The sequence below is a fragment of the Klenkia sp. AC732 genome, from assembly GCF_979256525.1.
Window position 1 is genome coordinate 1 of the sequence record NZ_CEEDOS010000038.1, and the last position, 46,221, is coordinate 46,221.

Here is a 46,221-nt window from a genome sequence, read left to right on the forward strand (position 1 = left end):
ACGGACTCTGATCAGGGACCCTGATCAACGCTCCTCGGGCGGGGGCTGGCGGGCGGGCGGGGGCGGGGGCGGGCGGGCGTGGGGCGACGGGCTGCGGGCGGCGGGCGACGGGGTCAGTCGGTGAAGACGGCGGTCAACGCGCGGGCGACGTCGGTGTGGTGGCGGACCAGCCGGATCCGGCCGCGGCCCCTCCTGGCGAGGTCGCGGCCCAGGTCGACGTCGTCCTCGCCGGAGGTGTCCAGCAGGACGTCCAGGCGGGGCAGCCGGGCGGCGGCGGTCCGCGGGTCCGGGCCGGCGTTGTGCACGCAGTCGCTGAGCAGCAGCACCCGGGCGTCGCGCTGGGGCACCCCGGCGAGCAGCCGGCCCGCCGTCTCCAGCGCGAAGGACACGTTGGTCAGGCCCTGGGTGGGCACCCGGAGGAGCAGGTCCAGCACGCCCAGCGGCTCGACCGGGGCGCCGAGGGGCACCAGCACCGCCGCGTCGGACCAGAAGGCGACGACGGCCAGCCGGTCCCGGCCCAGCTCACCGGCCAGCGCGCCGACGGTGGCCGCCGCGGTGCGCAGCCGCTCCCCCTTCATCGACCCGGAGACGTCGACGACGAGCACCACCGAGCGGGTCCGGCGGAGCCGCTCGCGGACGACCACGTCGTCGTCCTCGGGCAGCGGGGTGCCGGCGATCGCGTCCAGCGTGCGTTCCAGGTCCAGCTCGTCGGAGCCGCCGGTCCAGCGCTGGGAGGTGAGCTCTCCGACGCCCCGGCGGGAGCGCCGGTCCCGCGGCGGGCGGGGCACGGCGAGCCGGCGGGCGATCTGCCGGGCCCGCTGCCGGGTGCGCGCGTCGGCCTCGGACTCCACCGACAGGTCGGCCAGCGCGATCAGCTCGGCCGGCTCGTCCGTCGTCCCGGGGCCGGAACCGCCGCGCTGGGCGGCGGTCTGCCGTTGCCGGCGCCGGTCCCCCGAGGACAGCGCCAGCCCCGAGCCGCCCTTGGACGGCTCGTACGTCGAGGGCTGTTCGGTCAGCTGCTTGGGCCGGCGGCGCAGCGGCGTGGTCCCGCGGTGCTGTCGAGCGCTCCCCGGCCGGTCGCGGCGGGTGACCGGGGAGTCGGCCTCGACGGTCCTTCAACCCGGCTCGGCCGCCGCGGGCTGCAGCAGGAAGTGGTCCTCCCAGATCTCCCGGAGCACGCCCTCGGGGGTCTGCTCGGCGATCTCGTCCAGGTGCACCCGGCCGCTGAGCGCGACCAGCACCGCGTCCCAGACGACGCCGGTGTAGTCCGCCGGCAGGTCCCGCGGCGGGGCGACGTCGGGGGCCGGGGGCAGCACGACCCCGCGCATCGCGGCCAGCTGGGCGGCCACCAGCGCGACGTCGATGGCGCCGCGCACCGAGCTGCCCTGCCGGACGTCGTCCCGCTCCCGGGTGGCCCGGGTGAGCGCCACCGCGTCGGCGACGAGCCGGGCCGAGCCGACGCCGGTGCGGCGGGCGACGATGCCGCGCTCGGCGTCGGCGTCCTGGTAGTCGACCGCCAGCCGGCACATCCGGTCGGACACCGAGGTGGGCATCCGCGTCGTCCCGACGGCGTCGTAGGGGTTCATCGAGGCGACCACCCGGAAGGTGGGCAGCGCCTGCACGGTGCCGACCGTGGGCACGGTGATGGTGCGCTCGGCCATGGCGGTGAGCAGGGTGTTCAGGGTGTCCTCGGGGGCCCGGTTGAACTCCTCGACGTAGAGGAACCCGCCCTGCCGCATCGCCTCCACCAACGGCCCGGGCACGAAGTTGTCCGCGGTGTAGTCCTCGCGGAGCACCCGGGCCGGGTTGTGGTGCCCGACCAGCCGGGTGGGCGTGAGGTCGGCGTTGCCCTCGACGAGCAGCAGCGGGATCCCCCACTCGCCGGTGATGGCGCGCAGCAGCGTCGACTTGGAGGTGCCGGGCGGGCCCTCGATGAGGACGTCGCGGCCGGCGGCGACGGCGGCCAGCAGCAGGTCGGTCTCGCGTTCGCGGCCCACCAGGTGGGTGGCGACGCGGTCGCGGACGGCGCGGACGTCGGCGGTCGCCGACGTCGTCGTCCGGTGGTCCAGGTCCATGTCGTCCCGTCGTGAGGGGGGCGGCCGGGGGTGTCCCCGGCCGCCCCGGTGGTCACTTGACCGTGTAGCCGGCGTCGACCGGGAGGGTCACGCCGGTGATGTAGCGCGCCTCGTCGGAGACCAGGAACAGGACCGCGTTGGAGATGTCGACCGCCTCCACCCACGGGACCGGCAGCGCGTTGGTGGACTCGAAGACCGGCGCGGCCTTCTCCCGGGTCGGCGACGGGTCGTCGGGCGCGAAGAGCCCCCAGGTCTTCTCGTTCTGGATCATCACCGTGTCGACCCCGGTGGGGTGCACGCTGTTGACCCGGATCGAGTGCTGGGCGAACTCGTTGGCCAGCGTCCGCATCACCCCGACGACGCCGTGCTTGGCCGCCGTGTAGTGGATCGTGTTCGGGGTGCCCTTGAGGCCCGCCGTCGAGCTGGTCAGCACGATCGACCCGCCCCGGCCGCCCTCGATCAGGTGCGGCAGGGCCACCTTGCAGGTGTTCCAGACGCCGGTCAGGTTGATGTCGATCATCTCCCGCCAGGCCTCGTCGGTGAGCTCCAGCGCGGGCTGGATCTCGAACACCCCGGCGTTGCCGAGCACGATGTCCAGCCGGCCCAGCTGGGCGACGCCGTCGTCGACCGCGGCCTTCATCGCCGCGGAGTCCCGGACGTCGGCCTTGGTGGCCACGATCCGCCGGTCCAGCGCCTCGACCTGGCGGACGGTCTCCGCCAGGTCCTCCTCGGTGGCCGGCGGGTACATGCCGATGCTCTCGATCGGCCCGCAGACGTCGACGGCGATGATGTCGGCGCCCTCCTGGGCCAGCCGCAGCGCGTGGCTGCGGCCCTGGGACCGGGCCGCACCGGTGATGAACGCGACCTTGCCCTCGACCCTCCCCGTCACTTCTGCACCGCGCCGGCGTCGACGGGCAGCTGGACGCCGGTGACGTACCGGGCGTCGTCGCTGACCAGGAAGAGGATCGCGTTGGAGATGTCGACCGGCTCGACCCACTCGATCGGCAGCGCGTTCATCGTCTTGAACGACTCGGCCGCCTCGTCCCGGGTGACCTCGGACTTGGGCTTGTCGGGCCGGAAGAGCCCGTAGGTCTCCTCGTTGTGGATCATGTCGGTGTTCACCGACGTCGGGTGCACCGAGTTGACCCGGATCATGTCCGGGGCGAACTCGTTGGCCATCGTCTTCACCAGCCCGACGACGCCGTGCTTGGCGGCCACGTAGTGCGACAGGTTGGCCAGGCCCTTGATGCCGGCCGTGGACGAGGTCAGCACGATCGCGCCGCCCCGCCCGCCGGCCCTGATGTGCGGCACCGCCGCCCGGACGGCCTTGAAGACGCCGGTCAGGTTGACCGCGATCATCTCGTCCCACATGTCGTCGGTCAGCTCCTCGACCGGCGCGAACGTGGCGATGCCGGCGTTGGCCAGCACGATGTCCAGCCGGCCGAGCTGCGCCACGCCGTCGTCGACCGCGGCTTTGAGTGCCGCGGAGTCCCGGACGTCGGCGACGCTGGCCACGATCCGTCGGTCCAGCGCCTCGACCTGCCGGACGGTCTCCGCCAGGTCCTCCTCGGTGGCCATCGGGTAGCCGACCGACCCCATCTGCGTGCACAGGTCGACCGCGATGACGTCGGCCCCCTCCTGCGCCAACCGGATGGCGTGGCTGCGGCCCTGACCGCGTGCCGCACCGGTGATGAAGGCGACCTTGCCCTCGAGCTTGCCCATCGGTTCGTTCCTCTCGTCGGGTCCCCCGCTGCGTGACTGAGCGCGGTCCGACCCAGCGGAGGTCGGACCGTCAGGGCCCCTGCGGGGCCGCGGCCACCGGCCGCCCGGTTCGCGGCTTCCACGCCGCGGGGCCGCGGAGGTACCAGGGCTTGCTGACCGGGAGCGACTCCAGCGCCGGGGTGGGGCTCACGCGTCCACCGCCTCCCGGTCGGAGACGGCGAGCGCGGCCCGCCGTCCCTCGAGCACGGCGTCGAGCACGGTGCGGGGCGCGACGACGTCCCCGGCGAAGTGTTCGCGTCCCTCGTCGGGCAGCACCCGACCGGGCAGCCGGTGCCCGGCGTCGACGACGGCCGCGCACGGCACCTCGACGACCGCGCCGCTCCACCGGTGCTCCAGCACGGCGACCCCGGCCACCCAGGACCTCAGCAGCACCGCGGTCTCCCGGCGGACCCCGGCCCGGGCCAGCCGGCCGTTGGCGTCGGCCAGGTCGCCGGTGGCCCCCAGCCCCGAGCCGACCAGGTCGTCGGGTGTGGCCAGGGTGACGGCGCGTCCGGTGCCGGCCAGCAGCTCGGCGACCCCGACGCCGACCGGGCCCCCGACCGGGTCGTGCACCAGCACCGGGCCGTCGGGGAGCTGCCCGCCGGCGAGCACGTCGGCCGCCGGGACCGCGCCGGGGACCACGGGGACCCCGGCCTGCCCGCCGGTGGCGACGACGTCGGCGTCGTCGGTGCGGCCCTCGGTGACCGTGACCCCGAGCCGGGCGCACTCGCCGACCAGCCAGTCCGCGAAGTCCTGGAATCGTTCCCGCCCCGGGGCTGCGGCGACCACGGGGAGCAGCCCGCCGACCGCGGGGGCCACCACCTCGACGTCGTGCCCGCGTAGAGCGAGCACCCGGGCGGCCTCCAGACCGGCCGGACCGGCCCCCGCGATGACCACCCGGGGACGCGTCCCGGGGTCGGCCACGTCGACGTCGGGCTCGGTGGTCTCGTGGCCGCTGCGCGGGTCGACCACGCAGCTGACCGGCGGGTTGCGGGTGTCCAGCACCTGACAGGCCTGGTTGCACAGCAGGCACGGCCGGGGACGCCGGCCGGCGCGGACGGTGGCCACGAGGGTCGCGTCAGCGATCTGCGCGCGGGTCATCTCCACCGCGGCGTACCCGTCGGCCAGCAGCTCCTCGGCCCGGTCGACGTCCACGACCGAGCCCTGCGCCACGACCGGGGTCGGCCCGGCGGCCGAGACGAGTCCCACGTGGAACGCCGGGACCCGGTGCGCGGTGGGCCGGTACGCGGCCAGGTCCAGCGCACTGCCGCGGACCAGGGTGAGCAGGTCGACCAGCGGGGCCAGCTCGGCGACCAGCGCCAGGCACGAGGACGGCGTCAGCCCGGCCCAGGGCGCGGACTCGTCCACCGAGAGCCGCAGCGCCAGCACCCGGTCCGGGCCCTGCGCGGCGCGGACCGCGGCCAGCACCTCGCGCAGCAGCAGCGACCGGTCGGCGCCGTGGGCGTCGGTGCGCCGGTTGGTCAGCCCGGAGAGAAACTGGCGCAGCAGGGAGCGCGGCCCGGCGTCGACCTCGACGCCGTCCAGCCCGGCGGCCACGGCGGTGGCCGCCGCCCCGGCGAACCCGGCGACCAACGCACCGAGCGCCTCGTCGTCCAGGGGCTGCGGGACCTCGCGGGTGACCACGTCGGGCACCCGGGACGGGCCCCACAGGGCCGCCCGGGTCCAGGCCGAGGAGCCCTGGCCGCCGGTGTGGGTCAGCCCGGCCAGCACCACGGTGCCGTGCCGGCGGCAGGCGTCACCGACCGCGGCCCACCCCGGCGCACAGGCGGCGGCGAGCGGGGCGCGCTCGGAGGGCTGGTCGGAGGGGTGCACCGACGCCGCCTCCACGACGACGACCCCCGCGCCGCCCACGGCCCGTCGCGCGTAGTACGCGACGTGCCGCGGCGAGAGAGCCCGGCCGGAGCCGAGGTTCGTCTCGTGCGGGCCGAACAGCACCCGGGAGGGCGCCGTCCGACCCGCGAGCGGGAGGGGGTCGGTCAGGCGCACGCGCTACCGGACGTCCAGGCCGGCCAGCGGCGACTCGTCGCAGATCTTCGCGGGCGGGATGGAGGGCATCCCCAGCAGCGTGGGCTGGCCGCGGACGGGACCCTTGTGCGAGTGGTCGATGTGCGACTTGGGCGTGACCAGCTCCAGGTCCCGGGCGGCGAGGGCGTTCTCGCCGTAGCCCTGCACGCACTCGGGGTCGGGCCCGTCCAGCGGCAGGCCGGTGAAGAACTTGGCGGCCATGCAACCGCCCCGGCAGGAGTCGAAGTGCTGGCACTTGGTGCAGGCGCCACCGGTCTGCGGGTTGCGCAGGTCGGCGAAGAGCTCGCTCTGCTGCCACACGGTCTGGAAGCCACCGGGGCTGCGCACGTTGCCGGCCAGGAAGTTCTCGTGGATGGCGAACGGGCAGGCGTAGACGTCCCCGACCGGGTCGATGAGACAGACCACGCGACCGGCGCCGCACAGGTTCAGCCCGGGCAGGGCCTCCCCGAACGCGGACAGGTGGAAGAAGGAGTCCCCGGTCAGCACGTTGTCGCCGTTGGCCAGCAGCCAGTGGTACAGGTCCTTCTGCTGGGCCATCGTGGGGTGCAGCTCGTCCCAGACGTCGGCCCCGCGGCCGGAGGGCCGCAGCCGGGTCAGTCGCAGCTGGGCGCCGTAGGAGTCGGTGAGGGCCCGGAACTCGTCGAGCTGCCCGGCGTTCTCCCGGGTCACCACGACCGAGACCTTGAAGTCCTTCATCCCGGCCTCGGCCAGGTTCTCCAGGGCCTTGATCGCGGTGTCGAAGGAGCCGGTGCCGCGGACCCGGTCGTTGACCGCGGCGGTCGCGCCGTCCAGGGAGATCTGCACGTCGACGTAGTCGGTGCGGGCCAGCTGGGCGGCCCGCTCCTTGTTCAGCTTCACGCCGTTGGTGGAGAACTTGACCCCGACGTCGTGGCCGATGGCGTAGTCGAGCAGGTGCCAGAAGTCCGGGCGGACGGTGGGCTCGCCGCCGCCGACGTTGACGTAGAAGACCTGCATGCGCTGCAGCTCGTCGATCACGCCCTCGGCCTCGGCCGTGGACAGCTCGCGCGGGTCGCGGCGGCCCGAGGAGGACAGGCAGTGCGCGCACGCCAGGTTGCAGGCGTAGGTGAGCTCCCAGGTCAGGCAGATGGGGGCGTCCAGGCCGTACTCGAACTGGTCGATCAGCTTGCCGCCGGTGGGCCGTTGGACCGGGGCGCGCGTGGGGAGGACGGCAGTCACAGCGAGCGACCTTCTTCCGGTTGCTGGTCGGCCTCGGTGCAGGGGCCCACCACGAGCTCGCTCGTGGTGGGGGGCACCGAGGTCCTGATCTCGATCATCTGGGAGCGCGAGAGCGTCGCGAGTGCGGTCACGTAGGCCGGGTGCTGGGCCTCCGGGACGTCGCAGGCGCGCAGCGTGCTGGGGACGTCGGGGTGCTCCTCGAGGGCCTTCACGACCGCGACCAGGGGCACCGACTTCAGGAACGACAGCTTGCGGTTGCCGAAGTGGTAGACCAGCGCGCCGAAGGGCTCGGGGCGCAGCGCCACCGACCGGGACTTCCGCCAGGGCAGCGCGGGGTCGAAGGGGCGTTCGTCAGCGGGGACCGTGACCTCGCCCGCGGCCGGCGTGGCGCCGGCCGCGGGGTCGGTGACGAGTGCGGTGTCTGCCAACGGCTCAGTACACGCCGCACATGCCGTCGATGGAGACCTCCTCCACCAGGGAGTCCTCGACGAGGACCTCCTCGGTGGCTGCAGCCTCTGCGGCGGTGGTCTCGGCGGCCTGCGTCTGCTCCGGCACGGGTGCCTCCTGGTGAGCTGGGTCACTGACTCCCCGGACGCTATGGCACCGAGTGTCACCGGGCAAGAGGGGGCGGCACGGTCGGCGGGTGTCGGCGGCACCGGTGCCCGGGAGCATGATCTGCGCGTGACCGAAGCAGCCGGGGACGCACGCGAGGCCACCCGGGCCCGCATCGAGGCCGCCGCCCTGGAGCTCTTCACCGGCCGCGACTTCGAGACGGTGACCGCCGACGAGGTCGCCGACGCCGCCGGGATCAGCCGCCGGACGTTCTTCCGGCACTTCGCCACCAAGGCCGACGCGGTGTGGGGCGACTTCCACGCCCACGTCGTCCGGCTGGAGGAGCTGCTGGCCGGCACCGACGACGCGCAGCCGGTGCTCGCCTCGATCTGCGCGGCCTACGTCGAGGTCAACGACTACGCCGCCGAGGACCTGCCGCTGCTGCGCCAGCGGATGCGGCTGATCCTCACCGAGCCCGCCCTGCAGGCGCACTCGCAGGTCCGGTACGCCGACGTCGACCGGGTGGTCGCCGAGCACGTGGCCCGGCGGACCGGGGACGACCCGCACTCGCTGGTCCCGCGCCTGGTCGCCACGGCCACCCGGGCCGCGGCGACGACGGCGTTCGAGACGTGGCTCATCGGCGAGGGGTCCCTGGCCGAGGACCTGCACGCCGCCTTCGACCAGCTGGCCGGGGGCTTCCCGGGACTGCGCCGACCGGACTGACCGGACGGGTCAGGCGGGGACGGGCGAGGTCATCGACAGGACCCGGCCCAGGTAGCCGGGCAGCATCCGGCCGACCTGCTCCAGGGACTCCGCCAGCGGGGTGCCGGCGATGACGCGCTGCCGGTGCTCGTGGGCGTGCACCCGGGTGGTGGCCAGCAGCAGGGCCGCGGTCAGCCGGGGGTGCGAGCTGACCCCGGCGGTGGCCAGGTGCCCGGCCAGGGACTCCTCGGCGCGGGTGTGCACGGCCCGCTCGTAGCGGTTGAGCGCCGGCACCGACTCCACCTGCGCGGCCATGTCCAGGTAGGCGGGGTCGGCCAGGCCGCCCAGGTAGCCCACGGAGGCCTCGGTCAGCTGGCGGACCAGCGCCTCGGCCCAGTCCTCACCGGGCGCGGGGCAGGGCGCGGAACCGATCATCACCGCCCACGGCACGCGGTCGGCGAAGAAGAGCTCCTCCTTGCTGGACACGTGGTTGAACACGGTCTGCACGGCGACGTCGGCGGCGCGGGCGACGTCCTCGATCGTGGTGTGCTCGAAGCCGCGGTCCCGGAAGAGCTCCTGGGCCACGGTCACCACGGTGGAACGGGTGCGGGCGCGTTTGCGCTCGCGCCGACCCGGCTCGTCCGTCACACCAGGCTCCCCCCGCGGAGAGTCCGCCCCGGACCACTCGCCGGGACCTGCCCGCACGACTTTAGACCCTTCAGTGCCGCTCCACACCGGTGAAGTCCCGCAGCCCCGCCAGCAGGCGGTCCACGTCGTCGGCGTCGGTGTAGGGCGCCAGGCCGACCCGCAGGCCGCCCGCATCACCCAGCCCCAGCCAGCGGGAGGCCTCCAGGGCGTAGAACGACCCGGCCGGGACGTTGACCCCCCGCTCGGCCAGCGCCCGGTACGCGTCGCCGGCGTCCCGGTCGGCGAAGGTCAGCAGCAGGGTCGGCGTCCGGTGCGCGGCCCGGGACCACACCGTCACGCCGGGCAGCTCGGCCAGGCCCTCCTCCAGCCGCACCCGCAGGGCGTCCTCGTGCTCCTCGAGGGCGGCCATGGCGGCCAGCAGCCGGGTCCGGCGGGGCCCCTCCGGACCGGCGATGCCGGCCAGGAAGTCCACGGCCGCCGTGGTGCCGGCCAGCAGCTCGTAGGGCAGGGTGCCCACCTCGAACCGCTCGGGGACGGCGTCGGTGGAGGGCAGCAGCTTGTCCGGGTGCAGCGTGCCCAGGAACGCGGGGTCGGCGACCAGCACCCCGCAGTGCGGGCCGAGGAACTTGTACGGCGAGCAGACGAAGGTGTCGCAGCCCAGCTCGGTCAGGTCGACCGGCGCGTGCGCGGTCAGGTGCACCCCGTCGACGTGCAGCAGCGCACCGGCGGCGTGCACGACCTCGGCGATCGCGGCCAGCGGCGGGCGGGTGCCGATCAGGTTGGACGCACCGGTGACGGCGACCAGCCGGGTGGCCGGGCCGACCTGTGCGGCGACGTCGACGGCGGTGAGCTCACCGGTGGCCGGGTCGAAGCCGACCCAGCGCACGGTGGCGCCGGCCCGCTCGGCGGCCTGCACCCAGGGCCGGACGTTGGCGTCGTGGTCCAGCCGGGTGACCACGACCTCGTCGCCGGGACCCCAGCCCGCGGACAGGGTGCGGGCCAGGTCGTAGGTCAGCGCGGTGGCGCTGCGGCCGAACACCACCCCGCCGGGGACGCCGCCCACCAGGTCGGCGACCGCCTGCCGGGCGGCCAGCACCACGGCGTCGGCGGTGCGCTCGGCGGCCGTCACCGAACCGCGGTTGGCGATCGGGGACACCAGCGTCGCGTGCACCGCGTCGGCCACCGGCAGCGGCACCTGGGAGCCGCCCGGGCCGTCGAAGTGCGCGGTGCCCGACCGCAGCGAGGGGAACGCGGCCCGCACCGCGGCGACGTCGTAGGTCATGGGCCCAGTCTCACCGGCGGGACACCGCGGCCACCACCCGGTCCGGGCGCACCAGCACCCAGTCCCGGTGCAGACCGGGCCCCAGCGGGGGCAGCGCGGACGCGTCCAGGACCCTCGGCCGGACCCCGCGCGGCAGCCGCGGCCGGGCCCCGGACCGGGTGAGCAGCGCCCACCCCTCGCCCAGCAGGTCGTCGAGGCGGCGGCCGTCGGGCAGGGTCGGCTGGGGCAGCAGCACCCCGACCGGCCCGGCCGGCCCCAGCCGGGGACGGCGGACCAGCGGCCCGCGGCGCAACGCCGGGGTGCGGCTGGCCAGCACCTGGGAGGACAGCCCCGGCACCCGGCGGGCCACCCCCAGCAGCAGCCGGCGCAGCACCGCCGTCCGGTCCCCACCGCCGGTCATCAGCCAGCCCAGCAGCACCGCGAGCCGGACCAGCGCGCGGGCGTGCGGCTCCCGCTCGGCCCGGTGGGTGTCCAGCAACGACCCGTCGGCCCCGGCCAGCACCGCGTCGAGCTTCCAGGCCAGCTGGTGCACGTCCCGCAGGCCCAGCCCCAGGCCCTGCCCGATGAAGGGCGGGGTCAGGTGCGCGGCGTCCCCGCAGAGCAGCACGCGGCCGGCACGCCACCGGGCGGCGACCCGGGCGCCGTAGGCGTACTCGACGGCGCGCAGCACCCGGGTGTCCGCCGCCCCGAAGCGGGCCAGCAGTGCGGGCAGGTCGACGTCGCCGACCTGCTCGCCGTCCCGGAGCCGGAACTCGGCCCGGTACCGGTCGCCGGCGACCGGCATGAAGGTGGCTGCCCGGTGCGGGTCGCAGACCTGGTGCACCCCGGGCCACACGTCCAGCGGGGCGTCGGCCTGCAGGTCGGCCACCAGCCAGCGGTCCGGCCGGCCCAGCGGCACCTCGCCGGCGCCGATCAGCCGGGCGACGGTGCTGCGGGCGCCGTCGCAGCCCAGCACCGCCTCGGCCTCCAGCCGTGCACCGGACCGGTCCGTCACGGTGACGCCGTCCGGGTGGAGCACCAGCCCGGTGACCTCCACCCCGGTGCGCAGCTGCACCAGCGGCCGGCGGGCGACCTCGGCGCGCAGCAGCTCCTCCAGGTCGGGCTGGGAGAACATCGAGGCCTGCGGCCAGCCGTGCACCCCCGCCCCGGGCGCGCGGGCGAACTCGACCAGCACCCGGCCGTCCGCGTCCAGCAGCCGCAGCCCGGCCATCGGACGGCTGACCCGGGCGAAGGCCTCGGCCACCCCGGCGGCCTGCAGCACCCGCACGCACTCGTCGTCCAGGTGCACGGCGCGGGGCAGCCCGTAAGAGTGCTCGTGCTTCTCCAGGACGGTCACCTCGCGGCCCCGGCGGGCGAGCAGCAGGGCCGCGGTGAGTCCCACCGGCCCGGCCCCGACCACCACGATCAACCGGTGACCGCCTGCGGGTGCCGGTAGAGCATCAGCGCGACGTCGTCGTCCTGGTCGTCGCCCAGCAGCTGGTCGACCAGCACCGCGGCCAGCACGTCGGGGGACAGTTCCCGCCCGGCGACGACGGCGGCCACGGCGCGGGCGATGCCCTCGTCCAGCGCCTCGTCCCGGCGCTCGACCAGGCCGTCGGTGTAGGCCAGCAGGCTGTCCCCCGCGGTCAGCCCGACGACGCCCTCGGGCCGCGGCCGCCCCGGGACGACGGCCAGCGGCAGCGACGAGGCGCCCTCCAGCAGGCGGCTCGAGCCGTCGGCACCGACCAGCACGGCAGGCAGGTGCCCGGCGCTGGACCAGGTCAGCGTGCCCGCGGCCTGGTCGACGACGGCGCAGAACACGGTGCTGCAGGTGGCGCCCTCGACCAGGCCGGCGAACCGGTCCAGCGCGCCGAGCACCTGGGCCGGGCCGTTGGCCTCCAGCAGCAGGGCCCGGCCGGCGCTGCGCAGCTGGCCCATCACCGCGGCCGCGGCCAGGCCCCGGCCCACGACGTCCCCGACGACGACGCCGAAGACCCCTGCCGACAGCTCGACGACGTCGTACCAGTCGCCGCCGACCTCCAGCGCCGACGCAGCCGGCTCGTAGCGGACCGCGAAGCCCTCGGGCAGCTCGACCGGGCCCAGGATGGAGCGCTGCAAGGTCACCGACACCTCGGTGGAGAACCGGGCGGCCTCGCGCTCGGCCTCGGCCCGCTCGGCGGCCCAGCGGCGCTCGGCGGCGTGCGCCTGCGCGTCGGCGACGACGGTGGCGACCTGGCCGGCGACCAGCTCCAGGAACGCCCGGTGGTCCTCGTCCAGGCGCAGGTGCGGGTCGACCCCGGCGACCAGCACGCCCACCGGACGGGTCTGCCCGGCGACGACGAGCGGCAGCGCCACGGCCGTGTCCACCGGGACCCGGCCCACCCCCGCCGACGACGTCAGGCCGGGCACCCGGTCGATCAGCCCGGTGACGGTGGTGGCCGTGCCGCTGGTGAGGGCGTCCCACACCCAGGCCTCGTCGGGGCCGGCGGGCAGCCGGGGCACGACGCCGTCGGGGACGGTGTCGGGCAGGCCGGTGGCGGCGGCGAGGTGCGCGCCGGCGCCGTCCTCGTCGAGCAGGTAGACCACCGCGAACGGGACGTCGTCTCCGGCGCCGGCCAGGGCCTGCACGGCGGCGGTCGCGGCCCGGTCGCTGTCGCCGTGCCGGCTGGAGCCGATGGCGCCGAAGGCCTGCAGGGCGGTGAGCCGGCGGGCGGTGAGCACCCGGGCGGTGGTGTCGGTCGTCGTGTTGAGGACCCCGGCCACCCGCCGGACGCCGTCGGCCCCGAGCTCGACGATCGGGGAGTAGGCGAAGGTGAACCAGGTGGCCTCGTCGAAGCCGTGCCGGTGCATGAGCAGCGGCAGGTCGACGTCGTAGGTGGCCTTGCCCTGCAGGACGCCGTGCAGCCGGCCCTGGATCTGGGGCCACAGCTCGTCCCACACCTCGGCGCAGCTGCGGCCCATGGCGGCCGGGTGCTTGTCCCCCAGGATCGGCGCGTAGGCGCCGTTGTAGACCATGGTCAGCTCCGGGCCCCACATGACCAGCATGGGGAACGGGTTGTTCAAGCAGATGCCGACGGCGGTGCGCAGCGTGTCCGACCAGCCCCCGACCGGGCCCAGCGGGGTGGCCGACCAGTCGGTGGCCAGGACCAGCTCGTGCATCGGGTCGCCCTCGCCGACGGAGGTGAAGAGCTGGCGTGTCGCCTCCGGCACACGACCACCTCCCCCGTCAGGTCCGCAGACCGCTCCGGCCCGTTCCGATCATCGTAGGTCCGGTGCCGCGGGTCCCCGTGTGCCGCGGCACCGGCGCGGCGACCGGCCCCGCCGGCCCCGCCGTCCACGCGGGACGACGGGGCCGGGGGGTCAGCCCAGCGAGCGGGCGGTGCCGCGCGGCAGGTCCAGCTCGACCCGGGTGGGCAGCCGCTGCACCTCCAGGGCCTGCCGGGCGTGCTCGAGGACCTGGCCGCTGACGTCGCGGTGCACCTCGGCCGGGTCGACCCGGCCGTCCAGCCGCACCCGCAGGTGAAGCCGGGGCGCCGACGACGTGCCGGACAGGTGCGCGGAGGCCCGGGTGACCCCGGCCAGGCCGGACACCTCGTCCTCGATGGCGCGGGTCAGCGCGGCGCCCTCGAGCATCGTGCGACCGGTGGTGGCGTCGTCGTCCAGGCGGAGCCGGGCGAGCCGGTCGGTGCGGGCCTGGGCGACCAGCCACCAGCCGCTGAGCACGGCCACCAGCAGGGCGACCACCCCGACGACCGGCCAGAACCAGCCCATCCGGGCGACGTCGTCCACGGCCGGGTCCACGACGGTCCGGTCGGCCTGGCCGGCACCCAGCACGCCCAGCCCGAGCAGCAGGGTGGCGACGCCGGCCGCGGTGAGCAGCAGGCCCAGGACGGTGAGCACCGTCCGGTTGGTCCGCACCGCACCGGGGGTGCGGGTGACCGGTGCGAGGGCCGCGGGGCGGCTCATGCCGACACCCGCCGCAGGTCGACGTGCAGCGTGGGGCCGGCCACCAGGTCCAGGCCGGCGAGGGCCTGCGCGGCCCGGTCCCGGACCTGGGTCTCCAGGTCACCGGTCTCGCGCAGCGCGGTCCGCACGGTCAGCTCCACCCTGCGCCGGCGGACCACGGAGGAGGTGCCGTCGACGCCGGAGAGCCCGGACACCGACTGCTCCAGCGCACGGCCGACGCCGGTGCGGGACACCGCGGTGACCACGTCGTCCTCGGGTTCCCCGTCCAGGACGAGCAGGGTCTTGCGGCGGGGCTTGAGCTCGGCCAGGACGAGCAGCAGGCCGACGGCGACGAGGACGCCGCCGATGGTCAGCACGGCGCCGTCGGACCAGGCGTGCTCGCGCAGCCAGGAGGCGGTGCCGCTGTAGGGCAGGACCAGGTGGCCGGGGCGGCCCAGCAGGCCCTGCACGACCTCGGCGGCCACGACGATGCCGAGCCCGAGGCCCGCCAGCCCCAGCACCAGGGCCAGGACGCGGTCGACGGTGCGCATCAGTGCACCCTCTTCTCTTCGGGGGAGCGCTCCAGGGGGAGCGCGGCGACGTGGACATCGACCCGCGCGCTGCGCAGGCCGACCAGGGAGACCAGCCGCTCGCCCACGTGCTCGCGGACGCGGCGGGTGACCTGGCGGACCGGGGCCGGCCAGGAGACGGACATGTCGATCTCGACGGTGGCCTCGTCGCCGTGCACGCGGGCGGTGACCCGCGGCCGGTCGGCGCTGCTCACCGCGACGCCGAGCACCCGCCGGGCGGTGCCGGTGGCGGCGTCGACCTCGGCGGCGGCCGCTGCGGCGATCCGCTCGACCACCCGGTCGGCGACGGTGGTGCGGCCGCGGTCCGCACGGGGCGCCAGACCGTCGTCCAGCCGGCTGTCCCCGCCGTCGAGGGCCGGGTCGGCCGCGGTGGGGGCGGTCACCGGTCCCGGCGGGATCGGTCGCCGGAGCCCATCAGCGAGGACAGGTCGAGCTGGCCCTCGACGACCTTGCCGGCGACGAAGCCGAGCGCGGCGAGGACGGCGACGAGGACGAAGGCGCCGAAGCCGCCGAAGGCGCCGGCGAGGCCGAGCACCATCCCGACGACGAGGCCGACTGTGCTGGGACGCATGGGTGTCTCCTGGGGTGTGTCGCGGGGGGTCACTGGAGCCGGGTGGAGCGGCGGGAGCGCTGTCGCGCCCGGCGCCAGCGGTGGAACAACCGGGTCGGCGCGCTCCGCAGCCGCCGGGTGGCGACGACGGTCACCGACCCGGGCGGGGTCGGGGTCCGACCGGCCCGGAGGGCGGCGAGCCCGGCCGCGAAGGCCGCCGGGTCGCCGCCGACGTCGGGGTGGTGCGCCCGGACGAACGCCCGCTCCGCCGCGCGCCGGGAGCGCTCGTCGTCGGGGGTCTCGGGTCCGGGGGTGCTCACGGGTGGCTCAGACGCCCGGGGCCGGGGGCCCCGCGGGTGGCACCGGGTCCTCGACGGGAGGTGCCGCGTGGTCGACGTCGTCGACGTGCACGTCGACCCGGGAGCCCGGGGCCGCGGCGGTGACCGCGGTGCGGACCTGCCCGGCGACGTCGGCGACGGGCACGCCGTAGAGCGAGACGACGTGCACCGCGACGTCCGGCGGGCCGTCGGTCTCCCGCACGACGACGCCGGTCACCCGGTCACCGGGCAGGTAGGTCGCCGCGGACCCGAAGGGCCCACCGGAGAGCCGGACCACGCCCGGGCACGCGAGGACCGCCGCGGCGACGACCCGGGGGTCGACACCGCCGACGAGGGCGCGGCCCGGGACGGTCACTGGACCCGGCTGGGCGTGGGCTCGGACTCGTCGCCGTTCGAGGACTCGTCGGAGGGCAGGTGGATGTCGTCGACGGCGATGTTGACCTCGACGACCTGCAGGCCGGTCATCGACTGGATGCTCTGGATGACGTTGCGGCGGATGCCGGCGGCCAGGTCGGCGATCGCGACGCCGTACTCGACGACGACGTCGATGTCGATGGCGGCCTGGGTCTCGCCGACCTCGACGGAGACGCCCTGGCTGACGTTCGGGCCGCCGGAACCCGGGATGCGCTCGCGGATGGCGCCGAAGGCGCGGGCGGTGCCGCCGCCGAGGCGGTAGACGCCGTTGACCTCACGCGCGGCCATGCCGGCGATCTTGGACACGACGGTGTCGGCGATCGTGGTCTTGCCCTGGCTGGAGACCAGCTCGGTGCTGCTGCTGGTGCTGGCGGTCTTCGTGGACTCGGTCATCGGACGTCCTCTCGGTTGCCGGCCCGAGCTCAGGCCGTTCTGTGCTGCTCAGGGGGTTGGAGTCGGCCTGCGCCGGATCCTCACGGCCCGTCCAGGTGACCTGCGTCACTCAGCCAGGTCGGTGACGTGCACGTCGACCTCGACCACGTCCAGCGCGGTCAGCTCGCGCACCCCGGTGACCACCGCGCGCCGGACCGCCCCGGCCAGCCCGGGCAGCGGCACCCCGGGCCGGGCGGTGAGCTGCACGGTGACGACGACCTTCCGGCCGGCGACGCCGATGCCCATCGCGCCGGCCCGCTGCGCCGGGGTGGGGCCCGCGTCGGCGTACTCGGCCCGGACCGCGGCGACCGCCGCCGGGGGCGGGGTGGCCTGCCCGCGGACGTCCCCGACGCCGTCCACGGTCAGCGCGGCGCGGCGGGCGACCAGGGCGACGACCCAGGCGGCGATCCGGGTGGTGCCGTCCCGCTCGGGCACGACGGCGTGCCAGCCGTGGGTGGCCATCACCCCGACGCGCTCCATCACCCGGTCGCCCAGCCCCGTGGGGGGCGGTGCGGGCTCGGCGGCCAGCCCGCGCAGCTCGTCGTCCAGCTCGCGCAGGTCGGCCAGGGCCGCCCGGCAGTGCGGGCAGACCCGCTGGTGCGCGGGGTCCTCAGGCCGCCGCCCGTCGGCGACCTGGGCCACCAGCGCGTCGAGCTCCACGCCGCACGGCAGCACGCCCTCGGACGGGCGCGCACTGCTCCCCGGGGTCGTCACTGCCACCCCCGCATGCTCTGCAACAGGGCCCGGCGGGCCCGCGCGACCCGGCCGCGCAGCGTCGGCTCGGGCACCTCCAGGGTGCGGGCCGCCTCCTCGTAGGACAACCCCTCGAACTGGACGAGCACCAGCGCGGCCCGCTGGTCGAACGGCAGTGCCCGCACCGCGGCACGCAGCGCCTCCGTGCGCGCCGCGGCCACCACCCGCTCCTCCGGGAGATCCCGCTCGGGGACCGGCTCGTCGCCGTCCAGGGGCGCGGTGGGGCGTCGGCGGGTGAGCAGCTGGCGGGCGGCGTTGGTGGTGATCCGGTGCAGCCAGGTGCCGAACGCGGAATCGCCACGGAAGCCGGGCAGCGCCCGCCAGGCCGACACGAGCGCGTCCTGGGCGACGTCCTCGGCGGCGGCGCGCTCGCCGATCAGCCGGTGCGCGACCCGGAACACCTGCTCCTGGTGCCGGGACACCAGCACCTCGAAGGCCGCCGTGGACCCCTGCTGCGCGCGCCGCACCAGGTACTCGTCGTCCAGGTGCCGGCCGTCGGTGAAGACCGCGTCCAGGTCCGCCGGGACGGCGGGGCCGGTGTCGGGGGGCGGTGCCGTCATCAGCACGGACCGGTCCGCTCGAGCACACCCGCCCGGACGCCCGACACGCCCTGCACCTGCCCCGATGCGACCCCTGCCAACCCCCGCGGCCGGGGGCGTCGGTCAGGAGCTGGGGACGGCGACCTTCGCGCCGGACTGCAGCAGCGCGGCCGCCTGGACCAGCGGCACGGGACGGGACCACAGGTAGCCCTGCCCGAAGGTCGCACCCGCCGAGGTCAGCCAGGCCGCCTGCCCCTCGTCCTCGACGCCCTCGGCGACGGTGGTCAGCCGCAGCGAACGGCCCATCGAGATGATCGCCTCGGCGAGCGAGGCACCCTGCTCGGAGGAGACGACGTGGTCCACGAAGGACTTGTCCACCTTGAGGACGTCGACCGGCAGGTCCCGCAGGTAGGACAGCGAGCTGTAGCCGGTGCCGAAGTCGTCGATGGCGATCCGGATGCCGAGCTCGCGCAGCCGGGACAGCTGCGGGGCGACGACGTCCATCCCGGCCAGGACGGCGGTCTCGGTGATCTCCAGGACCAGCAGCCGCGGTGACAGACCGCTCTCGGCCAGGGCGGCGCGGACCAGGTCGACGAAGCCGGGCGCGGTGAGCTGCGCGACGGCGACGTTGACCGACATGGCCACGTGCGGCCGACCGGGCTGCTGGAGGGACACCGCGGCGCGGCAGGCCTCCTGCAGGACCCAGGTGCCCAGCGGGACGATCAGGCCGGACTCCTCGGCCAGCGGCACGAAGTGGTACGGGGCGAGGAGCCCGCGGACCGGGTGCTGCCAGCGGACCAGCGCCTCGAAGCCGTGCACGGTGGGCCGGCCGTGGTCGGGCACGTGCAGGTCCATGGTCGGCTGGTAGTGCAGCACCAGCTCGCCGGCCTCCAGGGCCCGCTCGAGGTCCGCGCGCAGCTGCAGCCGGTCCAGGGCGGCCGAGTGCAGGGAGGGCTCGTAGACGGCGGTGCCGTGCTTGCCGCCGTCCTTGGCCATGTACATGGCGACGTCGGCGTTGCGCAGCAGGTCCGCACCGGTGATCCCCTCGGCGGGCACCTCGGCCAGCCCGATGCTGGCGCTGACGGTGAGCGAGTGACCCTCCACCAGCACCGGCCGGGACAGCCACTCGTGCACCCGGGCCGCCACGGCGCGGGCCTCCTCGACGTCGGAGCCCTCCAGCAGCAGGGCGAACTCGTCGCCCCCCAGCCGGGCCACGGTGTCGCCCTCGCGGGCCACGGTGCGCAGCCGGGTGCCCACCTCGGTGAGCAGCTGGTCCCCGACGTCGTGGCCGAGCCGGTCGTTGACGTCCTTGAAGTCGTCCAGGTCGATGAACACCAGGGACAGCCCGGCGGCCTGCTGTCCGCGGCGGCGCAGCGCGTGCTCGAGCCGGTCGCCGAACAGCCGGCGGTTGGACAACCCGGTGAGCGGGTCGTGCAGGGCCTGGTGGGTCAGCTGGGTCTCCAGCTCGACGCGGGTGGTGACGTCACGGACGGTGAGCACCAGCCCGGCGACGGCGGGGTCGTCGAGCAGGTTGCTGAACACGCCCTCGACGTGCACGACCCGCCCGTCGGGGCGCTGCAGGCGGAAGCCCACGTCGGAGTCGCCCTCGGGGCGGGCGTCCAGCAGCGCGACGAGTGGTTCGACGTCGGCCGGGTGCACCCGGCCGTGCACGGTGGAGCCGACCAGGGACTCGACCTCGGCGTCGAAGAGCCGGGCGGCGGAGCCGCTGGCGTAGGTGACCCGCGCGTCGGTGCCGAGCACCACGATGACGTCGGAGCTGCGGCGGACCAGGCTGGCGAGCCGGCTCTCGCTGACGGCGAGGGCCTGCTGCTCGGTGACCTCGGCCTGCAGCCGGCGGTGCCGGGAGACCAGCCGGCGGAACCAGGCCATCCAGCCCACGGAGGCGACCACGAGCATGCCGGCGTAGATCAGCCCGGCCTGGACGTCGAGGACCGCGGCCCGGTCCGCCAGCTCGGTGGACAGCTCGGCGACGGCATCCCGCGCGGCGACGGGGGAGTCCACGCCGAGCGCCAGGGAGGTGGCGGCGGAGGTGAGGCTCGCCGCCTGCTCCGGGGACGCACCGAGGTCGCGCAGCTGCGCGGCGGCGTCCTGCAGCGAGCGGGACAGCGCGGCGGTGTCCGTGGGGGTGGCCATCGACAGCTCCCCGGCGACCCGGGAGACGACCTCACGCTGGTCGGCGACCGGGCTGGACCGGACGTAGACGCCGAAGAGGAGCAGGAACTCCACGCCGATCACCGTCAGGGTGCCCAGCAGGGTGAGCACGACGCGCACCCTGGAGGCGCGGGGTGCGCTCTCGTCGACCGACCTGCTCATGCTGCCCTCCGCTGGGCGCACCGGTGGCGCCGTCGCGGAGGACATCGGGCGGTCGGCCGGCGGACTGCACCCCGGCGCGGACGGGATGCCCCGGCCGGGTGAGACGGATGCGTTCCGGTGTGTTCCGGATCAGGTCCGGTGCCGGAACGCTCCCACCGGTTCCACGTGGAACGGTCTCAGCCGCGCAGGTCCGGGAAGTCGGTGTCGCTGAACTCCCGGCTCCCGCCGGCGCCGGCCTCCTCGCGTTGCCGCAGCTCGACCCGGCGGATCTTGCCCGACACGGTCTTGGGCAGCTCGGCGAACTCGATCTTGCGGACCCGGAGGTAGGGGGCCAGGTTCGCCCGGGCGTGGGCCAGGATCGACCTCGCGGTCTCCGCCGTCGGCTCGTGCCCCGCCGCCAGCGCCACGTACGCCTTGGGGACGGCGGCCCGCACCGCGTCCGGGGCCGGGACCACCGCGGCCTCGGCGACGGCCGGGTGCTCGATCAGCACGCTCTCCAGCTCGAACGGGCTGATCTTGTAGTCGCTGGCCTTGAAGACGTCGTCCGTGCGCCCGACGTAGGTGATGTAGCCGCGGGCGTCCCGGGTCGCGACGTCCCCGGTGTGGTACCAGCCGCCGGCCATCGCCTCGGCGTTGCGCACCGGGTCCCCGGCGTACCCGGTCATCAGCGGGAGCGGGTGCGCCGAGAGGTCCAGGCAGATCTCGCCGTCGTCGCCGACCTCGCCGGTGACCGGGTCGACCAGCACCACCGGGCAACCCGGCAACGGCCGGCCCATCGACCCCGGGGTGACGTCGGAGCCCGGCGTGTTGCCGACGACGGCGGTCATCTCGGTCTGCCCGAACCCGTCGCGCAGGGTCAGCCCCCACGCCTGCTGCACCTGGGAGATCACCTCGGGGTTCAGCGGCTCCCCGGCTGCGATGACCTCGCGCAGCGAGCCCGGCCCGCCGGACAGGTCGGCCTGGATGAGCATCCGCCACACCGTGGGCGGGGCGCAGAACGTGGTGATGCCGGCCGACCGGATGCGGTCCAGCAGTCCCGCCGCGTCGAAGCGGGCGTAGTTGTAGAGGAACACCGTGGACTCGGCGATCCAGGGGGCGAAGAAGCAGGACCAGGCGTGCTTGGCCCAGCCGGGCGAGGAGATGTTGAGGTGCACGTCGCCGGGCTGCAGGCCCAGCCAGTACACCGTGGACAGGTGCCCGACCGGGTAGGAGACCTGGGTGTGCTCGACCAGCTTGGGCCGCGACGTCGTCCCGGAGGTGAAGTACAGGAGCAGCGGGTCCCCCGGCGCGGTGCCCGGGTGCTCGACCGGGGCGTCGTCGGCGTCGGCCGCGTCGGCGTAGGACAGCCAGCCCGCGGCGTCCCCTCCGACCGCGATGCGGGTGTAGTCGCCGTCGACGCGCTCGAACTTCGCCACGTCGGCGGCGTTGGCCACCACGTGTGCGGCCCCGCCCCGCTCGATCCGGTCCGCCAGGTCCGCCGGGCCCAGCGCGGTGGTCGTCGGCATGATGACCGCGCCGATCTTCATCACCGCCAGCATCGACTCCCACAGCTCGACCTGGTTGCCCATCATCAGCACCACCCGGTCGCCCCGGCCGATGCCGACCGAGGAGAACCAGCGGGCCACCTGGTCCGAGCGGCGGACCACCTCGGCGAAGGAGAACCGGGCCTCGCTGCCGTCCTCCTCCACGATCCACAGTGCGACCCGCTCGTTGCCCCGGGCGTAGGTGTCGAACCAGTCGTGCGCCCAGTTGAAGCGGTCACCCAGGTCCGGCCAGGAGAACTCCGCGACCGCCCGCTCGTGCTCGCCCCGCAGGCCCAGCAGCTGGTCGCGGGCGGCGCGGTAGACGTCGGTGACGCTCATCGGCGGTGTCCTCCTGGGGGCGGTCGGGACGCGATCGTCACCCGTCGTGGGGAGCGCCACCACCCCCGGACGTGCCGGACGGTTGCCTGCGCCCCGGCCCGGGTAGAGAGGGTCCACCCGCGCGGCCGCACTCCCGGCCGCCGCCTCACGACAGGAGCACCACCCCATGGGGATCATCGGATTCCTCGTCTTCGGACTCGTCGTCGGCGCCGTGGCCCGCCTCATCAAGCCCGGCAAGCAGAACCTCTCGATCCTGGCCACCCTGGGCCTGGGCGTCGTCGGTTCGCTGATCGGCGGCGTCGTCGCCACCCTGCTGGGCACCGGCCGGTTCACCGAGCTGAACATCCTGGGCGCGATCGTCGCCATCGTGGCCGCCGTGCTGCTGATCGGCGTCGCCGAGAGCGTCACCGGCAAGCGCTCCGTGCGTCACTGACCCACCCCCAGCCCGACGGGCCCGGACACGTGCTGGTGTCCGGGCCCGTCGTCTGCCCGGGTCCGGCCGGGATGGTCTCGTTACGCCTCGGGGACGGCGGGTAGGCGGCGGTCTCACCCCGTCCGCGACACCCCCGGAGGTCCCCGTGGCCCGCAACACCCTCTCCCGCTCCCTGCACGACGTCGGCCTCGCCGCCTGGTTCGGCGGCACCCTCGCCAACGCGGTCGCCCTCAACGCCGCCGCCTCCGAGGCCGGGGGTGACCAGGCCACCGGCGACGTCGCCAACGCCGGCTGGGACCGCTGGACCCCGGTCAACGCACTCGCCATCGGTGCCCACCTGGTCGGCAGCATCGGCCAGCTGGCCGGGAACAAGGGCCGGGTGGCGAACCAGCAGGGCGTGGCCGGCATGTCCACCGCCAAGACGCTGCTCACCGCCGCCGCGCTCGGCGTCACCGGCTACAGCCGGCTGCTGGGCCAGAAGGTGTCGGCCGCCGGCGCCCCCGGCCGCGCGGGCACCAAGCCCAGCAAGAAGACCCGGTCCGACGCGGCCGCGGCCCAGCTGCAGCTGGACCGGCTGCAGTGGGTGGTGCCCGCCCTGACCGGCGCCCTGGTCGTGGTCCGCAGCTACGCCGGGGAGCAGCAGCGGCCCTCCGAGGTGTTGAGCGGCACCCGCGCCTGAGACCCGCAGCCGGCGGACGGGGCCCACCTGCCCCGTCCGCCGGGCCTGGACCCGGACCGGGCGACCACACAGTTGCGCGGTGCAACATGTGGGTCATGTCGACGACGATCCCGACCCGCCTGGCTGTGCCCCTGCTGGTGACCGGTGGTCTGCTCCTCAGCGCCTGCTCCTCCGGGGGTGACAGGACGGGACCCGCGGCGAGTCCCACCAGCTCGTCGGTGGCCACCCCTGCGGCGACGGGCACGACCGGCCCGGCCACGGCACCCGCTCCCACCGCCGCCCCCGAGCCCAGCGGCGCGGACCCGACGACCGCCGGCGGGCCGGACCGCTGCCACACCAGCGAGCTCACCGGCCGCCTGACCCCGGGCGACTCGGGCGCCGGCCACACCGGCGCGACGCTGACGCTGACCGACACCGGCGGCGAGGTCTGCACGGTCTACGGCTACGGCGGCCTGGGGCTCATCGCCCAGGACGGGGCCGCCGCCTCGACGGTGCAGGACCGGGTGGCGAGCCCCGCACCGCGGACGGTGACCCTGCAGCCCGGGGACGCGGTGTCCTCGACGCTGTACTGGAGCGACGTCGCCTCGGGCTCCGAGCCGACCACCGGCGACTGCGAGCCGCAGCCGGGCCGGCTGACCGTCATCCCGCCGGACGAGACCGACGCGCTGTCGGTGACCTGGCCCGGCGGCCCGGTGTGCGGGGGCGGGGAGATCCAGCAGACCGCCTACGTGGCCGCCTGAACGGGCGGGCGGGGTTGCACCGACGTGGCACCCGGTGCCGCCCGGCGTTGACCCGCCGGGACCACGCGTGGTCCAGTGACCGTGGTCACTGCTGGTGCCGACGACGACGTCGGCGGGCGGAGAGGGGTGCCGGTGCGGTCCAGCGCCACACACGGGACGGACGCCGGGGTGCACCCCGACAGCACGCGGCCGCACGACCGGGACGCGCTGCGCGCCGTGCTGCGCGACGTGGTGGGCAGCTCGGGGATGGCCATCGCCTTCGGCGGGCAGGTCGCGATCTCCCGCGGTCAGGTCGCGGCGTCCGGGGTGCGGGACGCGGTGGTGATCAGCGAGCTGCTGGGCACCCGGACGGCGTCGCTGCGCGGGCTGGCGGTGCACGCCGGCGCCGGGCTCGGCGGTCGGGTACTGGCCGAGGGCCGGCCCGCAGGCGTCGAGGACTACGGCGTGGCGCGCGGCATCACCCACGACTACGACGTGCCGGTGCTGGCCGAGGGGTTGTGCACCGTCGTCGCCACGCCGGTGCTGGTGCAGGGCCGGCCGCGGGCGGTGGTCTACGCGGCCAGCCGGGAGCGCGGGTCGGTCGGGGACCGGGTGCGCGACTCGCTCACCCGCGCCGCCGGCCGGATGGCCGCCGAGCTCGCGGTGCGCGACGAGGTGGACCGCCGGGTCGAGATGCTGCAGGCCGTCGCCGTGACCGCACGGTCCGACGGTGCCGACGCCGCCCGCCTGGAGGAGGTGCGCGCCGTGCACTCGGACCTGCGGCTGATCGCCCAGGACCTCACCGACGACGCCCTCCGTGATCGCGTGCACGCCGCCTGCTCCCGGCTCGCCGCCCTCGGCTCGCCCCCGCGGAGCACCGTGCAGCTCAGCGCCCGCGAGACCGACGTGCTGGCCCAGGTCGCGCTGGGCTGCTCCAACGCCGAGACCGCCCGCCGGCTGAGCATCCGGCCCGAGACCGTGAAGAGCTACCTCGGCTCGGCGATGGGGAAGCTGGACGCGCACACCCGGCACGAGGCCGTCGTCCGGGCGCGGGCGGCGGGGCTGCTGCCCTGAGGGCGGGCGGCAGGCCAGCGCAGCCGCCCCCGTTCAGGCGAGTCGACCTGGCCGGCCGCGCGATGAGCTCCCTCGTGGAGCTGGCACCGGCGTTCACCTTCTCTCGGCACCACGGGGCCAACTGGGACGCCTTCGACGACTGCACCGACGACCTCGTGGGGCCCCTGTAGGCAGCTGGGTGTCGTGTGGGACATGGTCACCGAGAACGAGCTCACCCCCGTCGCCGCGGGTGGAAACTGTCGAGCGTGACCAGGCACCCGAGCACTGCCCAGAACGTGGTCGGCATCGTGGGCCTGCTGATCATCGCCGCCCTGAGCTTCGTGTTCGACGGCCCGTGGTGGCTCCTCGGCCTCATCGTCGCCGTCCCCTACGGCCTGGCCCTGTGGCTGGCCGGCCGGCATCGCAGGAGTGCCCGTCCCACCGCTGACCTGTGAGCCTCGGTGAGGTGGTGGCACCCACCCGGACCGCCACCACCTCACCGATGCGTCCCCACCACAGGTCCGCCGCGTCTGGGTCGAGCCCGATCCCAGAGCTCGAGGCTCACCGCGCGACAGAGGGAGTGGGTCAGCCCTTCGACGAGCGCGGGTCGTTGCCCGGCTCGATGGTGTCCTGCTTGCGGATCGTGCCGTCGCGTCCGCGCACCCGGAGCTCACGCCGGCGGCGTTCTGGAGGATCTCGCGGGCGCGGGTGATCCCGTCGGCCTGGTTGTCGACGATGTCGCCTACCCGGGCCGCCCCGGACTTGCGCACCTCGGTCATCACAGGGACAGGGCCCCGACCGGGAACTGCACGTCTACTTCCCGGCCGCCCTGGCCAAGGCCGGCGACGACCGTGCCGCCGTGCTGGGCATCGCAGCACGGTCAGCCAGGCCGTCCGTGCTCACCGCCAGGTGTAAGGCGTAGTCGTTCGCCAGACCGTTGGGTGACTCGGTGAAGTAGCCCATGCGAAGGCCCCAGCTACCCCACCAAGGCCGATCTGGTGCGAGCCCTCGCCCAAGACCACTTCGACTGGATCAAGAACCGTTTTCTCCAGGCTGCGGACGAGGCCGATGCCGACGCGTACTGCGCTCTCGGCGACATGCTGGAGGCGATCATGGAGCGCCTCGTCACTGATCGACTGATGGTCGAGGTGATGAGCAGGACCAAGGGGCTCGACACAGACGCCGTGTTCGGCGCACTCGACCAGATCCTGGCCGTGGGGCGGCAACAGCGGACTCTCCGCGACGACGCCGCCGTGCAGGACATCGCCGTGCTGATCACCGGTTCCGCTCAAGCCCTCCTGAACATGGGCATAGACGACCCCACCGCCTGGCGCCGCTACGCGCGGCTGACACTGGCGGCACTGCGCCCCTGACGAGACAGGCCGTGGATCACGCTACTTCGACGTCCGTCCAGCACCACACGAGCGTTCGCCACGACACGCGTCGCACGGGCAGGGCATTGCCCGCCGGAGCACCTTCTCGCGCAGCGGGTCACCCGCCCGCCGACCGCCTCCCTCTTCTCCGACCTCGGCCGGCCAGACGCTTCCAGGGCCCGCTCTTGGCCGCTTGCCCGGCGACGCCCACGAGGAGTACAGCGCCGACGAGAACGGTGGACGTGAGGAGATCGATGAGTGATGGCAGGGCTTGCCCGAGGCTGGCGGTCATGCCGGGAGCCTCACGAGGTGACCATCCGATGAGTGCACAGGGAGTTGTTCCTCGCCTTGACCAACTGCCACACGTGGGCCGGGGGCAGGTTGGTCCACACGGTGGAGCGGCGGTGGCCGTGGCTCATCAGGTGGTGGGCCAGCACCACCTCGACCTCGCAGTGTCGTTGCCGCTGCGCCCGGCCGGCGAACAGCGATCGGGCTCGGCGGGTGCCGAGATAGCCGAACCAGGTCAGCGACCCGCCAGGGGAGAGCAGCTGCAGGTACCGGCACATGATCTCGTCGACCTGGGCGGGGTCGAAGTTGGTCAGCGGGAGGCTCGAGACGATGAGGTCGTAGTCGCCGTCGCTGTCCAGATCCTGGATCGCGACCGGGTACACCGTGACCCGACCCAGAGAGTCGAGGCGAGGATGCTCACTGAGCAACTGGCGGACCGTACCGGCAAAGCGGGGATTGACTTCCACTACGTCCAGGTCGCTGCCGGCCGGCAGGGTGTCGGCCAGAACACGCGTCACTGGCCCCGTCCCGGCCCCGACCTCCAGGACCCTCCACGGTCCACTGGGGGCAGCGTGCAGTGGCTCCAGGAGAGTCTCTGCCAGGGCTCGACTGCTGGGGACCACCGCCCCGGTGGTGTGGTGGTCACAGATGGTCTCGCGGAGGAATTGCCACGTCATGGGGCCAGCGTCTCGGCCTCAGACGCTGAGGGCATCGTCCTTCTGGGGATCCCCCACCCCCACGAAAGGAGGGGGTGAAGGAAGGCGTTCGTGGGGGGGCCCTCGGCGGGGGTTGGCGCAGGATGGTCCCGTGGACATCCGGTTGCTGCTGTCTGTCCAGGAACGGGTGTCAGGGGTAGCAGTGGTGGGTCGCGTGCTCGTGGTCGGTGCTGCGGCCGCTGGGGTCGTCGTCAACGCCGGTGCCGCGGTGTGGCCCATGACAGCGACTGCCTTGATCTGCGCATGCTCCCTGCTGGTCCATCGGGCGACGTCCGGTCTGCCCGCCCCCGTCGTGCACACCCTCCCGCCCGTGCTCGTGACCGTGGCGGCGGCCGGCTGGGGATGGCCGATCGTCTGGCTGTTGAGCATCTCCGTGTACGACCTGGCTTCTCATCGACGACTCGGCGCCGCCGCGACCTGCATCGTCGCGGCCGCGGCCGGGAACGTGCTGGGCTGGCCCGCGACCACCATCTGGCGGGACGGGTGGTGGGTCAGCGCGGTGGGGCTGCCTGCTCTCGCGATGATCGCCGGTCTGTGGGTGGGCAACCGCCGCCGGCTCGTCCAGGCCTTGGCCGCACAGGTCGATTCGCTGCGTCTGCAGGCGACCATGCAGGAGGACGCTGCCCGATCCGCCGAGCGGGCCCGCATCGCCGCCGAGATGCACGACGTCCTGGCTCATCGACTCAGCCTGCTGGCGCTGCACACCGGCGTTCTCCTCACCCGCGCAGACGCCCTTCCCCCTGCGGTGGTGGAACGGCTCGGCTTGCTCCGCAACACGTCGGTGGAGGCCCTGTCCGACCTGCGCGACGTCCTGGGAGCTCTGCGGCACGACAGTCCTGATCGCGAGCGCGCCGGGCTCACGCCCGCCGTGCCTGAGCTGGACCACCTGGTCGCTGAAGCGCGCCGAGCCGGTCAGGACGTCATCCTCTCCGTGGACGGCGACCCCGCTGCCACGCCGACCACTCACCGCCTCGCGGTTCACCGGATCGCCCGGGAGGCCCTGACCAACGCCCGCAAGCACGCCCCCGGCGCCCCGGTCTCCGTGCAGGTCAGCCACACGCGGACCCTCACGTGTCTGACCGTCACGAATGCGACGACCCCTGCCGGCGGGTTGGGTCTGCCGCCCATACGCTCGGGTTTCGGGCTCGTGGGGGTGGCCGAACGCGTGGGGGCCCTCGGGGGGACACTGAGAGTCGGCCCCGTCGTCGACGGGGCGTGGCAGCTCATGGCCTCACTCCCCCACCGGGCCGACCCCCACCCCCCGACGCGGCGGGAGCAGACGTGATCAGGGTCTTGGTCGTCGACGACGACGCGTTGGTCAGACTCGGCCTGACCGATCTGATCGACGGCCAGCCCGGCATCGAGGTCGTTGCTCAGGCAGCCGATGGGGTACAGGCCATCGAGGCTGCCATCGCCACGCACGTGGACGTGGCGCTCGTCGACATCCGGATGCCGCGGATGGACGGCATCGTTGCCACTGCCCGCCTGCGTGCGCTGCCCACTCCCCCGCGGGTCGTCGTCCTGACCACCTTCGACCTCGACGAGCACGTCTACGACGCCCTCACCGCCGGGGCCGACGGCTTTCTCCTCAAGGACACCGACCCCACGGACATCGTCCGGGCGATCCATCTCGTCGCTGAGGGTTCGGCGATGCTGCACCCTGCGGCAGCCCGACGGCTCATCGATCGCCACCACGCAGTCCAGCGCCCGCGCGCTGCAGCCGCTCGGACACGACTGGCCACGCTCACCCCACGGGAGACTGACGTGCTCACCCTGGTCGCCACGGGCCGCACCAATGTTGAGATCGCAACGGCGCTCCGGATGCAGGAGAGCACGGTGAAGGCCCACGTCAGCCGTGTCCTCACCGCCCTCGAGGTCACCAACCGAGTGCAGGCAGCCTTGTTGGCCCGTGACGCAGAACTGGTGTGAACCGGTAGGACAGCCGCAGGGACCACGGTCACGACGACCCACGCTGAGGAGGACGAGATGACAGCTGCCATGAACATGAAGGCGAGTGCAGCGTCCCCCGACCGATGGAACATCGCACCCCGCGGCGACGTGGCGGACCCAGCGGGGACGCTGATTCACAGCGCTGCGGCGCCGCCCGATGAGGCGGCATCGAGTGGCAGTCGCAGCGGTTCGCGGGGGCCTGGCGTATCGGGGACGACCAGCGCGGTCTCACAGTTGATCGCGGCGCTGCGCAAGCAGTTGGAGCAGGCCCAGCAGGCCCTCGATGCCGCGGAGCGAGCTCAACAGGGACCTCAGGTGTTGATCAGCGCCCAGCAAGCAGTGACCGCAGCATCCGTGGCTCTGTCGACGGCGCTGCTCAACCAGGCCAAGGGCGACCGCCAGACCGCCACCGTCGCCCGGTCGATGGACCGCTGCGTCTGAGACGCGGCCGATCCTGGACCACGACGCATGGTCGCCACTGACACCGCGGCTGGGCGGAACTCAGGCCGTCACTGGGTGGGAGGCGGGGTGCCCGTTGGCGTCGGCAGGCGGACGGCGTTGATCAGGAGCACTGCCCATGCCCCGCCGATGACCAGGGACACCACCAACTCGCTCAGGGTCATCCGCTCCAGCAGCAACAAGGAGACAACCAGCAGCCCTGACAGCAGCAGAGTTCCCGCCCACGCCAGCACACGCATGCCTCGGCCGAACCACGGAGCCAGCAGCACGACCGCCACCGCGAGGGCGCACGGCACCACGGCGACCTGGAGGTCGAAGAAGCGCCCTGCCGAGGCGCCACCGGTAGACCGATCACGGATGGAGGAGGCCACCCAGTCACTGGACACGGCCAACGCCGCCAGCCCGAGCGAGATCGTGACCGCCCGCGAGCGCCGAGTCCGGTCGGCGTCGCTGCGGTGGCGAACCAGGAACACGGCAGTGATGAGGTAGGTCACGACCAGGACGTTCGAGGGTGCCAGTACGAGGTCCACGATCTCGGCACTCCCGATGAGGCCAGCCAGGCGGTGTTCACTCAGCCAGGTGGTCGCTGCTTCATCGACAGCCGCCAGGTCACTGCGCTGCACGGCCCAGACGAGCGCCGCGCAGGTGACCAGCCCCGCCGCCACCGCCGCCGACCACCACACGACGCCGGCCACTCGAGCTGCGCGACGCTCACCGACCACCCGAGACACGGCTCGGAGGACGGCGGCGTGGACGCGGGTGCGGCGTCCTGGTCGTGCGGGGACCAGCCCCCAATGTGGTCGTGCGGCCATGAAGCGGCCGGCGGCTCCCAGCAGGACGACGACGACCGCCACGACACCCACGGCGACGGTCCCGTTGCCCAGCGACCGCGTCAGGGCCTGGTAGCTGGCGCCGGCCAACTGGCCCGCCCCGGTGAGCAGCCCCGCCCAGACGAGGGCGACGGGGATGCTCACCCAGGCAAACCGGGCGTATGACGCTCCCGACATCCCGACCAACAAAGGGACCAGGGTCCGGGCACCTACGACGAACTGTGCCACAGCGACCGCGCTGCGCCCCCGTGATTCGAGGATTCGTTGGGCTGAGTCCCAGGTCAGCTGCGGGATCCTCTGACCCAGACGCGAAGTCCTCAGCGCCGGCCCTCCTGCTCGACCGGTCCGCCAGCCGATCGAGGGGCCGGCGGCTGCGGCGATGACTGCGACCGCATGGCCGGCCGACGCCGGGACCACGCCCAGCCCGACCATCACCCCCATGGCGATCACCGCAGTGGTGCCGGGCAGGACCACGCCGAGGACGAACCCGGACTCGACCAGGATCGACCCACCGATGACGAGGACCACCAGCCAGGGTGGGAGTCCACTCAGCCAGTCGATCACGAGACTTCTCCTCGGTTGGAACAGCTGCCGAGCGGGCTGATCGCTGTCGGGTCGGACACCACGCGGGGACTGGTCGGGTTGCGGGGAATGCCTGCCGGGCGATCCACGGTGACCTGGTACTGCGGCCGTGTTCGGGTGGACGACCGCGACCTCAAGTGCAGTGCATGGCCCATTCTCATCCGGGCTGGCCAGTGAGTTCGCTCGTCCTGGCCGATCGATCCGCCGGGCCGTGACCGGACGGTGGGCCGATCATCTACGTGGTGCGCGGACGCTGCGGTCAGCGTGCCACGGGATCGGCGGTGTCCAGCAGGCCCAGCTCGACCCTTGACGGGGATCCCTCCCAATCGCCCTCCGAGAGGCAGGCGAAGGCGCCGCACCGGACTGCGGTCTCCAACCTGGTCCCCGGATCGGCACCGTCCATCCAGTCGGCGAGGTAGCCGGCGACGAAGGCGTCCCCAGCGCCCACGGTGTCGACTGCCTCGACTTGCACTGCCGGGACGTCGTGGCGTTGTCCGTCGATGACCGCCACGCACCCACGGTCCCCCAGCTTGAGCACGGTATCCCCGCCGAGGTCCCGCAGGGCACCGAGCAGCGCGTCAGGATCATCGCCAGTGACCAGCAACCGGGCCTCATCCTCCCCGGCGAACACCACGTCCGCCCGCGCGGCGATGTCCCGGTAGACCCGCCCCGCGTCACGGTCCCCCCACACCCCGACCCGGTGGTTGACGTCAAAAGACACGAGGGTGCCGTTGGCACGGGCCAGGTCCACGGCCACTAACACCGCATCGTGCGCGGTGGACGAGAGCCCGGGTGTGATGCCCGTGACGTGCAGGACATCGGCGGCGGCGATCAGCTCCGGTGCCAGGTCGACTGGACTCAGCGCGCTGCCTGCCATCCCTGCGCGGTAGTAGGTGATGCGGGCAGAGGCCGGGGTTCGTCGCTCCTTCAGCATGAAGGCCGTCGGCAGGGTCGCGAGCCTACGAGCTCGGACTTCGACCCCCTCGGCTCGCAACTCGCGCTCGACCCGGCGTCCGGCGGGATCATCACCGACACACCCCACCCAGGTGGCGCTGCCCCCGAGGCGAACGACCCCGACGGCGACGTTGCTCTCAGCTCCCCCGATCGCCAGACGCAGACCGGTCGCATGAGCCAGCGCGGTGCCCCGGTCGGCGACTCCCAGGGCCAAGGTCTCCCCCAGGGTCAGCAATCCGGTCACCGCTCCAGGACCCAGCTTCCGCTCACCGCGAGCACGGACGGGAGCGCGAGATAGGCCGCGGCCTGATCCTCACGGACACCTCCGCTGGGCACCAGCCGCAGATGGGGGAACGGCCCCGCCCACGCGGCAGCGGTATCCACGCCGCCCAATGACGCCGCGGGGAAGAACTTGACTGCGGTCAGCCCGACCTGCAGCGCGGCCATGGCCTCACCCGGGGTCGCCACCCCCGGGAGGACGGGGACTCCGAGCTCCTGGCAGCGCTCCACGACATCGAGCCGCCAGCCAGGGGTGACGATGAATCCCGCTCCTGCGTCCACCGCAGCATCGACCTGGGCTGTGGTCAGCACCGTGCCTGCGCCGACGAGCACCCGGTGGTCACCCACCGCAGCAGCGATGGCCTCGAGCCCGGCCGGGGTCCGGAGGGCGATCTCCAGGGTCCCGAGACCAGCCGACCGGGCCCTGTCCACCCAGGCGGGAGCCTCGCCCGGTTCAGCGACCGTCACCAACGGCAGACGGCGGTCCGTGGCCAGCCGCTGCAGGAACCCCGTCATCGGCCCAGCCACCCACCGTCGACGGGCAGGACGACGCCGTGCACATAGTCAGCAGCAGAGCTGGCCAGGAAGACCGTGGCGCCGCCAAGGTCGTCGGGCCGGCCCCAGCGTCCGGCGGGGATGCGCTCGAGGATGGTGCGGGACCGGGTCGGGTCGTCCTGGAGCGCCTGGGTGTTGTCCGTCGCGATGTAGCCCGGCGCGATGGCGTTGACGTTGACCCCGCGGAGCGACCACTCGTTGGCGAGGGCGCGCGTCAGGCCGCCGACGGCGGACTTGGCCGCGGTGTAACCGGGCACGGTGACACCCCCTTGGAAGGTGAGCAGGGAGGCCGTGAAGATGACCTTGCCGTGACCTCGGTCGAGCATCGGTCCAGCAACGAGTTGGGTGAGAACGAACTGCGCCGAGAGGTTCACCTCCAGGACGTGGTCCCAGTCGGTCAGGGAGTGCTCGGCCGCCGGGGCGCGACGGATGGTCCCGGCGTTGTTCACCAGGATGTCGATGGCGCGCGGCCCACCCGACAGTTCCTCGCCCAGCGAAACGACGGCCGAACGGTCGGCGAAGTCGCACCGGCGGGCCGTGAAGCTGCGCCCGAGGGACTCGACCTCGGCGGCGACGTCGCTGCCGTCCTCCAGGTTGGCGCTCACTCCGATGACGTCGGCTCCGGCCGAAGCCAGCGCCACTGCCATGGCCCGACCGATGCCTCGGCGAGCGCCTGTGACGACAGCCAGCTGCCCTGTGAGGTCAAAAGGTCCGCTCATGCCTGGACCGGTCCACACTGGACGAGCATCTTCATGGCGGCGCCGCCGGCAAGACGGCCGAATGCCTCAGCGGTGCGCTCGAGCGGTTCGATCCCGCTGATGATGTCCTCGGCCGGCACGACTCCTGCGGCCAGCAGCTCCACAGCGCGCTCGAAGTCCGTCCGCTGGTACACGCGAGCACCCAGGATGCGCAGCTCGCGCCAGAACACCTGCTTGAGGTCCACCGGAGCCGGCGTCGGGTGGATGGCGACGATGACGACTGTGCCCCGCACCTTGGCGTTCGCGGTCGCGGTTGCCACGGCGCGGGCAGCTCCAGACACCTCGAAGACGACATCGGCACCGGAGAGGCGAGTCCATTCGCGGACTCGCGCCTCGACGTCCTCGCTGATCGGGTCGATGGTGACCAAGCCGAGCCCGGCGAGGGTGCCGCGCCGCCCGGCATCGGGCTCGCTGACCAAGACGTCGGCACCTTCGTGCCCGGCGACGAGGGCGATCAGCGCGCCGATGGGGCCACCACCGAGCACCAGCACCTTGTCACCGGCGCGCACGTCACCGCGACGGACATCGTGCACCGCCACTGCCACCGGTTCCACGAGCGCCCCGTGGCTCAACGGCAGCCCCGGCGGGAGCGCCACCAGGACGGCGGCTGGGACCGTCCACTGCTCCTGCAGCGCGCCGGGGGAGTCCAGCCCGACGAAGTCCAAGTGCTGGCAGATGTGCTGGTGCCCCTGGAGGCAGGCGGGGCAGTCGCCGTCCCAGATCAACGGCATGACGGTGACACGGTCTCCCACCTTCCAGTCGTCGACGCCGAGCCCCACCTCGGCGATGACCGCGGATGCCTCGTGGCCGATCACTGCGTCGGCACCGACGCGGGCGTCCATGGCGCCGTGCAGCACGTGCAGGTCGGTTCCGCAGATCCCGACGTAGGCGACGTCGAGCTGGACCTGTCCCGCAGCAGGCGGGACGGGGCAGCTCTCCGCGACCTCGATGCGCCCATCGCCTCTGTAGTGGGCGGACTTCATGGCTCCTCCTTCGCTCCAGGTGTGTTCTGGGTCGCAACATACATGGGATCTGTGAGCGCTACAGCCGGCAACTGATTCCAGAAAGTAGGTGCCAAGCGGCAGCTAGACATCCTACGTATATGCCTCTACGGTTCCCCGTGCCGCTGGAGCGTGTGGCTGTGGTCACACGCTCCGGCATGGCCAGGTGCTGTCGCAGGAGGGACGCGCGGTGCCTGTCCCGGACACATCCCACGAAGCAGAGGTCCACCATGCACAAGCGCCACTGGAGTCGCGCCGTCCTCCTCACCACCGCAGTCACGTCGGTGGCCGCACTCACCGGTTGCGGGGGTGACTCGACCGAGGACAACGCCTCCGGGGCCGACAAGCCCCTCATCTGCGTCGACTTCCCTCGGTCAGACACCGACTTCTGGAACGCGTTCATCAACTACGTGCCCACCTACGCCGAGGAGATGGGCCTCAACATCCAGACCACCAACTCCGACAACGACGTCCAGCGTCTGGTGGAGAACGTGGACACCTGCGTCGCCCAGGGCGCCCAAGCGATCATCATGGCCCCGCAGGACACGGCGGCCATCGCCCCGACCCTGGACAGGTTGGCCCAGGAGGACATCCCGGTCATCACCTTGGACACCCGCCCGGACGCCGGCGAGGTCTACATGGTGGTCCGGGCCGACAACGTCGCCCTGGGAGAGCAGGCTTGCGAGTACCTCGGCGAGCAGCTCGGCGGCCAGGGCTCGGTCGTCGAGCTGCAGGGGGGTCAGGACTCGGTCAACGGCCGAGACCGCGCCGAGGGCTTCGAGAACTGCATGGCCGAGGAATACCCGGACATCAAGGTCCTTCCCCAGCCCTCCGAGTGGGACGGGGACAAGGCCGCCTCGCAGCTGCAGACAGCTCTTGCAGCCAACAGCGACATCCGCGGCGTCTACATGGCATCCAGCTTCGCCCTGGCCGGCACACAGCAGGTCCTGGACCGGGCCGGTCTCGCCGTGCCGGCCAGCGACCCGAACCACGTCTTCATCGTCTCCAACGACGGCATCCCCCAGGAGTTCGCCGACATCCGCTCCGGCACGTTGGATGCGACCGTGTCCCAGCCCGCGGACCTCTACGCCCGCTACGGGCTGCAGTACGCCGCTGACGCGATCGCAGGCGAGACGTTCGAACCCGCCGAGACCGACCACGACAGCACGATCGTCGAGGTCAGGGACGGAATCCTGGAGGACCAGCTGCCCTCGGTCCTGGTGACGTCGGAGAACGTGGACGACGAAGGCCTGTGGGGCAACAACCTCTGACCTTCTCCCCGCCGGTGCGTGGCGGCTGTACGCCGCAGCGCCACGCACCGGCACCCGCACCCGCACCCGCACCCGCACCCAGACAGCACCCGAACGAGACGAGGACGACGGTGACCTCCGTGAACGACACCGCACACCCGGACGCCGACATCGCGGTCCAGGCCAGCGGTGTGACCAAGCGATATGGACCGACCACGGCTCTGGACGACGTCGGGATCACCGTTCGCGTCGGTGAGGCCCATGCACTCGTCGGCCGCAACGGCGCAGGGAAGTCGACGCTGGTGTCCGTCCTCACGGGCCTCCAGACCCCGGACACCGGGTCTGTCCGCTTCGGCGGACAGCCGGCCCCACCGGTGGCCGACCGCGGGGCGTGGCAGTCCCGGGTCGCCTGCGTCTACCAGCACTCCGCGATCATCCCGACCCTGTCCGTGGCCGAGAACCTCCTGCTGAACCGGCAGCCCTCGGTCAACGGCGTCATCCGCTGGCGAGAGGTACGGCAACGCGCACAGGCCCTGCTCGACGACTGGTCGATCGACGTCGCGCCGGACGCCATCGCCGGGGATCTCGGCGTGGAGTCCCGGCAGATGCTGGAGATCGCGCGGGCTCTGTCCCACGGAGCGCGTTTCATCATCCTCGACGAGCCCACGGCCCAGCTCGACGGCAAGGGCATCGAGCGGCTCTTCGTCCGGCTGCGCGGCCTCGCAGCCCAGGGCATCGGGATGCTGTTCATCAGCCATCACCTGGAAGAGGTCTTCGAACTCTGCGAGACGGTCACCGTCTACCGCGATGCCCGGCACATCACGACTGCACCAGTGCGCGACATGTCGCAGGACGACCTGGTCGCGGCGATGACCGGGGACGTCGCCCTCGGCGCGACCATCATCCCTTCCGCCGAACCCGATCGCGCCAGGACACCGGCACTTTCCGTCCGGGGCCTCACCGCCCTGCCGGACTACGAGGATGTGTCCTTCGACGTGGCGCCAGCCGAGGTCGTCGGGATCACCGGCAGCGCCAGCAGCGGTCGACTGCCGTTGACCGACAGCATCGTCGGCCTCCGAGCTCCGGACACCGGGACGGTCCAGGTGTCCGGGCGTGCGGTCCGTACCGGCAGCGTGCCCGCTGCCATGGCCGCGGGCATCGGCTTCGTGCCCAGCGACAGGCACTCCCAGGGCTACGTCCCCCTGCTCGGCGTCGGCGAGAACATGACGCTGGGCATCTCACACCGGTTGGGGCGGTTCGGCTTCGTCAGTCCCCGGCGGGCTGACTCGCGGGCCCGGGAGTTGATGGCCGGCTTGTCGGTTGTGGCCTCGGGCCCGGAACAGGAGGTCGGCAGCCTGTCCGGGGGGAACCAGCAGAAGGTCGTGATGGGCCGGGCATTGGCCGACGACCCGTCAGTGCTGGTCCTGATGCACCCCACCCGAGGCGTGGACGTGCGCAGCAAGCAAGCCCTCCTCGAGGTCGTGGAAGAGGTCCGCAGCGATGGCACCGGCGTGCTGATCGTCTCGGACGAACTCGACGACCTCCGTCCTTGCGACCGCGTCCTCGTGATGAGGCACGGGGTCGTAGCAGCTGAGTTCACCCGCGGATGGAGCGACCACGCGGTCGTCGCCGCTGTCGAAGGAGTCGAGATCCATGCCTGAGTCCGCCACCACCTCGCTGTCGCCCGCGAAGGCCGAGACTGCCAAGCCGGCTCCCCAACGCCCGGTCCGGTCGTTGAAGCTCGCCCGGTTGCGGGACGTGGCGCTGATCCCGGCGATCGTGCTGGTCCTCGTCGTCGGGGCCTTCGTCGACCCGGTCTTCCTGACCAGCCGCAACCTGATCAACGTCCTGGAGGCCATGTCGGCCATCTCCCTGGTCGTGCTCGGGCAGACCATGGTGCTCATCGCCGGCAAGATGGACCTGTCCCTGGAGTCGACCGTCGGTCTCGCCCCTGGGCTCGCCGCGTGGCTGATCCTGCCGACCGGCCTCACACACGGTCTGGGCCTGGAGCTCCCCGGCTGGCTGGGACTCCCCATCACGCTGGCCACGGGGCTGTTGATCGGCTTGCTCAACGGCTTGCTGATCGTGAAGTTCCGGCTCAACGGCTTCATCGTCACGCTGGGCATGCTCATCACGCTGCGCGGCCTGCTCAACGGCATCTCCGGCGGGCAGACGTTCTTCCAGTTGCCGGAGTCCATGCTCTTCCTCGGAGGTGAGCAGGTCTTCGGGGTGCCCCTGTCGGTCCTGCTGTGCTTCGGCCTCTTCGCGGTCGGCATCGCAGTACTGCGCTACCACCGCTGGGGCCGATCGCTCTACGCCATCGGGGGCAACACGAATGCCGCACGGGCCGGCGGCATCCGCACCGACCGCGTCATGTGGACGGTCCTGGTGGTGGCCAGTGTGCTGGCTGCCCTGGCTGGAATCCTGCTCGCCGGCCGCTTGGGTTCGGTGGCCGCAGCCTCGGGTGATGGGTGGATCTTCACCGTCTTCGCCGCCGCCGTGATCGGTGGCGTCAGTCTGGACGGGGGGAAGGGCAGTGTCTTCGGTGCACTCACCGGGATCCTGCTGCTGTACCTGGTGCAGAACGTGCTCACCCTCGCAGGCGTCGAGGCGACCTGGATCAACTTCCTCAACGGAGCGATCATCCTGGGTGCACTCATGGTCAGCCGGATCGCATCGGGCAAGGCCCAGGACTGACATGCCGAGTCGAGCTGAGCCGGTGGACGTGATCGATTCCCACGTCCATCTGTGGGATCCCGCGGTACCCGACCACCCCTGGTTGGCTGACGCTGGTGAGTTGAACCGGCCCTTCGGGCCGGCCGACCTCCAGGCTGACGCCACGGGCGCCAGGCTCCGCACGACCGGCATCGTCGTCGTCGAGGCCGACGTGCAGGACGGGCTCTGCCGGGAGGAGGTGTCGTGGGTGGCCGCCCAAGACACCGTCGCCCCCGGGGCACCCCCGGTGCTCGGGATGGTCGCCCATGCTCCGTTGGAGCAGGGCCAGAGCGTCGCCCCGCTGCTGGCCGAGTACGCCGCCAGCCCACTCGTGGTCGGCGTCCGGCGTCTCCTCCAGGACGAGGCGCCGGGCTTCATCAGCAGCTCCGAGCACGTGAGTGGCGCCCGGCACGCCGGGGCAGCCGGGCTGACGGTCGACCTCTGCATCCGTGAGCACCAACTCGCCGAGGCCACCGCCCTGGTGGCTGGCTGTCCGGGGACGCTGTTCGTGCTGGACCACCTGGGCAAGCCCGCGGTCTGCCCCGGGGGCCTTGAGGGATGGCGCGACGGGCTGGCCCGGTTGGCCGAGTTGCCCAACACCGCCTGCAAGCTGTCCGGACTGGCCACCCAGGCCGACCGCTCCGCCAGGACCCCGGGAATCCTCGCCCCCTACCTCGAGCACGCGCTCAGCGTGTTCGGGCCCGATCGCTGCCTCTTCGGCAGCGATTGGCCGGTGTCGCGCACAGCTGTGCCGTACCCGGACTGGGTCGACCTGGTCTGGTCGGTGGTGTCCCGCCGCCCGGTAGCCATGCAGGCGCTGGTGTTCGCCGGAACAGCTCGCCGCGTCTACGGGCTGCCCTTGGCCGGTGCTGCGTGCTGACCACCCGACTGCAACACCCCGACGTCTTGGCTGCCCTAGCCGGGGCGGGGCACGGGTCACTGGTGCTCATAGCCGACGCCAACTTCCCGACGCGCACCACGGTGCCGGCAGGGGTGCCGCGGGTGCACCTCAACCTCGTACCAGGCCTCATCGACGGCCCCAGTGCGGTTCAAGCCGTGCTGTCGGCCGTGGTCGTCGAGGAAGCAGTGGTGATGGCGCCGAACACCACCGGCCCCTACGCCTTGCACGGCGGACCACCGGTGTGGGACCGGTACCGCGCCGCCCTGAGCGCAGCGGGCTGCACCACCGAGCTGGCGCAGCTGGAACGGTTCGCCTTCTACGAGGCCGCTGGCCACCGCGATCTGGCACTGGCCATCGTGACAGGCGAGACGTCCTGGTACGCCAACGTGCTCCTGCGCCTGGGTGCGTTGGCACCTGCGCTCGATGAAAGAAGGGACGGGACCGATGTCACTGACCGATGACGCCATCCTGCGCATCAAGGACATGATCGTCACCGGCGCCGTGAAGCCGGGCGGCAAGCTGCCCCGAGAGGCCGATCTGGCCGAGACACTCGGAGTCTCACGCAACTCCTTGCGCGAAGCCGTGCGGGCACTGTCCTTGATCAACGTTCTCGACGTCCGACAGGGCGACGGCACCTACGTCACCAGCCTCAACCCCGGCCAGCTGTTCGAGTCGATGAACTTCGTCGTGGAGTTCCACCAGGACGACAGTGTCCTGGAGTTCCTCCGGGTGCGTCGCATGTTGGAGCCAGAGGCCACGGCCCTGGCGTGCAGTCGCATGGCCCCCGCCGAGCTGGACGCCCTGCAGCGGCTCGTCGACGATGCACACCCTGACACCCCGGTCGAGGAGCAGTTGGCCCTGGACGTGCAGTTCCACCGGGTCATCGGACTGGCGTCGGGCAACGCAGTGCTGGCCTCCCTCTTGGACGGGCTCGCCGCCCCGACCAACCGGGCACGGATCTGGCGCGGCAAGACCCAGACGGACGCTTTCGGCCAGACCCGTCACGAGCACCAGGCGATCGTCGACGCACTGCGCACCGGCGACCCGGCACTGGCTCGGGCCGCGATGCTGCTGCACGTCGCCGGGGTCGAGTTGTGGCTGGCTGACACCACGTCCCGCGGGCAGGGCCCACCCGCTACCTGACGTCCACCCACACGCGCTGCCTCCCCAGACCCAGAGCGGACCGTCCTCCGACGTCCGCCGATGAAAGGCGTCCCACCATGCCCGTTTTCACCTCACTCACCACCACCGACGTCCGATTCCCCACCTCTCGCGACCTTGACGGTTCCGACGCGATGAACCCCGAGCCGGACTACTCGGCGGCCTACCTGGTCCTGGACACCGACGCCGAAGACGGGTTGGAAGGCCACGGCTTCGCCTTCACCACGGGGCGGGGCAACGACATCCAGACCATCGCGATCCAGGCCTTGCGGCCCTGGATCGTGGGCCGCGACGTCGATGCGGTGCTAGCCGACCTCGGCGCGTTCGGCCGCGAGTTGACCACCGACTCCCAGTTGCGCTGGCTCGGCCCGGAGAAGGGGGTCATCCACATGGCGTGCGGCGCGCTCCTCAACGCCCTCTGGGACCTGCGGGCAAAGCGGGAGGGCAAACCCTTGTGGCGGCTGTTGTCCGAGCTCACCCCAGAGCAGATCTGCGACGTCATCGACTTCACCTACCTCAGCGACGCGCTCACCCGCGACGAGGCGCTGGAGATCCTCCGCAGGTCCGAGCCCGGCCGCGCCGCGCGCACCGAGCAGCTGCTCGCCGAGGGCTACCCCGCCTACACCACCACCCCCGGCTGGTTGGGCTACAGCGACGAGAAGCTCGTGCGGTTGAGCAAGGAGGCCGTCGCCGACGGGTTCGGGCTGATCAAGCTGAAGGTGGGCGCCTCACTGGAGGACGACGTCCGACGCCTCGGGCTCGCCCGTGCGGCCGTGGGCGCCGACGTCCGCATCGCGGTGGACGCCAACCAGCGCTGGGACGTCGGCGTCGCGATCGAGTGGATGGCGGCACTGGCCGAGGGCGACCCCTACTGGATCGAGGAGCCCACGAATCCCGACGACGTGCTGGGGCACGCGGCCGTCCGCGCAGCCATCGGCCGGGTGAAGGTGGCCACCGGCGAGCACTGCCAGAACCGGGTCGTCTTCAAGCAGCTGATGCAGGCCAGGGCCATCGACGTCGTGCAGATCGACGCGTGCCGAGTCGGAGGAGTGAACGAGAACCTCGCGATCATCCTGCTGGCGGCGAAGTTCGGCCTGCCGGTCTGCCCGCACGCCGGCGGGGTCGGGCTCTGCGAGATCGTGCGCCACCTGTCGATGTTCGACTTCGTCGCCGTCAGCGCAACGACCGAGGACCGGGTCATCGAGTTCGTCGACCACCTCCACGAGCACTTCCTCGACCCCGCCGTGGTCCGCAACGGGCGATACACCACCCCGACCATGCCCGGTGCGAGCACGGAGATGTACCCGGAGACCCTGGCGGCCTACGTCTACCCAGCCGGCCCGGTGTGGCAGGAGTCGGTGACGGTGGCCTCGGCGTGACGACCACCTTGGACGCCTTCGTGCTGGGTACCGCGCAACTCGGTGGACTCACTCGCGTCGTGGACGACGGCACCGCGCAGAAGACGCTGGAGACCGCCTGGGAGCTCGGTGTCCGCCACTTCGACACAGCCCCGCACTATGGGGCCGGGCTCTCCGAGCGCCGCGTCGGGGCCTTCCTGCGGCAGTTCCCCCGAGAGAGCTTCACGTTGTCGACCAAGGTCGGGCGGCTGTTGGTGGACACCGACGAGAACACCGATGGGGCCGAGGGCTTCTTCGGCGGCGACCGAAGACGACGGGTGCTCGACTACTCCGGCGACGGGGTGCTGCGCTCGCTGGAGGAGAGCTTGGCCCGACTGGGCCTGGGCCGGGTGGACACCGTCTACGTGCACGACCCCGACGACCACATCGACCAGGTGGTGGCCGAGGCGGTGCCTGCGCTGGTGGAGCTCCGCGAGCGCGGGGTGGTCCAGCACGTCGGGGCCGGCATGAACCACAGCGAACCGCTCGTCCGACTCGTCGCCGAGACGGCCGTCGACCAGATCATGGTCGCCGGCCGTGTCACGCTCCTGGACCGCTCGGCTGAGCTGCAGCTGCTGCCGCTGTGCGCCGAGCGCAGCGTGAGCGTCGTGGCCGCTGGGGTGTTCAACAGCGGGCTGCTGGCCGACCCGCGGCCCGGTGCTCATTTCGACTACGCACCGGCCACGGCGCAGCAGCTGGCACAGGCAGAGCACGTCCGGGCCACCTGCACGCGGCTGAGCGCGCCACTTCTGGCCGCTGCCATCCAGTACCCCTTCAGGCACCCGCAGGTGGGCGCGGTCGCGGTCGGCTGCCGCACCGCCACGCACGTGAGGGACAACGTCGCGTCGTTCTCGGCGCAGCTGCCCCTCGGATGGGCCGACCACCTGTGACCACCTCCCTCACCGGGCCGGAGGTGGATTGATCACGAGATCCACCACCTCCGCCCCAGCGCGGTGAGGACAGGCCGGTCCCTCCGCCTCGCGGGGGCCGGACCGCTGAGCCGGGCCGACCGGATCCGCGGGCACCCGGGGGTGGCCGCCTGACCACGCCGCCCGGCGGGAGCTGGAGCCGCCCCCAGCAAGCAACTGTGCTGAAGACCATTCGGTGAGACCCGCCGATGAGCAGACGGGAGCCGACAGAGCAAGACGAGCTCGTGCACTGATGTCGTTCGACCACGGATGGTCTCAGGACGTGGACCACACGTCCCTGCAGACCGTCCCAACATCTCAACGAGGAGATCTCCTTGACCACGTGGGAATTCAACCGTCGCAAGTTCATGCTCGCTGCCGGGGGCGGCGCTCTCGCCGTTGCGGCAGCATCCAGCCCCTTCGGCCCAGGACTCGCAACCGCACGCGCGGCTGATGGCGGCGCTTTGGCGGCGTTGGCCGAACTGCGGTTCGGCATGTTCAACCACTTCAACTTGGGCACGTTCACCGATGAGGAGTGGGCGGCTCCCAACCAGAGCGCAGCAACCTTCGCACCGCCGGCGGTGGACTGCGAGCAGTGGGCCGACGCAGCCAAGGCCGCGAACATGACGTTCGGCGTGCTGACCACCAAGCACCACGACGGCTTCTCGCTGTGGCCCAGTGCACACGGCACCCAGAACGTCGCCAACAGCGGCTACCGCAGGGACGTCGTGCGGCAGTACGTGGATGCCTTCCGCGCACGAGGGCTCCGCGTCGGGTTCTACTTCTCCATCTGGGACCGGACCTTCCCCGTCCAGGGTCACGGAGGGCTCCACGTCAATGACAAGAGCCAGTCCGTCGACCCCACGGACATGACCTACGTGCTCGGGCAGATCCGCGAGCTGCTGACCGACTACGGCACCATCGACATGTTCATCACAGACGGCTGGGCATGGCAGATGGGCCAGCAGTCACTCCCCCTCCAGCAGGTCCGTGAGCTGGTGAAGTCGCTGCAGCCGAACATCGTGATGGTCGACCACGGCGGGCTGAGCCAGCCGTTCCTCGGGGATGCCATCTACTACGAGGAGCCTCTCGGGGTCACCTCACCGCCAGGCAACACCTACGCCAGCCTGCAGGGACAGACCATCAGCAACGGCTGGTTCTGGCACCCCGCTACGCCTCAGGAGAGCCTGATGTCCCGTGCGGACATCCTGGATCACCTCGCCGATCTAGAACCCAAGTGGACGACGTTCCTCCTCAACTGCCCGCCCAACCGCAGCGGCCGGCTGGACACCAACATCGTGAACAGGCTCGCCGAGGTGGGCAGCACGTGGGCACCGAACACTGGTCGACCTGCCCTGCCTGCCCAGCCCCTGTCCGTGCAGTGGCCCATCACCCCGGTGGCCAGCTACGCCACCGGTTCCCGCGGCGGGGAGCCGGCCCGGAACACCATCGACGGGTACAGCGACAGCGGACGCGAGACGTGCTGGTCGACGTGGAGCTCGACCAACGGGACTGGCGCGCTGGCTCTCCCCCAGTCGGTCACCGTGGACCTCGGCGGGACCTGGGGCGGCGTCTCAATGCTCGAGTACCTCCCGAAGCAGTTCGGGCGGGACGCCACGAACACCAACGGGGACATCACCGGGTACACCATCTCCACCAGCACGGACGGCTCGACCTTCACCACTGCCGCTTCGGGCAACTGGGACGCTGGCCCGACCACCAAGTCCGCCCAGTGGGCGCCACGCACGGCGGCCTTTCTCCGGCTGACCGTCACCGCGGCTACCGGCCGCTACGCCAACGTCAACGGCCTCAAGATCGGCGGTGGCGTACAGCCGTCGCGACAGGGGTACGCCGTGGACACCAGCAAGGTGTACCGCCTCGTCAACCGCAACAGCGGCAAGGTCTTGGACGTCTACTACTTCGGTACCGCCAACGGCACCCGCGTGCAGCAGTACCCCTGGACCGGAGCCGCCTGCCAGAGGTTCATCCTCGCGCCCACCGGGGACGGGTACTTCACCATCAAGGACCAGAACAGCGGCAAGCTCGTCGAGATCGGCGGCCCGTCTCGTGACGACGGCGCCAGGGCCAACATCTGGTCCGCGGCCAACGTCTACCAGCAGCATTGGGCGGTCACGCCGATCGCCGGGGGGTACGTGGTCCTCACCAACCGCTTCAGCGGCAAGGTGTTGGAGGTGGCAGGAGCGTCGATGAGCGACGAAGCCGTCGCAGCACAGATCGAGCACACCGGAGCACCTGAACAGCAGTGGCAGCTGGTCTCCGTCTGACCGCCTGATGCAGGGCGGCCGGCCGCTTCGACCCGAGGTCGGCCGCTCTGCCATCACGGTCGCCCACGAGGACGTCGGCAGTCCCCATGGCGTTGTCGCCCGGAGACCCAGTGGTCGGTTCAGTGCTCGACCCGTGCGGGTGATGGCGGAGCCCCCTTGCGGTGGCCCTGCCCCCGGTCTTCGACCATCTCACCAACCGCATCGCGAGCGGCGCCCGATCTCGGGACCACAGTTCCCAGGACAGCTCGGCCCCCAGCACCAGACTGGACAGGACAGCCCGATGAACGACGCTGACGGCCTCGTGCCGGTCCAGCTCACCTGGGACGCCGAGATCGACGAAGGCTGGATCACGCTCAGCAACAGCGGTGGTGCTGCGGTCACTCAGCGGCGCATCGTGGCCAACCCGGTGACCGGTCGGAGCGAGGTGTCCCTCGACTTTGATGCCGCTGGCCGTCTCGTGCGGATCGGGTTCCTCGGGAGCGAGCTCGTGAGTGCGGGCCCCAGCCAGGCGGCCACGTCTTGACACCGGGTTCGGCCGGTGTTGCACGGGCTGGGCCACTCTTGCTGCGCGGTACGACTTGCTGATCTGCTGAAGCCCGATTTCCCCTTCGGATACTTTCTCGATTCAGCTGTAACTGTGTGAGCGCTCACCGATGTTGCCTCTGGCGGCTCGAGCTGCCGGCGCAGTCGTGGTACCTCGTCGAACCAACGGCGAGTCAGCCGAGGAGTCCCCCGTGTTCGCAGTACGCACCCGCACCCGCACCCAGCCCCCACACGCCAGTACGGCCGGTGAGGCAGGTGCCGACGTCGACGCCGTGACCGCAGTCGTCGCCGCTCTGTCCACCCCGGCCTCGACGGGAGAGGCTGTGCAGGCTGCGCTGGACGTGGTGCGCAAGGCCTTCGGGTGGGCCTACGGGTCGCACTGGGTCCTCGATCCGGCCGATGGGCTGTTGCACTTCTCCTCGGAGTCGGGGTC

General features: G+C 72.8%; 50 protein-coding genes. 21 read left to right on the forward strand and 29 right to left on the reverse strand.

What is annotated here, in order from left to right; genetic code table 11:
• Positions 1 to 113: 113 nt before the first annotated feature.
• The 8 genes from AC0IVP_RS16770 to mftA all read right to left on the reverse strand — a co-directional run bounded on the left by AC0IVP_RS16770 (position 114) and on the right by mftA (position 7,634).
• The gene (locus AC0IVP_RS16770; RefSeq protein WP_471757985.1) at positions 114 to 851 is read right to left on the reverse strand and encodes a vWA domain-containing protein; all 738 of its coding nucleotides are present in this window, start codon (positions 849 to 851) and stop codon (positions 114 to 116) included.
• A 264-nt stretch (positions 852 to 1,115) separates the two neighbouring features.
• Positions 1,116 to 2,075: an AAA family ATPase gene (locus AC0IVP_RS16775; protein ID WP_471757987.1), complete on the reverse strand. Its 960-nt coding sequence runs from the start codon at positions 2,073 to 2,075 to the stop codon at positions 1,116 to 1,118.
• 52 nt (positions 2,076 to 2,127) lie between these two features.
• Positions 2,128 to 2,964: a mycofactocin-coupled SDR family oxidoreductase gene (locus tag AC0IVP_RS16780; RefSeq protein WP_471757989.1), complete on the reverse strand. Its 837-nt coding sequence runs from the start codon at positions 2,962 to 2,964 to the stop codon at positions 2,128 to 2,130.
• Positions 2,961 to 3,797, reverse strand: coding sequence for a mycofactocin-coupled SDR family oxidoreductase (locus AC0IVP_RS16785; protein WP_471757991.1), 837 nt, complete (start codon positions 3,795 to 3,797; stop codon positions 2,961 to 2,963). The genes AC0IVP_RS16780 and AC0IVP_RS16785 overlap by 4 nt, the downstream gene beginning before the upstream one ends.
• A 186-nt stretch (positions 3,798 to 3,983) precedes the next feature.
• The gene (locus AC0IVP_RS16790) at positions 3,984 to 5,843 is read right to left on the reverse strand and encodes a mycofactocin system FadH/OYE family oxidoreductase 1 (protein ID WP_471757993.1); all 1,860 of its coding nucleotides are present in this window, start codon (positions 5,841 to 5,843) and stop codon (positions 3,984 to 3,986) included.
• 3 nt (positions 5,844 to 5,846) lie between these two features.
• Complete coding sequence (gene mftC / locus AC0IVP_RS16795) at positions 5,847 to 7,079, reverse strand: mycofactocin radical SAM maturase (protein ID WP_471757995.1); 1,233 nt, start codon at positions 7,077 to 7,079, stop codon at positions 5,847 to 5,849.
• On the reverse strand, positions 7,076 to 7,507 hold the full coding sequence (gene mftB / locus AC0IVP_RS16800) for a mycofactocin biosynthesis chaperone MftB (protein WP_471757997.1): 432 nt from the start codon (positions 7,505 to 7,507) through the stop codon (positions 7,076 to 7,078). Before mftB ends, mftC begins: the two co-directional genes overlap by 4 nt.
• Positions 7,508 to 7,511: 4 nt before the next feature.
• Positions 7,512 to 7,634 (reverse strand): mycofactocin precursor MftA, encoded by a 123-nt coding sequence (gene mftA, locus AC0IVP_RS16805; protein ID WP_471757999.1) that lies wholly within the window; start codon positions 7,632 to 7,634, stop codon positions 7,512 to 7,514.
• A gap of 126 nt (positions 7,635 to 7,760) precedes the next feature.
• Here mftA and mftR point away from each other — a divergent pair, with 126 nt between their 5' ends.
• A complete protein-coding gene (gene mftR / locus AC0IVP_RS16810; RefSeq protein WP_471758001.1) occupies positions 7,761 to 8,354 on the forward strand; it encodes a mycofactocin system transcriptional regulator in 594 nt (197 codons plus the stop codon).
• 9 nt (positions 8,355 to 8,363) lie between these two features.
• Here mftR and AC0IVP_RS16815 read toward each other — a convergent pair whose 3' ends face one another.
• The 15 genes from AC0IVP_RS16815 to AC0IVP_RS16885 form a co-directional block, all read right to left on the reverse strand.
• A complete protein-coding gene (locus tag AC0IVP_RS16815) occupies positions 8,364 to 8,981 on the reverse strand; it encodes a TetR/AcrR family transcriptional regulator (protein ID WP_471758003.1) in 618 nt (205 codons plus the stop codon).
• A 70-nt stretch (positions 8,982 to 9,051) separates the two neighbouring features.
• Positions 9,052 to 10,263 (reverse strand): cysteine desulfurase-like protein, encoded by a 1,212-nt coding sequence (locus tag AC0IVP_RS16820; RefSeq protein WP_471758005.1) that lies wholly within the window; start codon positions 10,261 to 10,263, stop codon positions 9,052 to 9,054.
• 10 nt (positions 10,264 to 10,273) lie between these two features.
• Positions 10,274 to 11,665: a bifunctional 3-(3-hydroxy-phenyl)propionate/3-hydroxycinnamic acid hydroxylase gene (locus tag AC0IVP_RS16825; RefSeq protein ID WP_471758067.1), complete on the reverse strand. Its 1,392-nt coding sequence runs from the start codon at positions 11,663 to 11,665 to the stop codon at positions 10,274 to 10,276.
• A gap of 2 nt (positions 11,666 to 11,667) precedes the next feature.
• The gene (locus AC0IVP_RS16830; RefSeq protein ID WP_471758007.1) at positions 11,668 to 13,452 is read right to left on the reverse strand and encodes a PP2C family protein-serine/threonine phosphatase; all 1,785 of its coding nucleotides are present in this window, start codon (positions 13,450 to 13,452) and stop codon (positions 11,668 to 11,670) included.
• Positions 13,453 to 13,602: 150 nt separating this feature from the next.
• Positions 13,603 to 14,208, reverse strand: a complete 606-nt coding sequence (locus AC0IVP_RS16835; RefSeq protein ID WP_056295495.1) for a hypothetical protein — start codon at positions 14,206 to 14,208, stop codon at positions 13,603 to 13,605.
• Complete coding sequence (locus AC0IVP_RS16840) at positions 14,205 to 14,738, reverse strand: DUF6286 domain-containing protein (protein ID WP_471758009.1); 534 nt, start codon at positions 14,736 to 14,738, stop codon at positions 14,205 to 14,207. The genes AC0IVP_RS16835 and AC0IVP_RS16840 overlap by 4 nt, the downstream gene beginning before the upstream one ends.
• Positions 14,738 to 15,160, reverse strand: coding sequence for an Asp23/Gls24 family envelope stress response protein (locus tag AC0IVP_RS16845; RefSeq protein ID WP_056295498.1), 423 nt, complete (start codon positions 15,158 to 15,160; stop codon positions 14,738 to 14,740). The genes AC0IVP_RS16840 and AC0IVP_RS16845 overlap by 1 nt, the downstream gene beginning before the upstream one ends.
• On the reverse strand, positions 15,157 to 15,348 hold the full coding sequence (locus AC0IVP_RS16850) for a hypothetical protein (protein WP_056295501.1): 192 nt from the start codon (positions 15,346 to 15,348) through the stop codon (positions 15,157 to 15,159). The genes AC0IVP_RS16845 and AC0IVP_RS16850 overlap by 4 nt, the downstream gene beginning before the upstream one ends.
• Positions 15,349 to 15,377: 29 nt before the next feature.
• Positions 15,378 to 15,647, reverse strand: a complete 270-nt coding sequence (locus AC0IVP_RS16855; protein WP_471758011.1) for a hypothetical protein — start codon at positions 15,645 to 15,647, stop codon at positions 15,378 to 15,380.
• A 7-nt stretch (positions 15,648 to 15,654) separates the two neighbouring features.
• Positions 15,655 to 16,020: an Asp23/Gls24 family envelope stress response protein gene (locus AC0IVP_RS16860; RefSeq protein ID WP_157519408.1), complete on the reverse strand. Its 366-nt coding sequence runs from the start codon at positions 16,018 to 16,020 to the stop codon at positions 15,655 to 15,657.
• Complete coding sequence (locus AC0IVP_RS16865) at positions 16,017 to 16,472, reverse strand: Asp23/Gls24 family envelope stress response protein (protein ID WP_056295507.1); 456 nt, start codon at positions 16,470 to 16,472, stop codon at positions 16,017 to 16,019. The genes AC0IVP_RS16860 and AC0IVP_RS16865 overlap by 4 nt, the downstream gene beginning before the upstream one ends.
• A gap of 105 nt (positions 16,473 to 16,577) precedes the next feature.
• Positions 16,578 to 17,231 (reverse strand): Asp23/Gls24 family envelope stress response protein, encoded by a 654-nt coding sequence (locus AC0IVP_RS16870; RefSeq protein ID WP_157519409.1) that lies wholly within the window; start codon positions 17,229 to 17,231, stop codon positions 16,578 to 16,580.
• On the reverse strand, positions 17,222 to 17,824 hold the full coding sequence (locus AC0IVP_RS16875; RefSeq protein ID WP_056296545.1) for an RNA polymerase sigma factor: 603 nt from the start codon (positions 17,822 to 17,824) through the stop codon (positions 17,222 to 17,224). Before AC0IVP_RS16875 ends, AC0IVP_RS16870 begins: the two co-directional genes overlap by 10 nt.
• Before the next feature lie 102 nt (positions 17,825 to 17,926).
• Positions 17,927 to 20,137 carry a putative bifunctional diguanylate cyclase/phosphodiesterase gene (locus tag AC0IVP_RS16880; protein WP_471758013.1) on the reverse strand — a complete coding sequence of 737 codons (2,211 nt, stop codon included), beginning with the start codon at positions 20,135 to 20,137 and terminating at the stop codon, positions 17,927 to 17,929.
• Positions 20,138 to 20,313: 176 nt separating this feature from the next.
• Positions 20,314 to 21,999, reverse strand: coding sequence for an AMP-binding protein (locus AC0IVP_RS16885; protein ID WP_471758015.1), 1,686 nt, complete (start codon positions 21,997 to 21,999; stop codon positions 20,314 to 20,316).
• A gap of 166 nt (positions 22,000 to 22,165) precedes the next feature.
• On the opposite strand from AC0IVP_RS16885, the gene AC0IVP_RS16890 reads away from it, so the two are divergent.
• From AC0IVP_RS16890 to AC0IVP_RS16920, 7 genes are all read left to right on the forward strand, one after another.
• Positions 22,166 to 22,432 (forward strand): GlsB/YeaQ/YmgE family stress response membrane protein, encoded by a 267-nt coding sequence (locus AC0IVP_RS16890; protein WP_200938865.1) that lies wholly within the window; start codon positions 22,166 to 22,168, stop codon positions 22,430 to 22,432.
• 145 nt (positions 22,433 to 22,577) lie between these two features.
• The gene (locus AC0IVP_RS16895) at positions 22,578 to 23,111 is read left to right on the forward strand and encodes a hypothetical protein (RefSeq protein WP_471758017.1); all 534 of its coding nucleotides are present in this window, start codon (positions 22,578 to 22,580) and stop codon (positions 23,109 to 23,111) included.
• Between the two features lie 218 nt (positions 23,112 to 23,329).
• Entirely contained in the window at positions 23,330 to 23,851 is a 522-nt protein-coding gene (locus tag AC0IVP_RS16900; protein WP_471758019.1) for a DUF4232 domain-containing protein, read from the forward strand.
• Between the two features lie 168 nt (positions 23,852 to 24,019).
• A complete protein-coding gene (locus AC0IVP_RS16905; RefSeq protein WP_471758021.1) occupies positions 24,020 to 24,904 on the forward strand; it encodes a helix-turn-helix transcriptional regulator in 885 nt (294 codons plus the stop codon).
• Between the two features lie 62 nt (positions 24,905 to 24,966).
• Positions 24,967 to 25,074 carry a barstar family protein gene (locus AC0IVP_RS16910; protein ID WP_471758023.1) on the forward strand — a complete coding sequence of 36 codons (108 nt, stop codon included), beginning with the start codon at positions 24,967 to 24,969 and terminating at the stop codon, positions 25,072 to 25,074.
• A 75-nt stretch (positions 25,075 to 25,149) separates the two neighbouring features.
• On the forward strand, positions 25,150 to 25,338 hold the full coding sequence (locus AC0IVP_RS16915) for a hypothetical protein (protein ID WP_471758025.1): 189 nt from the start codon (positions 25,150 to 25,152) through the stop codon (positions 25,336 to 25,338).
• A 543-nt stretch (positions 25,339 to 25,881) separates the two neighbouring features.
• Positions 25,882 to 26,256: a hypothetical protein gene (locus tag AC0IVP_RS16920; RefSeq protein ID WP_471758027.1), complete on the forward strand. Its 375-nt coding sequence runs from the start codon at positions 25,882 to 25,884 to the stop codon at positions 26,254 to 26,256.
• 302 nt (positions 26,257 to 26,558) lie between these two features.
• Here AC0IVP_RS16920 and AC0IVP_RS16925 read toward each other — a convergent pair whose 3' ends face one another.
• Entirely contained in the window at positions 26,559 to 27,221 is a 663-nt protein-coding gene (locus AC0IVP_RS16925; RefSeq protein WP_471758029.1) for a class I SAM-dependent methyltransferase, read from the reverse strand.
• 130 nt (positions 27,222 to 27,351) lie between these two features.
• Here AC0IVP_RS16925 and AC0IVP_RS16930 point away from each other — a divergent pair, with 130 nt between their 5' ends.
• The 3 genes from AC0IVP_RS16930 to AC0IVP_RS16940 are packed head-to-tail and all read left to right on the forward strand — an operon-like array spanning position 27,352 to position 29,651.
• A complete protein-coding gene (locus AC0IVP_RS16930) occupies positions 27,352 to 28,545 on the forward strand; it encodes a sensor histidine kinase (RefSeq protein WP_471758031.1) in 1,194 nt (397 codons plus the stop codon).
• On the forward strand, positions 28,542 to 29,189 hold the full coding sequence (locus AC0IVP_RS16935; protein ID WP_471758033.1) for a response regulator: 648 nt from the start codon (positions 28,542 to 28,544) through the stop codon (positions 29,187 to 29,189). The genes AC0IVP_RS16930 and AC0IVP_RS16935 overlap by 4 nt, the downstream gene beginning before the upstream one ends.
• 57 nt (positions 29,190 to 29,246) lie before the next feature.
• Positions 29,247 to 29,651, forward strand: a complete 405-nt coding sequence (locus tag AC0IVP_RS16940) for a hypothetical protein (protein WP_471758035.1) — start codon at positions 29,247 to 29,249, stop codon at positions 29,649 to 29,651.
• Positions 29,652 to 29,719: 68 nt separating this feature from the next.
• On the opposite strand, the gene AC0IVP_RS16945 is transcribed toward AC0IVP_RS16940, so the two are convergent.
• The 5 genes from AC0IVP_RS16945 to AC0IVP_RS16965 all read right to left on the reverse strand — a co-directional run bounded on the left by AC0IVP_RS16945 (position 29,720) and on the right by AC0IVP_RS16965 (position 34,610).
• A complete protein-coding gene (locus tag AC0IVP_RS16945; RefSeq protein ID WP_471758037.1) occupies positions 29,720 to 31,063 on the reverse strand; it encodes a DedA family protein in 1,344 nt (447 codons plus the stop codon).
• A 277-nt stretch (positions 31,064 to 31,340) separates the two neighbouring features.
• The gene (locus tag AC0IVP_RS16950; RefSeq protein ID WP_471758039.1) at positions 31,341 to 32,279 is read right to left on the reverse strand and encodes a sugar kinase; all 939 of its coding nucleotides are present in this window, start codon (positions 32,277 to 32,279) and stop codon (positions 31,341 to 31,343) included.
• Positions 32,276 to 32,830: a bifunctional 4-hydroxy-2-oxoglutarate aldolase/2-dehydro-3-deoxy-phosphogluconate aldolase gene (locus tag AC0IVP_RS16955; protein ID WP_471758041.1), complete on the reverse strand. Its 555-nt coding sequence runs from the start codon at positions 32,828 to 32,830 to the stop codon at positions 32,276 to 32,278. The genes AC0IVP_RS16950 and AC0IVP_RS16955 overlap by 4 nt, the downstream gene beginning before the upstream one ends.
• Positions 32,827 to 33,588: an SDR family oxidoreductase gene (locus AC0IVP_RS16960; RefSeq protein ID WP_471758043.1), complete on the reverse strand. Its 762-nt coding sequence runs from the start codon at positions 33,586 to 33,588 to the stop codon at positions 32,827 to 32,829. The genes AC0IVP_RS16955 and AC0IVP_RS16960 overlap by 4 nt, the downstream gene beginning before the upstream one ends.
• Positions 33,585 to 34,610: a zinc-dependent alcohol dehydrogenase gene (locus AC0IVP_RS16965; RefSeq protein WP_471758045.1), complete on the reverse strand. Its 1,026-nt coding sequence runs from the start codon at positions 34,608 to 34,610 to the stop codon at positions 33,585 to 33,587. The genes AC0IVP_RS16960 and AC0IVP_RS16965 overlap by 4 nt, the downstream gene beginning before the upstream one ends.
• A 248-nt stretch (positions 34,611 to 34,858) precedes the next feature.
• On the opposite strand from AC0IVP_RS16965, the gene AC0IVP_RS16970 reads away from it, so the two are divergent.
• The 10 genes from AC0IVP_RS16970 (at position 34,859) to AC0IVP_RS17015 (ending at position 45,768) form a co-directional block, all read left to right on the forward strand.
• On the forward strand, positions 34,859 to 35,899 hold the full coding sequence (locus AC0IVP_RS16970; protein WP_471758047.1) for a sugar ABC transporter substrate-binding protein: 1,041 nt from the start codon (positions 34,859 to 34,861) through the stop codon (positions 35,897 to 35,899).
• A gap of 119 nt (positions 35,900 to 36,018) precedes the next feature.
• Positions 36,019 to 37,539: a sugar ABC transporter ATP-binding protein gene (locus AC0IVP_RS16975; RefSeq protein WP_471758049.1), complete on the forward strand. Its 1,521-nt coding sequence runs from the start codon at positions 36,019 to 36,021 to the stop codon at positions 37,537 to 37,539.
• Complete coding sequence (locus AC0IVP_RS16980) at positions 37,532 to 38,575, forward strand: ABC transporter permease (RefSeq protein WP_471758051.1); 1,044 nt, start codon at positions 37,532 to 37,534, stop codon at positions 38,573 to 38,575. Before AC0IVP_RS16975 ends, AC0IVP_RS16980 begins: the two co-directional genes overlap by 8 nt.
• A 22-nt stretch (positions 38,576 to 38,597) precedes the next feature.
• Positions 38,598 to 39,473 (forward strand): amidohydrolase family protein, encoded by an 876-nt coding sequence (locus tag AC0IVP_RS16985; RefSeq protein WP_471758053.1) that lies wholly within the window; start codon positions 38,598 to 38,600, stop codon positions 39,471 to 39,473.
• Positions 39,467 to 39,955 carry an RbsD/FucU family protein gene (locus AC0IVP_RS16990; protein WP_471758055.1) on the forward strand — a complete coding sequence of 163 codons (489 nt, stop codon included), beginning with the start codon at positions 39,467 to 39,469 and terminating at the stop codon, positions 39,953 to 39,955. The genes AC0IVP_RS16985 and AC0IVP_RS16990 overlap by 7 nt, the downstream gene beginning before the upstream one ends.
• The gene (locus AC0IVP_RS16995) at positions 39,939 to 40,637 is read left to right on the forward strand and encodes a FadR/GntR family transcriptional regulator (RefSeq protein WP_471758057.1); all 699 of its coding nucleotides are present in this window, start codon (positions 39,939 to 39,941) and stop codon (positions 40,635 to 40,637) included. Before AC0IVP_RS16990 ends, AC0IVP_RS16995 begins: the two co-directional genes overlap by 17 nt.
• 152 nt (positions 40,638 to 40,789) lie before the next feature.
• The gene (locus tag AC0IVP_RS17000; RefSeq protein ID WP_471758059.1) at positions 40,790 to 42,034 is read left to right on the forward strand and encodes an enolase C-terminal domain-like protein; all 1,245 of its coding nucleotides are present in this window, start codon (positions 40,790 to 40,792) and stop codon (positions 42,032 to 42,034) included.
• Positions 42,031 to 42,942: an aldo/keto reductase gene (locus AC0IVP_RS17005; RefSeq protein ID WP_471758061.1), complete on the forward strand. Its 912-nt coding sequence runs from the start codon at positions 42,031 to 42,033 to the stop codon at positions 42,940 to 42,942. The genes AC0IVP_RS17000 and AC0IVP_RS17005 overlap by 4 nt, the downstream gene beginning before the upstream one ends.
• Positions 42,943 to 43,295: 353 nt before the next feature.
• Positions 43,296 to 45,245: an alpha-L-fucosidase gene (locus AC0IVP_RS17010; RefSeq protein WP_471758063.1), complete on the forward strand. Its 1,950-nt coding sequence runs from the start codon at positions 43,296 to 43,298 to the stop codon at positions 45,243 to 45,245.
• A gap of 280 nt (positions 45,246 to 45,525) precedes the next feature.
• Positions 45,526 to 45,768, forward strand: coding sequence for a hypothetical protein (locus tag AC0IVP_RS17015; RefSeq protein ID WP_471758065.1), 243 nt, complete (start codon positions 45,526 to 45,528; stop codon positions 45,766 to 45,768).
• Positions 45,769 to 46,221: the final 453 nt, after the last annotated feature.

Coding starts and splice junctions, on each gene's coding strand:
- AC0IVP_RS16865 (WP_056295507.1), bottom strand. CDS start 16,472: ATGACCGAGTCCACGAAGACCGCCAGCACCAGCAGCAGCACCGAGCTG.
- AC0IVP_RS16840 (WP_471758009.1), bottom strand. CDS start 14,738: ATGCGCACCGTCGACCGCGTCCTGGCCCTGGTGCTGGGGCTGGCGGGC.
- AC0IVP_RS16955 (WP_471758041.1), bottom strand. CDS start 32,830: ATGACGGGGTTCCTGCAGCGGCTGGCCACGGACCGCCGTCTGCCGTTG.
- AC0IVP_RS16835 (WP_056295495.1), bottom strand. CDS start 14,208: ATGAGCCGCCCCGCGGCCCTCGCACCGGTCACCCGCACCCCCGGTGCG.
- AC0IVP_RS16875 (WP_056296545.1), bottom strand. CDS start 17,824: ATGACGGCACCGCCCCCCGACACCGGCCCCGCCGTCCCGGCGGACCTG.
- AC0IVP_RS17015 (WP_471758065.1), top strand. CDS start 45,526: ATGAACGACGCTGACGGCCTCGTGCCGGTCCAGCTCACCTGGGACGCC.
- AC0IVP_RS16885 (WP_471758015.1), bottom strand. CDS start 21,999: ATGAGCGTCACCGACGTCTACCGCGCCGCCCGCGACCAGCTGCTGGGC.
- AC0IVP_RS16910 (WP_471758023.1), top strand. CDS start 24,967: ATGAGCTCCCTCGTGGAGCTGGCACCGGCGTTCACCTTCTCTCGGCAC.
- AC0IVP_RS16785 (WP_471757991.1), bottom strand. CDS start 3,797: ATGGGCAAGCTCGAGGGCAAGGTCGCCTTCATCACCGGTGCGGCACGC.
- AC0IVP_RS16980 (WP_471758051.1), top strand. CDS start 37,532: ATGCCTGAGTCCGCCACCACCTCGCTGTCGCCCGCGAAGGCCGAGACT.
- AC0IVP_RS16890 (WP_200938865.1), top strand. CDS start 22,166: ATGGGGATCATCGGATTCCTCGTCTTCGGACTCGTCGTCGGCGCCGTG.
- AC0IVP_RS16925 (WP_471758029.1), bottom strand. CDS start 27,221: ATGACGTGGCAATTCCTCCGCGAGACCATCTGTGACCACCACACCACC.
- AC0IVP_RS16850 (WP_056295501.1), bottom strand. CDS start 15,348: ATGCGTCCCAGCACAGTCGGCCTCGTCGTCGGGATGGTGCTCGGCCTC.
- AC0IVP_RS16820 (WP_471758005.1), bottom strand. CDS start 10,263: ATGACCTACGACGTCGCCGCGGTGCGGGCCGCGTTCCCCTCGCTGCGG.
- AC0IVP_RS16775 (WP_471757987.1), bottom strand. CDS start 2,075: ATGGACCTGGACCACCGGACGACGACGTCGGCGACCGCCGACGTCCGC.
- AC0IVP_RS16880 (WP_471758013.1), bottom strand. CDS start 20,137: ATGAGCAGGTCGGTCGACGAGAGCGCACCCCGCGCCTCCAGGGTGCGC.
- AC0IVP_RS16965 (WP_471758045.1), bottom strand. CDS start 34,610: ATGAAGTCCGCCCACTACAGAGGCGATGGGCGCATCGAGGTCGCGGAG.
- AC0IVP_RS16970 (WP_471758047.1), top strand. CDS start 34,859: ATGCACAAGCGCCACTGGAGTCGCGCCGTCCTCCTCACCACCGCAGTC.
- AC0IVP_RS16960 (WP_471758043.1), bottom strand. CDS start 33,588: ATGAGCGGACCTTTTGACCTCACAGGGCAGCTGGCTGTCGTCACAGGC.
- AC0IVP_RS16940 (WP_471758035.1), top strand. CDS start 29,247: ATGACAGCTGCCATGAACATGAAGGCGAGTGCAGCGTCCCCCGACCGA.
- AC0IVP_RS16995 (WP_471758057.1), top strand. CDS start 39,939: ATGTCACTGACCGATGACGCCATCCTGCGCATCAAGGACATGATCGTC.
- AC0IVP_RS17000 (WP_471758059.1), top strand. CDS start 40,790: ATGAACCCCGAGCCGGACTACTCGGCGGCCTACCTGGTCCTGGACACC.